Origin of the sequence: Flavobacterium sp. UGB4466, from assembly GCF_903469665.1 — a bacterium.
GTDB lineage: Bacteria > Bacteroidota > Bacteroidia > Flavobacteriales > Flavobacteriaceae > Flavobacterium > Flavobacterium lipolyticum.
This window is the reverse complement of sequence record NZ_CAGKLC010000028.1, coordinates 1-49,919: the sequence shown is the minus strand read 5'-3', so window position 1 is coordinate 49,919 and position 49,919 is coordinate 1. Positions and strand designations below refer to the sequence as shown.

The 49,919-nt window shown below is 36.7% G+C and carries 14 protein-coding genes; all 14 read right to left on the bottom strand.

Annotation, left to right across the window (positions count from 1 at the left end; genetic code table 11):
• Positions 1 to 348: 348 nt before the first annotated feature.
• The 14 genes from JO950_RS09580 to JO950_RS09515 all read right to left on the bottom strand — a co-directional run bounded on the left by JO950_RS09580 (position 349) and on the right by JO950_RS09515 (position 49,891).
• Entirely contained in the window at positions 349 to 1,725 is a 1,377-nt protein-coding gene (locus JO950_RS09580; protein ID WP_202702437.1) for an FAD-binding oxidoreductase, read from the bottom strand.
• A gap of 5 nt (positions 1,726 to 1,730) precedes the next feature.
• A complete protein-coding gene (locus tag JO950_RS09575; RefSeq protein WP_202702436.1) occupies positions 1,731 to 2,849 on the bottom strand; it encodes a VOC family protein in 1,119 nt (372 codons plus the stop codon).
• 11 nt (positions 2,850 to 2,860) lie between these two features.
• A complete protein-coding gene (locus JO950_RS09570; protein ID WP_202702435.1) occupies positions 2,861 to 4,180 on the bottom strand; it encodes a PLP-dependent aminotransferase family protein in 1,320 nt (439 codons plus the stop codon).
• A 55-nt stretch (positions 4,181 to 4,235) separates the two neighbouring features.
• Positions 4,236 to 8,747, bottom strand: coding sequence for a non-ribosomal peptide synthetase (locus tag JO950_RS09565; protein ID WP_202702434.1), 4,512 nt, complete (start codon positions 8,745 to 8,747; stop codon positions 4,236 to 4,238).
• Positions 8,748 to 8,822: 75 nt separating this feature from the next.
• Entirely contained in the window at positions 8,823 to 11,534 is a 2,712-nt protein-coding gene (locus tag JO950_RS09560) for a type I polyketide synthase (RefSeq protein WP_202702433.1), read from the bottom strand.
• A gap of 26 nt (positions 11,535 to 11,560) precedes the next feature.
• Positions 11,561 to 14,737, bottom strand: a complete 3,177-nt coding sequence (locus JO950_RS09555; protein ID WP_202702432.1) for a non-ribosomal peptide synthetase — start codon at positions 14,735 to 14,737, stop codon at positions 11,561 to 11,563.
• 59 nt (positions 14,738 to 14,796) lie between these two features.
• Positions 14,797 to 21,048 carry a non-ribosomal peptide synthetase gene (locus JO950_RS09550; RefSeq protein WP_202702431.1) on the bottom strand — a complete coding sequence of 2,084 codons (6,252 nt, stop codon included), beginning with the start codon at positions 21,046 to 21,048 and terminating at the stop codon, positions 14,797 to 14,799.
• Positions 21,049 to 21,067: 19 nt separating this feature from the next.
• A complete protein-coding gene (locus JO950_RS09545; RefSeq protein WP_202702430.1) occupies positions 21,068 to 25,804 on the bottom strand; it encodes a non-ribosomal peptide synthetase in 4,737 nt (1,578 codons plus the stop codon).
• 63 nt (positions 25,805 to 25,867) lie between these two features.
• Positions 25,868 to 27,484 carry an MBL fold metallo-hydrolase gene (locus JO950_RS09540; RefSeq protein ID WP_202702429.1) on the bottom strand — a complete coding sequence of 539 codons (1,617 nt, stop codon included), beginning with the start codon at positions 27,482 to 27,484 and terminating at the stop codon, positions 25,868 to 25,870.
• Between the two features lie 37 nt (positions 27,485 to 27,521).
• The gene (locus tag JO950_RS09535) at positions 27,522 to 34,034 is read right to left on the bottom strand and encodes a non-ribosomal peptide synthetase (RefSeq protein ID WP_202702428.1); all 6,513 of its coding nucleotides are present in this window, start codon (positions 34,032 to 34,034) and stop codon (positions 27,522 to 27,524) included.
• Positions 34,035 to 34,088: 54 nt separating this feature from the next.
• Complete coding sequence (locus JO950_RS09530) at positions 34,089 to 39,812, bottom strand: non-ribosomal peptide synthetase (RefSeq protein ID WP_202702427.1); 5,724 nt, start codon at positions 39,810 to 39,812, stop codon at positions 34,089 to 34,091.
• Between the two features lie 70 nt (positions 39,813 to 39,882).
• Positions 39,883 to 46,767, bottom strand: coding sequence for a non-ribosomal peptide synthetase (locus JO950_RS09525; protein WP_202702426.1), 6,885 nt, complete (start codon positions 46,765 to 46,767; stop codon positions 39,883 to 39,885).
• A gap of 249 nt (positions 46,768 to 47,016) precedes the next feature.
• Positions 47,017 to 47,526 carry a UpxY family transcription antiterminator gene (locus tag JO950_RS09520; protein ID WP_230001374.1) on the bottom strand — a complete coding sequence of 170 codons (510 nt, stop codon included), beginning with the start codon at positions 47,524 to 47,526 and terminating at the stop codon, positions 47,017 to 47,019.
• Positions 47,527 to 47,866: 340 nt separating this feature from the next.
• Positions 47,867 to 49,891, bottom strand: a complete 2,025-nt coding sequence (locus JO950_RS09515; protein WP_237732327.1) for a tetratricopeptide repeat-containing sensor histidine kinase — start codon at positions 49,889 to 49,891, stop codon at positions 47,867 to 47,869.
• Between the last annotated feature and the right edge of the window lie 28 nt (positions 49,892 to 49,919).

Here is a 49,919-nt window from a genome sequence, read left to right as displayed (position 1 = left end):
ATTTTATGATCAAATTAAGGCGTTTCACTTTTAATAAAACACAGAGCTTATGTGAAAGAAATGTATTTCTTTTAGACATTCTTTTCTGCACATAATAACCTATGTATCTATGTGTTATTTTTTTTCACGCAGATTTAGCAGATTTTTTAATCCTTTAATCTGTGGCTATTATTTTTCAGCACATAGAAACATAGATTTAATACTCTCCAAAAAAGGCGTTTCACTTATTTAAGACATACAGCGACTACTATGCGTTAGAAACAGATTTCTTTTGTATTCTTTCAGACACATATCCTGATGCATCGGGACTATGTGTGGAATGTTTTTTTATTAACTACACCCAACGGGTTAATTTATTATTCTGTTTTTATCAAATAGCTCCCTGATGCCGTTCATTATATGGATCTGATGGTTGGTCATGGCATCTTCTAAATAGGGAAGATTAATTTTACCAACTCCGTGTTCTCCTGAAATGGTTCCGCCTAGTTCTAGTGCTTTTAGGAAAATGGCTTTCACCCAAATTGCCAGATGGTCTTCCCATTGCTTTTTGCTGCTTTGTTTGTCCTGAAAAATATTGACATGAAAATTTCCATTCCCAACATGTCCGAAAACCGTGTATTCAAAATCATATTTTTGGGCTATCCCTGCAATTGATTTGTACATTTCATCAATTTTAGAACGGGGTACTACAATGTCGATGTCTCTGAAAAACACATGATGAATAACCGCTTCTCCAATTTTAGAACGCATTTCCCATAATGCTTTCACTTCGTTTTGGGTATCGGCTATGCTAATTTCTTCTGGTGTGTAAGCGCTGATAAATTCGCTGATTTCAATAGCCTGCTGCATTAGTTTTTCTGAATCTGTTCCTTCAAGTTCGATCCATAAAATCCCTTCAATACGTTTAGAATCCCATTGTTTTTTATCCAGAAATTTTGAGGCCAGCTCTACTCCTTTCTGATCAATAAATTCAATACTTGAAGCGTCATATCCTTTTACAAAAAACTGCTGTACGCCTTCAAACAGCTTCTCTATTTTAGTAAAGGGAATCATGAGAAGCAGTTCTTTTACGGGAGGCACAAGTTTTAATACTACTTTAGTGATGATGCCCAGAGTTCCTTCGCTTCCGGTAAACAATTGGGTAAGATTATAACCGGTCGCATTTTTAGTTACATTTTTTCCTGTCCATATAATACTTCCATCAGGTAAAACAATCTCTAAATTGATGACATAATCTTTAGTCGTACCATATTTCAATGATTTTGGACTGCCACTCGATACTGCTATATTTCCACCTATGAAACAAGCGTTGGCACTGCTGATGTTTTGCGGAAAATTTAGACCTTCTTTTAAAACCGCATTACGCAAATCCTGAGTGATCACTCCTGACTCTGCTGTAACAATCCTGTCGATTTTATTAATCTCGATGATTTTATTCAACCGTTCCAGCGAAAGTATCAGGCCGTTTGTATGAGATAATGCTCCTCTGCTGACTCCGGTACCACCGCCTCTCACGGTGATACTGGTCTTGGTTTCATTACAGATTTTAAGAATTTTTGAAATCTCTTTTTCATCTTTAGGTAAGATTACTGCCGAGGGTATACTCTCTTCATCAGAGGTGCAGTCTCTGGAATAATTGTACAATAACTCAGCATTCATTAATACATAGTCATGCCCCACTATTTCAATTATAGCATTTATAATATCGGTCTTGCAGCCTGTCATTCTTGTTAAATTTTATTCGAAAGTGTCAGTTCTTCTTCCATTGCTTCAAACAGAGCGTAGATATTATCTAAACCAAAGCCCTGATAATCATTTACTCTTTGTACTATTTCATAGAAAAATGTAGCTCTGTCTCCTATAGGTGTGGTAAAGATTTGAAAGAGCAGGGCTCCCTCTAAAACATCGCACAAGATCCCGTGCTTTTTTAAAGGTTCTACGTCCAATTCAGGATATTTCGAAGCTAATTTTTCATAGTAAGAATCCGGATATCTGGTAAATTTCACACCGGACTCTCTCAATGCTTTTACTGATTTAATAATGTTGTTTGATTCAAAAGCGATATGCTGTATTCCGGTTCCGTAGTTTTGATCGATAAACAATTGTACCTGATTTTTTGCGCCATGTTCCGGTTCAACCAAAACGTTATTAATACTTTTATTACCGGATTGAAGCACTTTCAATAACATCCCGATTTTCTTTTCGCCTTTTACTTTTCTCTCGTCAAATTCGACCACGGTTTTAGAAAGGAAGATGTTGTTAAAATACTTTTCCCATAAATTGATTTCGTTGAGTCTTAAGGCACAAGCGACGTGATCAATTTTTTGCAGACCGGTATCTTCTCCTTCAAAGTTCCATTCGCTCTGTACATTTTTATATCCCGGAAGAAAGTCTCCATTATAATTATCGTAATTGATGAGTACAATTTCATTATCATCAAACATTTTTAAAGATGCCTGTTCTACAAAACCATTTTCATCTGAGGTTAAATGCGGATGTTCTACTGGTATTGCCCCATTTTTCATGGCTCTTTCGAAGAAATCTTTAACATTATCAACGTTTATGGCCAGTCTCTTGATACCGTTCCCGTGAAGATCTACGAAAGAAACTATTTTATACGAACTAGGCTGTGATGCTGAGGTGATCACCAGTTTTATATCATTTTTTACGATATAATAAGAACAACGATCTAAAACACCTGTTTCCGGTCCGGCGTAAGCTATCACTTCAAAACCTAATGCTTTAACGTGCCAGAATACTACCATTTTAGCCATACCCACATAATACTCGACAAAATCGTACTCCATATTAAAAAAATCAGATACGATTATTTCATTGTTGTTTTCCATTTTTATAGTTTTTATTGGTTTTTTACTTTCGATTTTATAAACTCAGACAATCTTTGCACTCCGTTTATGATTTCTTCTTTGGTGACATTACTAAAGGCCAGCCTCAACTCCTTTTCGCCTCCTTCATTCATGTAAAAAAAAGACATAGGGGTAAAAATTACTTTATTGACTTCTGCGCATCTTATAACATCTTCTTTTGGCACTTTAAATGGCACTTTAAGAATTAAGAAAAAACCTCCTGCAGGTAAATTCCAACTGATATTTTCTGCCCAGTACTGTGTTTCCTTATTAAAGAAATGATTCAGACTTTCTAAAAGCTGATCTCTCTTTTCTTTCATACCTGTCCGTTTCTCAGCATTTAAGGATTCGAGCGAAAATTTGTTCTTTAGTAATAAACCGCCAAACATGGCCTGCATTATTGATGGGGTATTTACAGTGACGTATCCTTTCGTTTTCGCCATTAAATCGCTTAGGGCAAAAATTTTACCCTGTACTTTTACTTTTTGTGTAACGACCATTAAACAAAGACGTAAAGAAGGGTATATCGTTTTTGAAAGGGATCTCAAGTAGATTACAGTATCATTTTCATCCAACGATTTTAGAGTAGGCAATTTTTCGTTTTCATAATAAAAATCACCGTAGGCATTGTCTTCAAATATCACAAAATCATACAAACGTGCCAATGCCAGAAGTTTATGCCGGTTGGACAAAGACATGCTGTTTCCGGTAGGATTTTGAAAATCGGGAATTACGTAAACCACTTTTACTTTTTTACCCTTTTCCTGATGCTCCAAAATTTTATCTTCAATTGCTTTTATGGAAGATTCATTTGCAATAACCGGAATACTTTCAATTTTGTAGTCATTGATTTTTGCAAAATGTGTTATCCCAATGTAAGCGGGATCTTCTACCAGAATAACATCATTTTCCCGATCGCAAAGCGTTGTTATTCCAATGGCGATGGCTTCTTGTGCTCCTACTGTGATAAGGATATCTTCCGGATTTACTTTTATAAACTCATCAATAAACAGATATTTTGCAACTTCTGTATTTATGATTCCTTTGGTTCTGTTGTACTGTCCCAGATTTTCCAAAACTATATTTTCTTCAATCCCTTTTTCACGAACATTATGCTGTACAAAATAGTCCAGACATTCAGAAAATTGCCCGATATTGAAATATTTAGCATCTGGTCTGCCTGATGCAAATGAAATTGCCTCAGGATATTGCAACTGAACTTCGTTTAGAAATCCCATCACATCTTCGCCCATAGAAAATAATAATGGGTTTACAACATCGATTGACGGTTGCGAAATTATTTTTTCCATCATTTCTGAATTTTTAAAAGGTTATTTGGTTTTAATTTTAGAAAAGTAAAAGAGTATCTTAAATATTGAATTTCTCGTATTCCTCTTCGTCAACTTCCTCCGTCTGTTTGACTAATTTTTCTACCTCAACCGAGAAAGAGGCTATAGTAAGTTGATGCAATAGGGTTAAAGAAACGGGCGGTATACCGAATCGTTTATAGATTTCATTTTTCATTTTTGCAAGTTTCAAACTGCTTCCTCCCAGAAAAAAGAAGTTATCGTTTACGCTTATTTCTTCCAGTTTTAATAAATCCTTCCAAATCTCCGTTAACTGCTTTTCCGTCTCATTTCTCGCCAATACAAAAGTGTTTTGATTGCTTATGGTATAATTATTTTTAAGAAGGTGTAATTTTTTGAGATCTGCTTTTCCGTTTACGGTTACCGGGATTTCCTTTACGGTCTTAAATTTTTCGGGAATCATATAATCCGGTAAATAGCTTTTCAGAAATGTTCTTAATGACACATAATCTATTTTTTCATTGCTATGCAGATAGGCTGTCAATTCTTTTTCACCATTTTCATCTTCATTCAGGGACAATATTGCTTTTTTTACGGATTGGTATTGTTCCAGGACATTTTCGATTTCTTTTAAATCAATACGATAACCTCTGATTTTTATCTGATTCTTTTTTCGTCCCATATATTTCAAAGTCCCGTCCGGCAGCCATTTGACTAAATCACCCGTTTTGTATAACAAATCGCCCATCTCAGGATCAACAGTATTGGAAACAAACGCCTCGTCTGAAAGTGCTTTATCCTTAAAATAGCCTAAAGCAAGTCCGCTTCCTGCAATGTAAAGCTCTCCGACAGCGCCCTGAGGCATTAGCATTTTTTCTTCAGACAAAACATATAATCCTGTTTTATCAATTGGTTTTCCGATGTTTACGATATCGTCTTGTTCCAAAAATTGCAAACTGGAGATGATGGCGGTTTCAGTTGGTCCATAAAGATTCCAGATACCGGTACCGGTAAGTGCGACCAAATTATTTTTCAGTTGTTGATCCAAATCTTCTCCGGCAGCCATAACCACCAGATTTTCTGTATTTTTCCAGCCTGTGTCCAAAAGCATTTTCCATCTTGTTGGCGTCGTAAGCATGTGAGTTACTGTATTCTCTTTTAGAAAATTATTGAGATGATAAATGTCTTTTCCTTCCTTTTCGTTTGTCATTACAACCTGCCCTCCGGTGATTAAAGGCAAGAAGATTTCTAAAAGTGAAATATCAAATATCAGAGGAGTAACTGCTACAAATTTTATGGTTTGATCCAATTCTAATTGCTGAGACAATGAAACGATTACATTCTCAAGTGAATGATGACTGATCATTACTCCTTTTGGTTTTCCTGTTGACCCTGACGTAAAAATAACGTAAGCTAAATCACTTGAATCTATTGCTACCGCTTCGAAAATACTGTCCCTAACATTGGGAACTTCATGGATGTCTACTTTTACTATTTCGGAAGAAAAAAGACTCGTGTTTTCTTTTTGAACTACCAGTAATTCAGGATTTACTTCGTCTATAATCTGCGTAATTCTTATGTTTGGGAAACCGGAATCAATGGGTAAAAAAGCAGCTCCGGTAAACAGGATGCCCAAAATCCCCACTAATTGATCAACAGAACGGTTGATGCACAACGGGATGATCATTCCTTTTTTAGCTCCTTTTGATTGTAAGTATCGGGCCAGATTTTCTGATTTCTGGTAAAGCGCTTCATAGGTTAGCGAATCAGTACCGTCCGAAACTGCAATCTTATGGGGATGCAAAAGATATTGTTCTTTAAAAAGTTTTAGTACCGAAGTTTCAATACTCTTACTACTGTCCTCCTTTTTAGTTGCACCAATCTCTTTTTGTACAGCGTTAAAAGAATCTTTTAATTTTGTGATATAAGGTAAGCCTTCCAACACACTTGTTTTGTCAATACCAAAATCGATTAAACAGGCAATTTCATTTACTCCTGCTTTTACCACTTTATTTAAGATCGGTAAACTGCTTTCTAAATTTCCGATAAGGCTGCCTTCTTTAAAATATTTGCTCACCGAAAAATCCAGCATTTCGTCAACTGACTTTTCTGTTATTTTTTGAAGTGACGGATCACTGCTCTTTTCCAAAGCTTCTTTCCCATTCATTTCAAGAGACTTTAGCAAGTATTTCTTCATTGATGGTCTTGCTTTTTCCTGTGCTTTTTCTACCGTTTCATCCAGATAAGTGTGTAACATGAGTACCACTCTGTCGCCGCCTTCTTTATGATTATTTTCTTTGTAAGCCTTTCTGTATACCGCAATTTTTTCTTCCAGTTCATCAAAACTAAGATTTAACAATCCTGTCAAAATTCCTGCTCCTATTTCTCCTGCTCTTTTATAGGTTTCTATATTTCCGGTACAGGCAATCCAAACAGAAACTTCTTTCTGAACTGGCTTTGGTAATATTTTAAAAGGTTTCTCTATCGAATCAATTCCTTTAAAATTTACCGAATTTCCGATCCAAAGCGAGCGAACATCTTCTATGGTCTGAATTAAAATATCCTTTCGGTCGTTAAAATTCTCAGGATAAAAAACAAAATCATTAGCATTCCATCCTGAAGCAAAGCAGATGCCTGCTCTTCCTCCTGAAATATTATCAACTACCGACCATTCTTCGGCTATTCTGATGGGATGATGAAGTCCTGCAACAAGGCTTCCTGACCTTATGCCTATATTTTTGGTTCTTGCTGCTACGGCTGCTCCCAAGACACTTGGATTTGGAAAAGGTCCGCCAAATTCATTAAAATGTCGTTCCGGTGTCCAGACTGCACTATAACCATTAAGATCTGCATAAGCTGCTCCAATCATTAGTATTTCATACTGATTTTCTTCTGTTCCGGTATTTCCGAAATAATAAAGACCAAAATCCAACGCTGTACGGCTATCTCCTGTTAATTTATCAGAAAGAATAACATTAGATTGATTTCGGCTCCATTCTGAAATTCTTTTACGTTCACCAGAATCGATGCTCTCCAGAGCACTTATAGCAATTTTATCGTTTGCGATGGTTTCCGTCATTAAATACTCTAAATGATCGGTCAGACGTTTTATTGTTTCCTCCTGATAGATTGCTGAGTTGTATTCGATTTCGTAAAAAAGGCTTCCCTCTTTGGATTCCGCAAAATTAAACGTAAGATCATAAGCTGAATACCCTTCTTTCAGTTCTGCAAATTCAACCACTTTTAATCCTCCCGGAAGGAAATCGTCTTCCAGAGAATCAGCGTCAAAATTTTGCAATACGACAAATACATCAAATAGGGTATTTCTGCCCGGATTTCTTTCTACCTGAAGCTGATTTACGATTTCTTCAAATGGATACTCTCTGTTTTCATAGGCATTGAAAGCATTGGTGTTTACAATATTAAAAAGTTCCTTAAAGGTATTCTGCGCTTCAAAACGGGTTCGCAAAGCAATTGTATCCGCGTAAAAACCTATTTGATCTTCCAATTCAGAAAAATCTCTTCCATACACCGGAAATCCTAAAATAATATCTTTCTGTTCACTAAACTTATAGAACACTAAATTAAATAAAGTCATCAATCCTGTAAACAAGGTTCCGCCTTCGTTTCTGCAATACGTCTTAAACTCTTTTACTGATTCGGCTTTAATGGTGCGTCTTAGCATCCCCACTTCAGAATTTCTAATCACCGGTCTGGTATAATCTTCAGGTAATTGCAGCAAAGGCAGTTCTCCTCCCAGCTGATTGATCCAATATTCTTTTTCTTTACTTAAATTTATATCCTCAAAACGTTTGCTTTTCCATACCGCCACATCTTTATATTGTATTCTGAGCTCCGGTAATAAAGCATCCATTTGCATTACTTCGGCTTTATAGAAAAAGAATAAATCGCGTATCAGAATATTGAATGATCTGCTGTCGCAAATGATATGATGAATGATACTATAAAACAACCATTTATCTGCCTCTAAACGAATTAAGTAAAATTTCAATAAAGGACCGGTCTGCAGGTCAAAAGGTATTCCCCTCTCCTCTTTAATGAACTTGCTTAATCTTTCTTCTGAAGTATCCTCTCCTCTAAAATCAATGTGACTGATCTTAAAATTTAGCGCTTCAGGGCTTTTGATCCACTGGCATATTTCACCACTTTCATTTTCAGCAAAAACAGTTCGAAGGCTCTCGTGTCTGGAAATCAATTCCTGACTGGCTTTTTCAAGCGCTGCAATGTCTAATTCTCCTTCAAACTGAAAGCTTTTTGACATGTTGTAAGCATAATTATCGCCCCAATTGTGGCTCACAATCCATGATCTTGTCTGAGAAGGTGTGAGCGGATAATACATCAGATCTGCGGGTGCCAATGGTATGCTTGCTTCCATTCTGGTTTCCTGCTGCTGTTTTAAAAATTCTACGATTTCAGATTTTCGTACTTTTATTTCCTCCATCACAGCCTCAGAAATCTCTTCACTTGTATAAGAAATTTGAAGATTATCTTCAGATAACCGGATAGTAATATTTTCTTCCGTTAAATAATTCAAAAACTGTAGTGTATCCATAATCAATTCGATTTAAGTAAGTAGAGTAAATTGTCCTAAGAATATTTTACGATTCTATGATTCAGAATAATGGGGCTAAATGGTAATTGTTTTTACTTGTTGGTCCTGTTTGTTGGTAATTGTCTCAACGGTTTCGATTACTTCTCTTACGGAACTATGCTCCATAAAATCCATCAGAGACAACTCGACCTGCAATTCATTTTTAATTTTATTGAGGATTAACATTCCTTTCAGGGAATCACAGCCTATTTCGAAAAGGTCTTTATCCAAATCAAATTTTTCCTCTCCAAGAAATTCAACAAACACAGACTGAATAGTTTCTGAAGTGGTTTCCTTTTTTTTCTGCGAAACATTCACCTTCTCTCTAACTTCGGTTTTTTCCTCTTTTTTAGCCAAAAAATTAAAATTTTCGGGGGTAAGACGGACCACATGCGGATATTCGTTTTTATCGAATTCATAAACCGGCAGCGTGATTTTTGCAGGGTGATTGTCAGCATGGGTTTCTTTCCAATCGATATTTTCTCCTGCGAGCCATAAATTTCTTAAAGTATTTTTTAGGATGTCATCTGCATGAATGGCTTTATCCGTTTGCGATAAGGAAATAGTGACATGGCTATTTTCCTCAAAATTTTCAGCTAAAGTGGTATTTAAAAACTGTGTCAGACCTGTGCTGTCACCCATTTCCAAAAGAACAGCTGAATTGTTTTGCACAATATCACTGAAGGATTTCGACGCGTTAATTTTCAGACTTCTGCCATTCACCCAATATTTTTGAGGAGTTAAAATTCCTTCTTTTATAGTGATGTCTTTGGCTGTTTGTACAAAAGGAATCTTAGCGGGTTGTATGCTTACTTCCTTTTCATCATACAGCATCATCCCGAGTACTTCGTTTAACTGTAATATTCCGGAAACACAGGCTGCGGTATATTCTCCTATTCCAACACCTGAAGTAAAATTGATCCGTATTCCATATTCTTTCAGCAAATTGGCTAAAGTATAACCGGATAGTACCGTAAACACTTTGGCGAGTAATTTATCTCTTGATTTACCACTAACCGCTGTTTCATTCATCCATTTTTTCAGGTCATAATTGCCCAGCTCCACTGTTGCAATACTTTGGTCTATTTTATTCCTAAAGCCTGCATTTTCTTTATAGAGATTACTGTAAAATTGGATATCCGTATGGTTTGTATGAGGAAAAAATAAGAGTATCGTCTTTTTCTTTTCATCAACCTTCCCTATATTTTCTTCATTGCTTAAAATATCGGCATACAAGAATAACTCTTCTTTGTTCGTACAGCTTATTGCGGCTCTGTAATCAAAATGTCTTTTTCCGGTTTGAAGGGTATAAGCAACTTCGTCCAAAGCAATGTCGCTTTCATTTTTTAGGAACTCCTTAAATTTTAAAAGGTAATTTTGAAGTGAACTCTTTGATTTGGCCGAAAAAAGGAAAAGACTGGATGTTTCTTTTGTTTCATTTTTATCTTTTTCCGGCGCTTCTTCTAAAACCAGATGCACGTTTGTTCCTCCTATTCCAAAAGAACTTACTCCGGCTCTACGAGGCTCATTATTGACCGATTCCCATTTCTGAAGCTCTTTTTGGACATAAAAAGGGCCTTCGTTAAAATTGATTTTGGGGTTTGGGTCGCTGTAATTTATCGTTCCCGGTATCTGACGGTATTTTAAACTAAGTGCTGTTTTTATTAAGCCTACAACTCCTGCTGCCGTATCGGTATGACCAATATTGTTTTTCACTGAACCCAGTAAACAATTGTGTTCTCTATTATTTTCAAAAGCCATGTTAAGTGCTTCTACTTCAATCGGGTCTCCTAAGGTTGTACCTGTTCCGTGTGCTTCTACATAACTCACACTATCAGGTGCTATTCCGGCCATTTTATGCGCTAATCTTATACATTCCATTTCTCCTTCAATACTTGGGGCTGTATAACCTACTTTTCTGTTCCCGTCGTTATTGGCGGCACTTCCTTTAATTACGGCATAAATATGATCTTTGTCTTCCAGCGCTTCTTCCAGTCGTTTAAGTATTACAATTCCAACGCCTTCACTGCCGATGGTTCCCGTTGCTTTTTTATCAAATGCTCTGCAATGTCCGTCTTTGGAATAAATAGATCCTTCTTTGTATTCGTAACCGAATCTGGGCTCCAACATTAAAGAAATACCTCCGGCTAAAGCTACTTTCGCTTCTCCAAATAAGAGTCCACGGCAAGCCAGATGAACGGCTGAAAGTGAAGTCGAACAAGCCGTATTGATTGAAAATGAAGGACCTGTCAGATTTAATTTATACGACGTTAAAGTGGGCAAATGATCTTTGTTTGTTATAAAATCAAGCGTAAGAGGATCTAATGTACTGCCGTCGCTATTTAGGGCAACATGTGCTTTCCAGGGCAAATCACCTCCGCTGCCCGCATAAATACTGATTGCTGATTCTGACAGGCATCCGGCATCTTCCAGAGCTTGCCAGGCCGATTGTAAAAACATACGGTGTACCGGACTCATTAGTGCTGCCTCATAAGGTGTAAATCCAAAAAAGGCAGCATCAAAACTTCCTTTATTCCCTAATTCTGCTATGACCGGAATGTGCACCTTTTTGTTGGTCTCATTTGTAACAAAGCCTCTTTTAAGAAGTTCTTCTTCTGATAAGGTATAAACAGACTCTTCTCCTTTTGAAATGTTGTTCCAAAACGTTCTCCAGTCATTTGCTCCCGGCACCTGACAGGACATTCCTATAATCGCAATTTCTAAACCTGTATTATCGTTTGTTGCCATTTGATTTTACTTTATTGAGATACTTCTTAATTTATTTGCTGCTTCTTTTTTAAAATTGACAGGGTCTGATTGGCGACGTCAACCGATTTAGAATTTTTTTCGTTCACTTTCTCAAGACCAGGCTCTATATCTTGTGTAATATGATGGGTAAGTGCCTCGATATTGCCACACTTAAATGCATTGAGTACTTTTAAGTTTATATCCAATTCTTTGTTGATGAGCCGTACCATTTTCATAAGGGAAATGGAATTACCTCCTATTTCAAAAAAGTTATCCTGTATGCCAATATTTTCATTACACAGGATCGCTTTCCAGATGTTTAGTATTTTTGCTTCCAACTCGGTTTTAGGCAAAATATATTGTTCGCTTTTGCTGGTTTGCTGTCCTAAAGTCAATAAGGCTTTCACATTTGTTTTTCCATTGATCAACACTGGAAAGGTCTCCACCCAAATTATCTTTGAAGGAATCATATACGACGGCAATTTTTGCTGCAGCTGTTTTTTTAATGATTTCTCGTCCAGTTCTGCAGCTCCCGTATAAAAAGCAACGATTCTTTTCTGATCATCCTTTTGGTTGTCCACTAAAACTATGGCCTTTTTAATGGTTTCCTGTTCCCGAAGTACCGCTTCAATTTCACCAAGTTCGATACGATACCCGTTTAATTTAATCTGACTGTCTTTTCGGCCAATGAATTCAATAACTCCATTAAAATGCCAGCGGGCTAAATCGCCTGTTTTATAGAGTTTCTTCCTGGAAAAAAAATCAGTCATAAAAACGTCTCTTTCAAGGCCTTCATCATTTACATATCCGTTTGCAACTTGCTCGCCGGCAATACAAATTTCTCCCGGAACTCCTATGGGCACCAGGTTATTTGCGGTATCCAGCAGGTATATTTTTGAACCTTTGTTAGGTATTCCTATGAGTTGCGGATTGTAACTTTTCTGTTTCTGTAAATAAGTTTGTCCCGTTATAAAAATGGTTCCCTCAGTAGGTCCGTACAATACATGAATAGAAGCATTAGGGAATGTCTTTGACAAATCTTCCAAAGTTTCGTTTGAAGAAACTTCTCCCCCCATAAATACGTTTGTAACCTGCGAGAAACGATCTGCAATACCAAAATCAATACTATAATCCAATAACTGTCTCATTAAAACCGGTACAGCGTGGAAGCCATTGATCTTTTCAATTTCTTTGCTCAAAAGCGCAAGATCTTGTATGGTCTCAGAATTTAATATCGTGATGGTCCCCCCTATCGTTAAAGGATAAAAAGCTTCGAAGAAAAAAATATCAAAAGAATTTGACGCTAAAACCGGGAAATGGGTCTTACCATCTGTTCCGAATTTTTTTCTGCAATTGGCCAAAAGTACACTGAAATTGCGATGTGTCACCATAACTCCCTTGGGCTTTCCCGTAGACCCTGAGGTATAGATCGCATAAGCAATCTGAGAAAGTTCTATTTCTCTGTTTATAGCAGTCTCATTCTGAGTAGAGTTTTCAAATTCTTTGATCGTATCTTCATTGACTACTACTACACATTGACTGCTTTCTACTATGATTTTTTTTCTTTCTTCCGGAAAATGAATGTCAATTGGAACATAAACGGCACCCAATTTAAAAATGGCCAAAATAGTTACGATTAACATTTCTGATCTTTCTAATGCGACTGCAACAAAATCGTGCTCTTTTATATCATAATTCTGAATGAGATAATGTGCCAGTTTATTACTTTTTTCATCTAATTCCTGATAGCTAAGAGATTCTTCCTTATACTTTACAGCCGTTTTATTTGGATTTTTTAAGACTTGTTTAGAAAAATATCCGATGATCGTATGGTTTACTGTAATATCAAAAGTCTCTCTGTTGAAATCAAAAAATAATTTGTTTCTTTCTTCTCCTGCCACTAAATCAATTTCAGAAAATAAACTGTCGGGATTATTGAGAACCTGAAGGTAGAGGTACTCAAAAGATTTTTTTAAGTTTTCTATAAATTCCGAACTGTATTTTTGAGCATTATAGGTAAACCTTAACACGGTATCAATCCCCGGAACTATGGCCAGTGAAAAATTATAATTTGTTTTTTCAAATGCTTCTACCGCTACTACTTCTAAAGTGTCCTGAGCCGAATTAATCAACTCATCTTCTGCATACTCCTGTGAAGGATAATTTTCATAAACCACCAAAGTATCAAACAACTGCTGTCCCAGATTACTATTGGATTGTATTTCTGCCAGTTGAATATAATGATTTGGGATACTTCTTATGGCTTCTTTTTGGGTATCGATCAGGATATTCTTTATCGTTTCTTCTGCATTGAATTTTATCCTTACGGGAATCGTATTAATAAAGAGCCCCAACATTTCCTCTATTCGATCTACTTCTGAAGGTCTGCCTGACACTACACTCCCAAAAACGACATCATCGGTATCATTGTATTTGGCAAGCAGTATTCCCCAAATGGTTTGAAAAAAGATATTTTCGGTAATTCCTAATTCCCGACAGAGTGCTGTAACAGTCCCTTTATTTTTTCCGGATAGCGTATGAAGTACTTTAACTTCCGTATCCTGACGATTTTGATTTTCCGGGTTAAAAAATGGTATTCCGGTATTAGTTTCAAATCCGGAAAGATATTCCTCCCAATAAGCCGCTATACTTTTTTTATCAAGTTCCATCAGCCACTTGCTGTAGGCTGAATAACTTGGCGGTGCAGGTAGCTTAATCTCCTGACCTGCCAATAAACATTTATAGGCGTAAAAAAAATCTTTTATTAAGAGTTCAATACTCCAGCCATCTAAAATAATGTGATGGTAACTCCAGATAAACTCAAATACATTTTCCCGTAGCTTAATAACAGTTAATCTTATTTGTGAGCCTTTGTAAAGATTAAATCCTTTGTCTCTGTCTGATTTTTTAAAATTCTCCAAAGAAAAATTTTCATTGGCGCTCTCGTCCCGGTAATAAAAACCGGAAGGAACACTGTCCAGTACCACTTGCAAAATATCATTTACGGTAGTGTTGTTAAAACAGGTTCTTAGGGTATCGTGTCTTGACACCAAAAAATCAAATGTTTTCTGTAACAACTCCACCTCAACTTTCCCATAGATGTGGTAACAGGATTGTTCAAAATATTCATTTTCTGATATTTGCCAGCGAAAAAAAATTCCTTCCTGTAAAGGATTCAGTGCATATATTTCTTTTATTTTCATAGATTAAATACGGTTCGATTTTAAGGGGGCTTTAGGTTTTATTGTTGTTGTTTATTGCATTAGATGGTGATATTTTCGCTTTCGACATCTTCCAGTTCTTCGTTATTGGCCCAAATGACATTGTCAATTTCGTTCGCCAGACTCTCTATGGTTGGATTGTTGAACAAATCAGATAGGGTAAGTTTCACTTCTAACTGATTGTTGATAAGGTGGAACATTTTTACAGCTTTTAAACTGTGTCCGCCCAGATCAAAGAAGTTATCTGCGAGTCCTATTTTTTCTATTTCTAAAACAGCTTCCCATATTTTAGCCAGTGTTTTTTCAGTAGGTGTCACGGGTTCCGTATAGGCTGCACGTTCTGTTTCCAGATCGGTAATTTCAGGAAGTTTAGCTCTGTCCACTTTTCCGTTGATGTTTAACGGAAACTCTCGCAAAAAGACAAAATGATTGGGGATCATGTATTTTGGCAATTGGGTTCTGAGCCAGTTTTTCAAAGTGTTACTTTCAAGATCTTCATCGGTAACCAAATAGGCAATTAATTTTTTTTCCGCTGCTGTACCTTCTGTTATAACCACCAAGGATGAAAATATTAATTTGTGGGTACATAAGATATTTTCAATTTCTCCCAGTTCGATTCGGTAACCTCGCAATTTTACCTGATTGTCTTTTCTGCCTACAAACTCAATTGTATCGTTATGGGTCCACCTGCCTAAATCACCCGTTTTGTAGAGTCTTTCCTCTGTTTTATAAGGGTTTGTTATAAACTTTGAATGGGTCAGTTCGGCATTGTTCAGATAACCTCTTGCCAGACCGTCGCCTCCTACACAGATTTCACCAATGACTCCTTTAGGTACCAGCTGATGGTTTTTATCCATAATGTAAACAGTACTATTACTTATCGGAACACCTATCGAAACGGATGTTTTTATCGGTAAGTCAATGGTATGGGTTATCGAAAATGTTGTGTTTTCCGTAGGCCCATAACCATTGACGACTACTAATTCAGGATAAGTACTTTTCAGTTTCGTAATATGATGTGGAGATAAAACATCTCCTCCGCATAGTATTGTTTTTAAGTTTTTGAATAAGATTAGATTTTCGTCTACTAACTGATGCAGCCAGCCTGCGGTAAACCACATCATGGTGACTTTTTCGTTTGCAACCACCTCGTTCATCCCTCTTACAGACAATAGTGTATTTTCGTCGCAAATGACCAGAGTTCCTCCGTTTAAAAGCATTCCCCAATACTCGAAAGTACTGGCATCAAACGAAAAAGCTCCTGTAGCCAGTAATACTTCTTCTCCGGTAAGGTGTATGAAATTGTTGTTTTTGACTAGCCTGACAACGCTTTGCTGTTCTATTAAAACGCCTTTTGGCTCTCCGGTAGAACCGGAGGTGTACATGACATAAGCCAGATCGTTTGCTTTCGCATAAATACTTTCAAACTTAGACGAATAATTAGCCTGTGATTGTACAAAATCTTCGATTAGATCCGCCGCAATCAGGCATTCGGCATTCGCATCTTTAATGATGTAACTGATTCGTTCCTGCGGATAATCGGCCGAAATGGGTACGTAAGCACAACCCGATTTTAACAAGGCTAAAATGCTTATGATCTGCCATTCATTTTTTGGCAAATAAATGGCCGCCAATTCTCCTGTTACTTTGTAATTTTCTTCCAGATAATTGGCCAGCTGATTGGCAACATTATTGAGTTCCTGATAGGTGTACTTTTGTTTTTTGTATACCAGAGCTGTTTTTTCGGGTGTCAGAGCGACCTGCTTTTCAAACAATTCGATAATCGATGAATCTTTCGGATACGCGGTTTGATGACCGTTTAATTCTTCCAGTAAATGTTTTTTCTCTGCTGCTGTCAAACAATCGATCGCACTTATTTTTTGGTCTCCGTTTTGGGTAACCTGTACTAATATCTGCTCTAAATGGTTAAGCAATGCCGTGATTTTTTCTGAAGAGAATATATCAGTGTTGTATTCTAATGTTAGGGTAAGTGTCGAATCGGTCACTAAAAAATCGAACGTCAAATCAAATTTGGCAGAGATTCCATTTCCTACAGCATCAATAATCGCATCATATGACTCTAAATCTGATGCCTGATTGTTTTCTTCTCTGGCGGTAACGATGATGTCAAACAACGGATTTCTGCCGGCATCGTATTTAATGTCTAAAAGTTTAATTAACTCATCAAGTGGAAATTTTTGATGTTCTTTGGCTTTGATTACATTCTCTTTTACTTGTTTTAAAGTTGCTGTAAACGAAGCGTTTTCATTTAAATGGGTTCGCAACGGAATGGTATTGGCATAAAAACCAATCTGATCAAACAGTTCCGGATAGTCGCGGTTTACAATTGGACTACCTGTGATGATATCCTGATCTCCGGTATTTTTATAGATTAAAATATTGGTTACGGCTAAAAAGACCATGAAACGCGAAACTTCTTCGTTCTCACATAAGCTGTTTAGGTCTTTCAAAATACTGCCTTCCAGAACTTTTGATCGTACTGCGCCGTTATGTGTTTTGATGTTGGGTCTTTTTTGATCTCCCAATTCACTTACTATTGGCAAACTGCCTTCAAATTGTTTCAGCCAGTACTTTTTATCTGCTTCAATTGCATCACTTTTAATCATACTTTGCTCCCAGGCTGCATAATCCTTGAACTGTATGGCTAAAGGCGGTAAAGTAATTGCGCTGTTTTCGCTGTACTTTTCATATAAGGCGTACAGTTCTTTTACAAAAACATCAGTTGACCATCCGTCAAAAATGATATGATGAAAAAGAATACTGATGATCCATTTATCTTCTTTAACGCTTATCAATGCTGCTTTCATCAGAGGAGGCGTTTCTAAATTAAAAGAGATATCAGCTGTTTCGATAAGCGCTTTTTGTAAATCCTTTTCTAAGGTTTCGCTGTTACGCAAATCCAAATATTGAATTTTTAAAGGTTCTGTTTTTTCGATCGGAATGATGGTTTGTCCCGGTTCACCATTTTCATTGGTAACAAAAGCGGTTCTTAAGATTTCATGTCGCTCTATTAAATCGTATACTGCTTGGGTAAAAAATTCTAAGTTTACGGCTTCATTTTTAATATCTATTATTCTAATATTATAAGCTCTATTTACCTGAGCATCTATAGAACATATATTATACATTCGATACTGAGAAGAGGACAAAGGATAACTTGGTGCTATTGCTGCCTGTGGAATTGTTAGGGTGTAGCTGTTTAAAGAGCGATCAATATAGGCAGCCTGTTCTTCTATAGTAGGATGAATATATATTTCTTTTATGTTAAGGTGCATGCCGAAATTCACAAAAATCTGATTGGACAGCTTAATCATTTTTAAACTATGTCCGCCTAAATGGAAGAAGTTGTCCTGAATTCCAACCGCTTTTCGGTCCAGAATGCGCTGCCATATTTCGGTTAGTTTTATTTCGGTCTCCGTTACAGGCTTAACGTAATCTGCTTTCCTTACGACATTGGTATCTAAAGGATTCGGTAGTTTTTTAGCATCTACTTTTCCGTTTACCGTTAATGGAATCTCCTCTAATTGTACGTAATAATCCGGAATCATAAAAGAAGGCAATATTCCTTTCAGAAAATGTACCAGCTCTTGTGCATCCATTTGTTTTGTGGCCTTTAAATAAACTACAATTTCTTTCTCGTCGCCTGAGACTGTAATGGTTTTGGCAATGGTAAAATCTACGTATTCATTTGACAATAGAGCATTTTCTATTTCCTCTAATTCAATTCTGTATCCTCTTACTTTAACCTGATTGTCTTTACGGCCGACAAATTCTATTTTGCCGTTTGGAAGTCTTTTGACCATATCGCCTGTTCTGTACAGCTTTTCATCGGTCTTAAAGGGGTTTACCACAAACTTTTCGGCAGTTATTTCTTCCTGGTTCAGATAACCTCTTGTTACCTGATTTCCGGAAATACACAATTCTCCTATGCTGTAAATCGGACATAGTTTTAAATGTTCATCCAGTACATAAGTTGCATTACAGGCGTTACTTTGTCCTATTACCGCATTTGGAAATTGTTTAACGTTAGGCAAGTAACTTTCAGAGGTGATAAAAATAGATCCTTCGGTTGGACCGTACAGTACGTTTATGACTGCATTGGTAAATACTTCTCTTATTTCTTCGAGAATCCCGACAGGTACTTTATCTCCTCCTATAAAAATCGATTCTATATGGGGATAGGATTGCTGGGTATTGTTCGTTTTTATATGATCAATAACCGCTCGCATCAGCGTTGGTACGGCATGAAAACTATTGGTTTGTCTGAGAATTTTTGAAAGATCCTCCATGTCTTTTATTTCATCATTGGATACCATCACTACTTTTCCTCCTGCCAGCAGGGGATGAAACAATTCAAAAAGAAAAATATCAAACGAATTGGAGGCCAGCAAAGGCAGTACGGGCTTTTGAGAAATGACAAAACTGTTTTTTGTATTGACCAGCAAAGCACAAATGTTTCTATGCTCGACAAGCACTCCTTTTGGTTTCCCCGTCGACCCTGAAGTATAAATAAGATAGGCTAAATCTGATGGTGAAATTTTGACCTTTGAGATCGTCGTATTTGCTTTAGGATGTACTTTGAAACGATTGATAAAGTCCTCATCAATAACAATCGAACTGTTACTATCTTCCAATATGTAATCTACTCTGTCCTGTGGCAAATTAATATGCAGCGGAACGTATACAGCACCGGCTTTTAAGATTCCCAACAGCGCAATAACCAGCCAGTCATTTCGATCCAGCTGCATGGCAATAAAATCTCCGGGCTGTACTTTATATTCTGAAATAAGAAAGTCCGCAAACTGATCTGCAATTCCATTTAACCCGGTAAAGCTGTACTGCTCTTCCCCATAAACTAAAGCAATCTGATCCTGATTCTCCTGCACCACATTTTCAAACAACTCCACCAAAGTGTATTCTGCAGCAGCTTCTTTCAGCATGTCATGACCGGACAAAGACAATACGGCTTCTTTTTCTGATTCTTGTAAAAGTTCTATTTCAGAAACCGGAATATCAAAGTTTTCTGCTATAGTATGTACGACTTGTTCAAAATGATTTTTAAGCGCTGTAATATCCCTTTCATCATATTTTTTGGCGTTAAAGGTGAAACGGATACTGATGTCTTTTCCTGGTACAATTGCCAGTGAAAAGTCATAGTTTTCTCCCTCATAAGATGCCGCTTCTAACAATTTTATATTTGTTTTTTCACTTTCGGCTATCACTTCGGCAGCTATATAGTTTTCAAAAACAATGATGTGATCAAACAACGACTGACCGTTATTTACGCTGCGCTGTATGTCACTAATGGCCTGATAATGATAAGGCAAACTTTGTATGGCCTGCTCCTGTGTCTGCAATAAGATTTGCTTTACGGTAGTCTGATCGTCAAATGAAATCCTTACCGGAATGGTGTTGATAAAAAGCCCGATAATATTGGCAACATCATGAATTTCTGCAGGTCTGCCCGATACTACTCCACCAAAAACCACATCATTTGTATTGTTGTATTTGGCTAGTAAAATTCCCCAAATCGTCTGAAAAAAGACATTTTCGGTACTACCATTCTCCTGACACAAAACAGCCAGTTTTTCTCTTAAACTTCCACTAATGGTATAAAAAATTTCTCCCGGACTAAAAGTTTCTGTATGCTGTTTTGGAAAAGGTAACGTACTTAAGCCCTGAAAATCTTCCAGATAATGGTTCCAGTATTGCAATGATTTTTCTTTGTCATTTTTCATCAACCATTTCACATAGTCTGAATAGGAAGTTGCTTTCGGTAAAATGTTTCTTTTCCCTTGAAGTAAACCTTCATAAAGCGTAAAAAATTCACCAATCAAAATACCGATGCACCAACCGTCCATGATAATGTGATGATGGCTCCAAATTAATTCATACTCGTTTTCACTTGTTTTTACAACGGTAAGACGCATCTGTGAACCTACAGTCAGATCAAAGCTTTTTGCAATATCCTGCTCTTTTACTGCGGCTATGGTTTCGCTTGTATTTCCGGTAATGTCCAGAAAAGTAAAGTTGGAAGGCACTTCGTTTTGAACAATCTGCAAAAGATCTTCCCCTACATTATCCCGAAAACAAGTTCTGAGCACATCATGTCTTGCAATCAGCTGATCGTAACTTTCTTTAAGATAATTGATCTCCAATTCAGCTTGTATTTTATAAGATGACTGCTCAAAATACATTGATTTAGAAAGTTTCCAATGGAAATAAATTCCTTCCTGCAATGGTGTTAACGGGTATATATCTTTAATTTTCATAGCTTTTTTAGTAGTACGGTTACAGCATTTTGTTTAATTCTTCCAGACTGCTCAGGTCCAAACCTTTATAAGTGAAATCAACAGGGGTTAAATGAGTTTCTTTTTCTTCGGAAAGACTGGAAATCAAAGATTCCAATTCGTATTTATATGCTTCTTTTAAGTTTTCTATGGTTTCATTTCTGAAATAGTTAGTATTAAATGAAAGCATAATCTGCAACTGGCCATTGACTAAAATTCCCGATACATCCAGTGTTCCCGTTCTTTCGGTATTGGCTGCTATTTCTCTTCCTTTTGGAATATCGGTGAACTGAAAGATTTGATCTTCTTTGTTTGATTGTCCTAAATCAAAATCACCCAGGTAGTTAAAGGAAACATCTGCTTTTACATTTAATTCGCAGTCTTTTAAGTATTTCAAAATCCCGAATCCAATGCCTTTGTTTGGAATTCGATGCAGCGTTTCTTTTACTTCTATTAATTGACCAATGTTATCCTGTTTCTTTTTAAGAGTGATGAGTACGGGATATATCGTGGTAAACCAACCCACCGTTCTGGTGATGTCTATCTCTGAGTTAATATCTTCTCTTCCGTGACCTTCGAGCTGAATCGCTACTTTATCGATATCAAAATTTTTACCGATTGCAAGCGATAAACCAGCAATTAAAACATCGTTTATATTGGTTTTATAAGCTTTGTGTGCTTCTGTCAATAATTTTTCGGTAACGCTTAGATCGAGTTGAAATACTTTTGTTTCAAAATCTTTATAAAAATTATTGCCCTCATAATCAAAATCTTTTGGGAGTTCGGAAGTACTGAACTGTGTTGCTTCGTTTATAGAAGACCAATACACTTCTTCTTCCATCATGGTCATTGAATTGGCATATTCCAGTTGTTTTTCCTGCCAGTATTTTAACGAATGTGTTTTTAGAGGTAATTCTAATGCTGCTCCTGCTTCGTACTGCCCGTATAAAGTCATTAAATCTTCTAAAATAATTCTCCAGGAAACACCGTCAATCACCAGGTGATGAGAAAGCAGCAACAAATAATCAGTATCTTCTCTTTTGAACAAAACTGCTTTAAACAAGGGGCCTTTTTCTAAGTCGAAAGAAGATTGATACCCATCGCAAATGGTCTCAAATTCAGAAGCAGTAACATTGGAGTGAACCTGCAGTTGGAATTCAAATCCATCATTTTTGATTTCCTGAATCCATTCGTTGCCTTCCTCTTTAAATACCGCTCTTAAAACATCGTGCTGTACGGTTAGCTTTTGAAAGATCTTTGTCAATCCTTCTTCAGACAAAGACTTCGATGATTTTAGCAAGATCGATTGGTTAAAATGATTTTTATGCTGTGAAGTCACCTCAAAGAAATATTTCTGAATTGGCGTAAGCGGAATGGTTCCTTCTACTGCATTTTGATCGATCTCCTGCTTTGCCAGTTTTACATGAAGTGCTAATTCCTGTATGGCAGTAAATTGCATGACATCCTGTACTGTTAATACAAAACCAAGCTGTTTCAATTTGGAGATAATCTGTATGGCTTTTATCGAATCTCCTCCCAATGCAAAAAAGTCATCTTCTGTACCAATGCTTTCTTTTTGCAGAATTTGCTGAAATACATGTACCAAAGCAGCTTCTGTTTCATTAGAAGGTGGTACATACGAGTCCCCCTTTAAGGTATGTTTATTGGCTAAAACTACTAAGGCCTTTTTGTCTACTTTACCATTCGGCAGTAACGGAAATTCATTGGACTGTGTATAGCTTGTTGGTATTGCAAATACCGGTAATTGTTCTTTCAGGTACTTTTTAAGATTGTCAATATTTATTACAATATCGGTTAGTATATGCCCTACCAAAGTACCTTCACTGTAGGTAACAACTGCTCCGTTAATGCCTTTAAAATTCAAAAGCGCATTTTCGATTTCGCCCAATTCCAGACGATTTCCTCTTATCTTGATTTGATTGTCTTTTCTACCTAAAAACTCAATATTACCATCTGAAAATCTCTTGGCCAAATCTCCTGTCTTGTACATTTTGGTTCCGGTTTCAAACGGATTATCGACAAACTTTTCTTTGGAAAGCTCCGGATTATTCCAGTAGCCGCCTGAAAGCCCTTTACCGGCAATATGAATTTCTCCAATCAGACCGTCAATGGATAATTCATTGTTATCATTCAGAATGTAAACCGAGCTGTTGGCTATTGGTTTTCCGATAGAAGGAATAAATTCCGCAAACGGTTCATACACATAATAACTGGCCCAAACGGTACATTCTGTAGGCCCGTATTCATTAAAAAGTTTGCAGTTTTTTAGTGTAGTCACCTTCTGATGCAGATCAACCAGCTGTTTGGTACATTCTTCCCCTGCTACAATTACTGTTTTTAATTTATTTGGATGCTCTCCTAACTGGTTCAGCAATAGTTGATAGTAAGAGGGAACCGTAAGTAAGTGAGAAACCTCTTCTTCTACCAGAATATCTACTATAGTATCGACATCTGAAACTCTGATTTTAGGAGCAAAAACCAATTTAGCTCCTCCCGTAATTGTCCCGAAAATTCCGGCAATAGAACTGTCAAATGAGATCGAAGACAGTAATAAAAATGCCGTTGCATCAGGATAAGTCTCCAGTCTTGCGATAGTAGAAAACATTAAATTTTCATGATTGATAACGACTCCTTTGGCATTACCTGTAGATCCTGAGGTATAAATTACATAGGCCGCATCAGCAGGATTCACTTCTATCACGAATGCAGTACTTTCGGCTGCAATCGAATCCATTTGAATGTCTGTGGCAAAAAACTCTCCTGTATAAAAATCAAGGTCAAAAAGATAATCGGATTGCGTGAGCAGAACGTTTAATCCGCTGTCCTCAATAATATGCTGAATTCTTTGTTTTGGATATTCCGGATCGATCGGCACATAAGCACTTCCTGTTTTTAGAATTCCCAGAATGCAAACCAGTACATTTTCAGAATTATCAATCATTAATCCTATAAAATCGTTCTTTTTGAGGGTATGATTGGCTAACAAATAATTGGCCAATCTGTTCGATGCTTCGTCCAGCGCTTTATAGGTGATTTTTTTATTTTTGAAAACCACTGCTATAGCTTCGGGTTTTTCCTGTACTTGCTTTTTAAATAAATCGAGTATTGTTTTGCTTTGGTCATACGCCAGAACATCACCTTTAGAAAGTTGCAGAAGTGCTTCTTTTTGCTGTTCTCCGATATGTTCTAATTTATAAATTTGTTCCTTTGGATTCTTTACAATAGAATTCATGATAACCGAAACATGATCTGCAATCTGATGTACTATTTTTTCTGAAAAAACATCCGTATTGTACTGAATATTCTGCACTAAATGGTTCCCGTCTTTGTAGAAACTGAAAACCATATCAAAACGGCTGGTTTTTAGTTTTTCTTCAAATTCATATTCCCAAACTTGCAAGCCTTCCAAACTTTCGCTTTTTTTAGAATTGTCATTTTCTCCGTAGATCACCTGAACGTCAAAAAGCGGATTTCTGCTTGGGTCTCTTTTTAAGTTTAGCTCTTTCACGAGTGTTGCAAAAGGAAACATTTGATGCTCGTATGCACCTACTACCTGTTTCTTGGTGTATTCTAACAATTCTAAAAAAGTATTTTCTTTTTTAAACTGCATTCGAATGGCCAGCGTGTTACCATAATACCCAATCTGATTTTGCAGATCTTCGTCTTCCCGCCCTGAAACCGGAGTTCCGATAATGATATCTTCCTGGGTAGAAAATTTATACAGCAACGTATTAATTACGGCGGTTAATCCCATAAACATGGTGGCACCGTTTTCTCTTATCAGTTTTTCAAGGTCTACTGATAATTTGGCGTCGATTCTTTTTTCTACTGTTCCGCCATTGAATGTTTGCAGAATTGGTCTTTTTTTATCCACCGGCATCGTAAGAACCGGCAACTCACCCTGAAACTGATCGAGCCAATAGTTTTTTAACTCTTCGTATTTTTTGCCGGTAAGCTGTTCATTTTCCCAACTGGCGTAATCTTTATACTGTATTCTTAACGCATTTAATGCATTCGCTCTGTTTTGCTTTTTAGAATTGTAGAGTTCCAGTATTTCGGCAATGAAAATATTCATGGACAAAGCATCCACAATAATGTGATGTATGGTATAAATAAAAGCCCATTTGTTCTGCGCTAACTGGTAAAGCTTCGTTTTAAAAAGCGGTCCTTTTGATAAGTGAAAAGGAATCAAAGCCTCTTTGGCAACCTGTTCTTTTAAAACTTCATCGGCATTTGAAACGTTTTGTAAGTCCGCATGTTCAATTGAAAAATCGATTGCTTCTATTCCCTTAACAATCTGATTTGCTCCTCCGTTACCGTCTTCTTCAAAAACAGTTCTCAGACTCTCATGTCTCGATACGATTTCCTTCAGAGATTCATTTAACGTATTTTGATCCAGTACGCCTTCAAAAATATATCCTCCAACCGAATTATACGCCACATTTCCTTTTTCGGACTGGCTTAAAATCCAAAGTCGTAACTGGGAGGAAGACAGGGCATATTTTGCATCGGGGCTTATGGCAGCTTCCGGAATGGCAACTGCTTTGTCGTATTTGTATTGATTAATAAAACGAATTAAATCGGCTTTGTTTCTTTTAATCTCGTCAATAATATCGGGAGTCAATGCACCTGCAGGAGCCTTAATGTCAAGGTTATCGTCTTTTACGTCAATGTGAATGTTTTGTTCTTTTAATTTTAAATATAAATCTGATGCCATAAGATGAATTATTTAAGAAAATAAATGGATAGTAGTCTTTGTTTTGGGGAGGGTTAAAGGGAATTAGTACAGCAGTACCGCTTGTTTAAACAGTTCTTTTTCGGCAAATAGTCTTTCTGCTACGATACCTCTGTTTCTGCAGTCTTCGATCAACATGTTCGATTGCACAATTGGGTTGGATTCATCTGTATATTCAACATCCAAAATGTGTCGCACCCATGGTTCTTCTCCCATGGCATACACATAAACTTCTTTAACATTAAAGCAGTTTACCATTTTGATTCCTTCGTCGTAATTACTGCCTCTTCCTCTTCGGCTGAAGTCTTTTTCGCGTTCTTGTTTGGTGGTAAAAATGGGCCCATACACCCAGGAAGCTGGTGCACCGTCGCATTCCATTCCCATGAACAGCACGTCTACATCCCCAATAATTTCATGAATGTGTTCGTACAATTCCGGCGACTGATTGCAGGAATCTGCTACTGCCAATAAAGAATAACCGTCTAATTCAACGTGATAGGAAAGTTTACTGTTGATGTGAATGTCATGATGTTCGCCGATAAATGGAATTCCGGTAATTTTGATACCATCGATAGCCGAAATGGTTTGCAATTCTTCTAATTCTATAATATTCTCAAATCCCAGATTTCTTAACAGTAAATTCAATGACGGGTCCTGAATGGCACCGCCTATGCTTTTACCAACCACTATATTTTTGACTTTGTGTCGTATTTGCAGCATCGTTTCCATCAATATGTGGTCGTGGTGTCCGTGGGTAATCAATACATAATCTATTTCGTCCGGCAAATCATCATAGGTAAATCGGGACACATCAGATTCGTAAGTATAGCTTAAAACCGGATCGAGCACAATGGAGTGTTCTTTGGTTTCGATCAGAATACAAGCATGTCCGAAGTATCGGATGCGCATACTGTCTCCGGTATATTTTTCATACTTTTTAGGCTCTTCTGTAGTAAATAAATTTTTAAAAAGTGCCTCATCGTTTTGATCAATATTCAAAAGTTCTTTGATGTATTCGAAAGTTTGAGGCTCGCGTTTCATCTTGAACAACTCGTCGATTTGTTTCGATTTAAAAGGTAATTTTAATTCCAATGCTGCTTCCAGATTTGACAATCTTGGGGTTGAGAAAATAAAAGGCCGGTCGGCATCCTTATTAATTAAAGACAGCTTCACCGTCTGAAAGTCTTCTACATAATACGGACTGGCATAAATAAGAGGCTCGTAAAACCTGAAATCCGGTCTGTGATGTCTGTCATAATACAATTCGACATACCCTCTGATTGCCGATGGAACTTCTTTATACAGCGGTTGCATCAAATGTCCGGTTGCTTTTTTCTTAAGCAATTTGTCCAGTTCTTTTACGGCATCTGTAAACTCAAAAAGCGGGGCTGCCATTTTCTTTGTGTTTTCCAACAAAGCTGCTACTTCATCAACGTGTTTTTTGTCTAAATCGATAAAAGGACCTCCTCTAAAAGCAGGATCTTTCACGGCAGTCTCATGTATGCTTGGGTCGTTGATATACGATTCCATAATCGGAATGTATCGGTTTACCACATTAAATCCCGTTAGAATTGGCGGGATAATGTGGTGCCATGCATACCAGTTTGAAATTAACGGTTCTACTTGTACGTTATTTTTCAGATATATTTTTGGAGTAGCCATTTAGATTTATTTTATAGTTTTAAAAAATGGGATTAGGTTATAGGGAGATATTTTCAAAATCATCTGTAATCACGACTTCCGCATTCACGAGCTGCGCCTTTTTTATTTCGGCTGCCATTTCTCCTAAAGTGGCATTATTGAAAATCGAAATCAGATCGAGTTTTGCGTTAAATTCCGCTTTTATTCTCGTGATTAAATAAGTGGCTTTTAAACTGTGACCTCCTATTTTAAAAAAGTCGTCCAGTACTCCCACTTGATCGATTTCCAGCACTTCTTCCCATAATGTGGCAAGTTTACTTTCTGTTTCGTCTCGGGGCGCCAGGTAGTTTCGGGAAACATTTTCGGTTAAAGACTTGTTCTGCAACAGTTTCTTTTTGTCTGTTTTTCCATTTAGAGTCAGCGGAAATTCTTTCAAGCTTATAAAGTGAGACGGAATCATATATTCCGGCAGTTTGTCTTCTAAAAATTCTTTAATATCATCGTTATCTGAAACCGAATCGGCTTTTAGCACAAAAAAGGCAACGGTTTCTTTAATTCCTAAACTGTCTTCTTTCACTACTACTACGGCATCTTCGATTGCTTCGTGCTCTTTGATAACGGTTTCTATTTCGCCCAGTTCGATTCTAAATCCTCTCACTTTTACCTGATCGTCATTTCGTCCGGCATATTCAATCGTACCGTTAAGGAGCCATTTTCCTAAATCACCGGTTTTGTATAGTTTTTCGCCTTCCGCAAATGGATTATCGATAAACTTCTGATTGGTTAATTCCGGCTTGTTCAAATACCCTTCGGCTAAACCGGCTCCGCTTACATAAATTTCCCCAATGGCTCCAAGAGGAAGCAATTTTTCGTTGGTTCCAAGAATGTAAATTTTAGTGTTGGCGATTGGAAATCCGATCGGAACATTAGAGAGTTCCTGTAACACATTTTCATTCACCTTATAAATCGTAGCACAAATACTGGTTTCTGTTGGACCGTAGGCATTAAAACAGGTACCGCCATAAGTCAAATATTTTTTAACTTCTTCGGTAGGAGCTGCTTCTCCGGCAGTTACCAGCTTTTTTAAACTTTTAATTTTGTCCAGCTGCAATAATTTCAGGTAAGAAGGAGAAATGGTTGCGAAATGAATTGCGTGTTCTTCGATGTAATTTTCCAGCTCTTCGGTGTCTTTTTTTACCTCATCGGTTATGATGTGCAATTCTCCGCCCGAAGCCAAAACCGTAAAGATTTCTGAAATCGAAGCATCAAATGAAAACGAGGCCAACTGAAGAGCTTTTTCTTTGTTTTCATTTCCAAAAATTTCCATCTGTGATAAAATCGTATTTGAAATGGCACCCTGTTTTATCGAAACTCCCTTAGGAAGACCGGTTGAACCGGAAGTATAAATCAGATAGGCCAAATCATCGGCACTATTATTCGATTCCTCCATGACACTGCTGTAAAGCTTTTCCATCGATCCGAAATCATAAATTTCATCTGAATCGATAACCAGCTTGCAGTCGCTGTTTTCAATGATATAGTCAATTCGCTCTTCCGGATAAGCAATATCAATGGGTACATAAACTCCTCCGCTTTTTAGAATCCCAAGCAATGAAATAACATTCCACTCGCTTCGGTCTAATTTAACGCCAACAAATTCATTTGGCTTTATGCCGTATTTTTTCTTTAAATAATTCCCCAGTTTGTTGGATACCTCATCCAATTCCTGATAGGTTATTTTTTTATCTTCGAAAACCAATGCAGTCTGCTCCGGTGTTTCCAATACCTGTTTTTGGAATAAACCAATTAAGCTGTCGGGCTGCGTGCTATAATCTTTTGTAGTATTATTAAAGACATGAAGTAGTAAATTTTCTTCCTCCGTATTCAGAAATGGTAATACCGCCAAACTTTGATCTGCGTTTACCAGTACCTGATGCAACAGCACTTTTAGGTTAGAGATTAACCTCACAATGGTTTCTCTAACGTACAATCCTGATTTATATTCGATTTTTCCTTCTAACTGTCCTTCGCTTTCTATGAAGTTGAATACTAAGTCGAACAGGCATTTTTTCAGGGTTACCTCATCGTATTCTGCGATTTGCAAATCATCTATTTCGAGTGCTTGTTTATCGGCTTCTATTGAATTGTCTCTCAGTACAAACCAAACGTCAAACAACGGATGGCGGTTACGGCTCAATTGAAGATCTAAATTAAGAACGAGTTCGTCAAAAGCGACCATTTGATTTTCCTGTGCATCGATGACACTTTGTTCTACCTGATGCAGTAAACTGATAAAATCGTGATCTTCATTGAATACCGTTCGCAAAGGAACAGTGTTGATGTAAAGTCCAATCTGATCTTCTAAATCGGTATGTATTCTGCCTCCGATAGGCGTACCAACGGTAATATCCTGTTGGTGGGTATATTTGTATAATAACGTTTTAACCAGTGATAAAAGTCCGGTAAAAACGGTAATCGAGTGGCTCTCGCAGAAGTTTTTAAATTTTGAAAAAGTCTCTTTCTCAATTGTAAAATCAACGGAATCTCCGTCATATGCATTGATTGCTGCTCTTGATTTATCTGTTGGAAAATCTAATACCGGAACTTCTCCTTCAAACTTTTTTAACCAGTGCTGCAGCTGATTTTTATATTCCTCCGACTGAAACTGCTCGGTTTGCCATTGCGCATAATCTTTGTACTGAATTTTTAAATCCGGAGCTGTAATTGCTTTTCCCTGGGATAGATTTTGATAATTCGAAACAAATTCTTTCGTCAAAATATTCATAGAAAGTCCGTCACTGATAATATGATGCATTACAAAAGAAAACATCCATTGATCGTCTTTGATCTGATACAATTTCAATCGCAGCAAAGCATCTTCTTCCAGATTAAAAGGTTTGTCGATTTCCTGGTTGATTTTGGCATCAATAACCTCCTGAGAATATTGATTTGGTCTGAAATCTTCAATCGTTAAATTCAGTAAATTTTCATCAAAGGCTTTAATGTATTGCTTCACGATACCATTTTCGTCCAGTCTGAAAACCGTTCTCAGACTTTCATGTCTTTTCAGAAGAGCCAAAAAAGCTGCTGCAAATACCGAAATATCCAATACACCGGTAAACGTAAAAGTCTTGTACATGTTGAGCGCTATACTTGCATCGTCCAGATGCGACAACAGCCATAATCTTCTTTGCCCTGACGAAAGCAGGTAACTGCTGCTTTCCGGTACTTTTTTAATTTCCTGATAAACACTCGTAGTTGTCCCGGCTATTTTTTTGGCCAGACTTTGAATGTTTCTGTTTTCGAAAATATCTCTCAGATTGATTTTTACATTGAATTCTCTGTTAATGCTATTGGCCAAATGTGTAGCACTTAAACTGTGACCGCCCAGTGTAAAAAAATCTTCGAGTATCCCAATCTTGGTCTGATTGAGTATTCCTTCCCAAATTACTACCAGTTTTTGCTCCAGCTCGTTCTGTGCAGGAACATAGGCAATGGTTGTTTTTAGGCTTAGTCCGTTACTTTGGCGCAGTTTATTTCGGTCTGCTTTACCGCTGTTGGTTAAAGGAATTTCATTTACTACCACAAAATTTGACGGGATCATATAAACAGGAAGTTTAGTTCCCAGCCATAAGTTGAGTTCTTCCTTCACCAATTCACCATTTGCTACAATATAGCCTGTCAGATATTTATCTCCGCTGTTTTCATTAGTATGGTCTAAAACCACAGCCGTTTGTATTTGTGGATGTTGGTTTAATGCCGCTTCTATTTCTTCCAGCTCTATCCTGAATCCTCTGATTTTTACCTGAAAATCTTTTCTGCCTAAATAGGCTACATTGCCATCAGGCAGCCACAGGCCCAGATCTCCGGTTCGGTACATTTTTGCTCCGGGTTCAAACGGATTCGCTACAAACTTCTGATGAGTCAACTCCGGATTGTTGAGGTAACCAAGGGCCAGTCCTTTTCCGGCAATACAAATTTCTCCTGCTACACCAATCGGCTGAACGGCATCGGACTCGCTTAAGATATAAATCTGTGTGTTCCAGATCGGTTTTCCAATCGGGATTATTTCATTGCCCACATTAGTATTAAAGAACGTAACGTCTATAGAAGCTTCTGTCGGGCCATAAAGATTATAAATGGGTGCAGTCGATACTTTATTGTACCATTCGTTAACAGTCAATGGTGTTAAAGCCTCGCCACTGGTTATTACGGCACGTAAACTAGACAATTTGTCTGCTAATTGTTCTGTGTTAGTTACAGAAGTAATAAAGGTGTTGAGCATACTTGGCACAAAGTGCAGACTGGTTACGCTATTGTTTTGGATTAAATTCAGAATGCGATGCGGTTCTGAAATGTCTTCCTGTTCGCAAAGTACCATTTTGGTTCCCCAGCATAAAGGCATGAAAATTTCCCATACCGAAACATCAAAGGTAAAAGTGGTTTTTTGCAAAATAACGTCCGTCGAAGAATAGTTGTATTCGTTCCACATCCAGTCAATTCTGTTGGTTACTCCTTCATGGGTAATCATACAGCCTTTCGGATTTCCGGTTGATCCGGAGGTATAGAGTACATAAGCCAGATCGGTAACTTTATTGCGGTTTTCAGGATTGCTTTTAGGCAAAGAAGCCAACTGTTCTGAGATATTTGCTAAAGTTTCCTCATCAATTAGAAATTTACACTGACTGTCGGCTATAATGAAATTGATTCTTTCTTCGGGATATTGCGGTTCTACCGGAATATAAGCGCCTCCTGCTTTTATGATGGCCATAAGGGCGATAATCATTTGCTCGCTTCTTGGGAGTTTTACGACTACAAAATCACCTTGTTTGATGTTTTTTTCTTCGCGTAAATAATGAGCCAGCTGATTCACTTTTTCGTTCAGTTCCTGAAAAGTAAATTCTTTCTCTTTGAAACGAAGTGCTGTGTGATTGGCTAATTTCTCTACTTGTTCTTCGAATAAAACATTCAACGGAGCACATACCTGATTATCGAATTGTGTAGCGTTAAAATCTAAAACCAATTTTTTCTTTTCGCTCTCAGTTACCAGTGAAAGGTTCTCTATTGTTTCTGATGGAGTGCTGCTCACCAGATTCAATAAATGCTCAAAATGTACCGTGATTTGTTCTATAAAAAACGTATCATACAAATCGGTATTATAAACAATACTCAATTCTAAATTTTCCTCTACCTCAACAAAATTGAAAAGCAAATCAAACTTACTGGTTTTGTTTTCTGTTTCTAAAGCCTGAACAGTTAATTGATCTCCGATATTTTTTACGTTCGTACTTTCGTTGTTTTGTAAAATCAGGAAGATATCAAACAATGGATTTCTGCTTAAATCGGTCTCTAACTGTGCTTCTTCTATCAATTTATCAAAAGGATACGATTGGTAGTTATAGGCTTTAAGCGTGCTTTCTTTAATGTTCTTAAGAAAAGATTCGAAACTGTCTTCAGCATTAATCACTCCTCTTAAAGCAATGGTATTTAAATACAGTCCCAACTGATTGTGAAGTACCTGTAACTCACGCCCTGCTATTGGCGAACCCACAATTAAATCTGTCTGGTTGGTATATTTGTAAAGTACTATTTTTAAAGTGGACAGCAATCCCATGAATAAAGTACTCTCGTTCTCCAGACAAACTTTCTTGAACTTGGTGCTTATTTCTTTACTTATGGTTCTGTAAACGGTATCTCCGTTATAGGTTTTTAAAACCGGCCTTGTTTTACTGAAAGGAAGCTGGATTTTAGGGATTTCACCCGAAATCTGTGACAGCCAGTATTCTTTGTGTGCTGCAAAATAATCATCGCTCCATAATTTTTGCTGCCAAACTGCGTATTCTTTGTATTGTATCGTTAAGGGTTCTTTAGCAACATTTTCTCCTTTTTCTAATGCCGTGTAGTTCTCTAATAACTCATTTATAAGTATTCCCATCGACCAGCCATCGCTGATGATGTGGTGAATCATAAAGAAGAATATCCACTTTTGATCTTCTATTTGATAAACGGTACTTTTTAACAGCAACTCTTTTTCTAAATCAAAAGAATAGGACATTCCTTTGCTGATTAATTCTTCTGCGCTGGTTGTTTGATTTCTTAGATCTATTTCTTCTACCTGAAATTGTATTGCTGCGGCAGGAATTATTTTTTGTACAACGGTATTCTCCTTATTGACAAACCTGGTTCTTAGAATTTCATGACGTTCGATAATCAACTGAAAAGCATGCTCCAATGTTTTAACATTCAGATTCCCTTCAAAAGTGTATAAAGCCGGAACATTATAGGCTTTACTGGATTCTTCCATTTGACTTAAAACCCACATTCTATATTGTGAAGAAGATAATGGATAATACTCTAAATCGGCTGTTTTTAGTATTTCTGGCCATACAGGTTTTGATGCCTGCAGCTTTTGACTGTTCAGTAAAAAAAGAGTCAACTCTTCTCTGTTCTTTTTTATTTCTTCAATTAAACCGGGAGCAATAGTAGATTTTTCGGCAAAAACCTTCAGTTTATGGTCTATGAGTTCGAGTAAAATTCCTTCTCCCTGTAGTTTATCAATTAAGTCTTTCATTGGTTTATTTTAATTTTCAGAGGATATTTCAATTATTAAAGTAAAGCAGTCGTATTATAAGTCGATATCGATTTCCTGAAGGTCTTTTTTGTTTGCTGTCAGCTCTTCTTGTTTCTGAATAAACCTGAGCTGTTCGGCCATCGTTTCGATAGTTCTGAATTGAAATACATGTCCGATACTCACTTCAACGCCAAAACTTTCCTGAATCATATTGGCTAATTTTACGGCTCTCAAACTGTGTCCTCCTATTTCAAAAAAATCATCGGTTACACTGATCTTTTCGATCAACAATATTTCACTCCAAATCTCAGAGAGGGTTTTCTCCGTTTCATTCCGGTAGGATATGTATTCTCTTTCTAATTGCGACAAATCAATCTCGGGAAGAAGTTCTTTGTCAATCTTTCCGTTTTTATTCAAAATGAAATCCTCGACTTCGATAAAATAAGTTGGAATCATATAAAAAGGAAGTCTTTCTGCCAGATAAGCCTTTAACTCCTTTTGATTCATAACCTGATTGGACTTAACATAAGCCACAATAAATTTTTCGTCTGCTGCTTCTGATAATTGTTTCAATACCACTACTGCCCCATTGATATCCGGGTGTGCATCTAAAGTTTTTTCAATATCGTTGAGTTCAATTCGGTAACCGCGAAGTTTGATCTGGCTGTCTTTTCTTCCAAAAAATTTGATATTCCCATTGGGCAGCCACAATCCTAAATCACCGGTTTTATACACTCGTTCTCTATTCAAACTCCTCGGATTCAGAAACTTTTCGGCATTTAATTCTGCTGCATTCAAGTAGCCTAATGAAAGTCCGTCACCTGCCAGATATATTTCTCCAACAACTCCCAGTGGGCATAGTTCTAAATTTTGATCTAAGATGTAAGCCTTAGAATTGTTGATCGGTTTACCAATCGGAATATCCTCTTCTACCGGTGCTGTAATTTTATAGGTTGCCGAAAATGTAGTGTTTTCAGTAGGTCCGTAACCGTTAATAAGGTTCAGTTCCGGATAGGCTTCCAGTAGTTTACGGATGTGTTTAGCTGATAATTTTTCACCTCCTGCCAGTACATTGATTAATCCTTCAAAAAGGGATACGTCCTGATCGGTAAACTGGTTTAGCAGTCCCGATGTAAACCACATGGTATCTACTTTTTCTGTTTTTATTAGGGAAGCAAGTTTGGTTGTGTTTAGTAAATCTTCTTTGTCGCATAAAACCAATTTTCCACCATTAAGCAATGCTCCCCAAAACTCAAACGTCGAGGCATCAAAAGAAACAGAACCTGTAGACAAGATGGCGTGTACCCTATCAAAATCGATATAATTGGTGTTTTTAACCAGTCTGGTAACCCCTTTATGCGGTACCAAAACGCCTTTTGGATTTCCGGTAGAGCCGGAAGTGTACATGATGTATGCCGGAGCATCAGGACTGTTCGTTATTTGCGGAGCCGGAGAATGACTTTCTAAAGCGTCTAACTGAACGTCTATGGCGATAATACTTCCTTCAAAAAAGTCAAGATCAAACATATAGTCCATCTGGGTAATGATGACTTTTGCGCCGATATCATTAACAATAAATTCTTTTCTGATCTTAGGACTTTCCACATCGATTGGAACATATACCCCGCCGGCTTTTAAAATCCCGAGTATGGTACTGATCAAAAGTTCTGATTTATCTAAAATGATTCCGACTTTTTCTCCGTTAGTCACTCCATACTCTGTGGTTAACAAATGCGCAATTTTGTTTGCATTACGATCTAATTCCTCGTAAGTCAATTGTTGGTTTTTATATACAACGGCTATTTGCGCAGGCGTTTTTCTAACCTGATACTGAAAGGCTTCGACAATGTCCAGACAAACCTGAGAATTAAAGGTTCCGGCACTAAAATCTGAGGTAAAAAGCTGTATTTCGCCTACTGATAAATAAGGCAGGGAAGCAATAGAATTATGCGGATTTGCAATTACGGCATTCAGCAGGTTGTGAAAATGTTTCTGAATTTGACGAATAAAAATGGTATCAAAAATATCCGTATTGTAGACTAAGCTAAATTCCAGTCCCTTTACCGTTTCTACAAAATTGAATGAAATATCAAATCGGCTTACCGTTGCTTTTATTTTTTCATAGAGGGCTATTTCAAGACCTTCACTATTGAGAACCTCTAATTTTTGATCTAAATCGGCATTTTGTAAAACGACTGTAGCATCAAATAAAGGATTTCTGCTGATATCATGTGTGAGATTCAAATCACCGATTAATTGTTCAAAAGGATAAATCTGATGTTCGTAAGCTTCCTGTGTTCCTTTTTTTACCTTTCGGAATAAATCAATTATGGAATCTTTGTGTGAAAACTGACTGCGCAATGGCAATACGTTAATGAAACAGCCAATTTGCCCCTCTAAATCAATATGATTTCTACCGCTAATCGTAGTTCCCAGTATAATATCTTCCTGATTGGTATATTTATAAATCAGGACATTTGCCACGGTTAGCAACCCCATGAACAAAGTCAGGTTTTCCTGATCCAGTATATTTTTAAAATTTTTTAAGGTTCTGCTATCAATATTTATGGTAATTGTTTCGCCGTTATAGGATTTAATTTTAGGACGAATTTTACTTTTTTGAAGGTTGAGCACCGGAAGCTCGCCTGAGAATTTCTCCGTCCAGTAGGCTTTATGAACCTGCAACGATTCATTCTCCAGTTGTTCATTCTGCCAGGCAGCAAAATCTTTGTATTGTATTCTGAGCGGTTTAAAATCTACAGCAAGTTTATTTTTACGGGCTTTGTACAAATGCAGCAGTTCTTCGATAAAAACCTCCATAGACAGTCCGTCACTAATAATATGGTGCATCACTGCTACCAGTATCGCTTTGGATTCTTCTACCTGCAATACACTTACTTTTAAAAGCGGTCCTTCCGATAAATTAAATACTACCTGAATGAGATTGTTAATGGTTTCTTCTAATTCCTTTTCTGAACGATTGCAAAAATCAACGAAATCAATCTCAAAATTACTTTCCGCTTCAGGCAAAATAAATTGTCTTAATTCCTGATTTTCATCTTCTTTAAAAGTGGTTCTGAAACTTTCATGTCGTTTGGTTATCGTTTGAAAAGCAAAAGCTAAGGCCGTTTGATCCAGATCTCCCGTTAAGGTGTAGATGCTTGGAATTGTGTAGGCTATGTTGGCTTCCTGAAACTGACTCAATGCCCAAAAGCGCTGTTGCGATGATGACACTGCATAATTTGACTGCTCTGTCAGGGCTTCTATTTCCTGAAATTCATTTTCCTGAGCCTGCAGTATCGTTTCTGAAAGCGCTTTAATGTTTCGGTCTTCAAAAACGTTTCCGATATCTATTTTTATGTTTAAGTTTTTGTGAATGGTCGACACCAGATTCATTGCCTTAATACTGTGTCCGCCAATGTCGAAAAAGTCATCGGTTATACTAATATCTTCTTTATCAAACAGTTCTTTCCAGATGTTGTGCAGGGCTATTTGGATTTCGGTTGTTGGTAAAACAAGCTCTCTGGTCGTTTCGGTATTTGATTTTGCCAGTTTGTTTAATTCTTTCTGATCAACTTTCCCGTTTCTGTTTAATGGAATTTGCGGCACCTGAGTAATATGAGCCGGAACCATATAATTAGGCAGTTTTTGCGCCAGGAAAGAACGAAGCTCTTCAGTATTGATAGTCGCATCGGCAATAAAAAACGCTGCTAAAAATTTCACATCATGGCTGTCTTTGTTTACGAGAATTACAGCTTCGGTAATACTATTGTAACTCGTTATCTTTCGTTCGATTTCCCCTAGTTCTATTCTGAAACCGCGAATTTTCACCTGACTGTCTCTTCTTCCTAAAATTTCTATCGTACCGTCAGGCAGCCATTTGCAGATGTCTCCGGTTTTATACAACAGAGCATTTTCCTGATAAGGATTTTCAACAAAACTTTTTGAGGTCAGTTCTTCTTGGTTTAAGTAGCCCGCTGCAACGCCTTCGCCCGAAACATACAACTCTCCTGCAATACCAACAGGCTGTAATTTCATACTCTCGTTAAGAATGTAACATTGAGTATAGGAAATTGGTTTTCCAATCGGGATTCCTGATGCTTCTTCTGAAACTTCTTCAACAGGGTGAAAAGTCGAAAAAGTGGTATTCTCGGTTGGGCCATAAACGTGTACCAGTCTTCCGCTTCCGAAATGATTGACAAACTTTCGCACATGAGATACGGAAACCATTTCTCCGCCAAAAAGAATTTTTCTCAAGTTTTTAAGACTGTCAATGTCAGTATCCACCATGGAGTTGAACAAAGCCGTTGTCATAAAAACAACCGAAATTTCATTTGTGGTAATAGCCTGAAACAACAGTTCAAAATTGAGCACTAAATCTTTCTCCGGAATGTGTAAAGTCGCTCCGTTTAATAATGCTCCCCAAATATCAAAAGTAGAACCGTCGAACGAAGAATTTGAGATGGCCAGAATACGGTCCTGAGGATCAATTTCGATATAATTGGTTTCTTTCACCAATCGTACAATACTTTTGTCTTTTACCACAACACCTTTAGGCACTCCGGTTGATCCTGAAGTGTACATGATGTAAGCGATATCTCCTGTACTATTGTTTTCCCAGTTTACATCGGAAATATTTTCTTCATTAAGCATGACGTCTATACTAAATAACGGGATATCGTAATGAAGCAGGTCGTTCAGATACTCGAGTTGAGTGATGATCGCTTTGGGCTGTGTGTCCGACAAGATATAATCAAGTCTTTCTGTCGTAAGATTATAATCCAAAGACAAATAAGTAGCCCCCAGTTTTAATGCCGCAGCAAAAGAGAAAATGGTATTATCCGAATAATCAGTCATGATCCCGATAATATCCCCGGATTTAATTCCGTACTCTTTTTGCAATAAACTCGCCAGATGATTCACTTTTCGGTTTACGGCTGTATAGGTGTATTTTTTTTCTTTATAAACTAAAGCAATGTTGTCAGGCGTTGCTTTTACCTGCTGTTCAAAAATCCCGATAACACTTGCGTCGATCTTCTTATCAGATTCACCTGAAAACTCCAATAACTGCTGTTTTTCAGAGGCCGTAATGAATTCAATATCATCAACCTTAGTATCAATCAGCTCACTACTATTTTCAAGTATATGTATAAAATGCTCCACCATATTTTGAATGAAAAGTGCATCGTATTTCGCAGTATCAAAATGTATGGTAATTGATTCTTTACCCGCAGTGGTATCTTCTATTTCCAAACAAAGTTTGGCCTGAGCCAATAGATTATTTCTGTGATTTAATTTCTGATATACAAAAGCATATTGAAGATAATCTTCAGGAGTCAATTCAATATTTAGAAACTCTTTTTCAATTAACTCAAAATCAATAGTATCATAAAGCAGAGTATCTTCAATTTCCTGTTTGGTTGCGTTTATCGCATCTCGCAATGAAGATATATTGGATATAGCAGTATGATAAAAAAGCAAGCTATCTTTTTCGGGCTGTACTCCCTCCAAATTGAAAGGGGACGAAGCCACCCAGATACTTTCGTTATTAGTATATCTTTTTAATAGTGTATTAAAAACAGACAAATAAATAGTTGCCGCAGCAATGGCATTCCCTCCTGATAATTTAGCAATCTTATCCAGACTGTTCTTTTTTAATACAATGCTATACTGACCGGAAGGAACTTGCTCATATCTGCTCAGTAAATAACTGCTGTCGTTACTGTATTGCTTTATTTTGTTCAACCAATAATCTTGTATGATTTTCTTATCTTTCATGCTGTAGTCTGATTATATTGTAGGGATTACAAAAGGTTTATTTGAATGTTGTATTGATTTTACAGGATCACTAAAAATTGATTTCGATATTGATTCTGGAAGCTTCCAGTTGTTTTTCACGTTCGGTTTTAAAACTGTAGGCTCCTATTTCATGTTCTATGCCTTTTGACAGTTCTTCCAGAAATACCAGATAACGTTCGGCAAAAAGAGCTATGGTGTCTTTACTAAAAACCTCTTTTCTGTATTCCAGAATAAAACCGGAACCGTTTGAAATTATCCACAAGTCATATTTAACCTGTTCTGTAGCTACACTTTGCGCTTTTGCCTTAAGATTTTCATTGATTGTAAATTCATCGTGAGTAAGCTCATTCCAGGTAAAACCGGTATTGATAAAATTGGTTCCTCTGTCTCCCCTTTCAAATTCTAAATCTCTCAGGATTAAATCGATTGGGTACATTTGGTGCTCAAAAGCTTTTGATAATTTGTGCTGAACCCCTCTGATTATGGTTTCGAAATTTTCATTCTGATGAAATTTAACTCGTATAGGCAGCAGGTTAACATAATACCCCAGCTGATCTTCGAGATGGGCATGAGCCCTTCCCGCAAACGGAACTCCTAATACGATATCCGATTGCTCCGTTTGTAGATGCAGAAAACTGAAAAATGCAGCTAAGTGAAATGAAAATTCAGTGACATTAAGCTTTTTAGCGATCTTCTTTATGGCTGAATTGACTTCGGCATTCAGGAAAAAATCAATTTTATTATCCTGATTTTCAACATCATTCGGAAGCAGATACTCATATTTATAATGGAGCGGTTTTAAATGCCCCTGCAGTTCCTTCATCCAATAAGCACTAGTTATAGCGTTTGTTTCAATCTGAGCTTTCAGCCAATGACTGTATTCTTTGTACTGAATATCTAATTTAGAAGAAGGCAGAACCGCTTCTTTTTTCAATATTGAATTGTAATTACTACTGATCTCTTCTATCAGAAGCTGCAATGACCAAGCATCGGATATGATATGGTGAATTACAAATAACAAAACATGATGTTGGGAATCGATACGAACTAATTTTGCCTTGAATAAAGGCCCTTTGAACAAATCAAATTCAAAATTGCTTATTTGCTTAATTTCCTGCTGAAGTAACAGCTCTTTGTCATTAAAGTCGCTAAAATCTTCGCATCCAATCGAAAGTTTAAATTCTTCAGATGGTGTAATGAACTGTCTGATACTTTTTTCGTCATCTTCTTTAAAAACAGTTCTCAGGATTTCATGCTTTTTGATAACCCGATAGAAAGCTTCTTTAAACGCAATAATGTCAAGTGTTCCGTGAAAATGATATACGGCCGGAATATTATAAGCCACTTCATTCCCTTTAAACTGACTGACCATCCAAAGGCTTTTTTGTGCATATGACATCTCGTATGAAGTCGCCGCAGGAACTGCTGCAATAGGTTCAAAATTGTTAGAGAACGATCTCTTTATGAGTTCGGCCTGATCTCTTAAAACGGAATATTCAAACAGCTTTTCAAAAGGAACAGTAACCTGTAACTGTTCGTTTATTTTATTAATCAACTGCCCCAGCTTGAGACTGTGCCCTCCCAAATTAAAAAAATCATCGGCCGCACTGATGGTCTCTACTGCTAAAATATCTTTCCAGATAAGTGCTACTATTTTTTCAATCCGTCCTTTCGGTTCCACATAACCACTATTCGTCTCGTTAGTTTCATCGATATTCGGAAGTGCTTCTTTGTCTGTTTTTCCATTTGGAGATAAAGGAATAAAAGGAACCTCAACATAATATTGCGGCACCATATAAGCTGGCAGTTTGCTTTGCAGATAGGCTTTTAAATCGTCTTTAGAAATAGCATTACCAACTGTGTAGTAAGCCACTAAAGTATCAGCGCCTTTAAACGGTTTTATCGCCACCACAACCTGTTTTACCTCTGCTGAAAATTGCAGGAGAGCATTTTCTATTTCGTCCAGCTCTATTCGATAGCCTCTTAGTTTTACCTGTTGGTCTTTTCTGCCCAGGAATTCAATATTCCCATCCGGAAACCATTTAACCATATCGCCCGTATCGTATAAAATACTTCCTTCAACAAATGGATTTTTGATAAATTTAGCGGCCGTAAGTTCTTCTTTATTCAAATATCCCAGAGCTACTCCTTCGCCGGATAGATAAAGTTTTCCAACAATACCCAGTGGTGTAAGCTGCAGATTTTTGTCTAATACATAAGCCTGTGTATTGGAAATAGGTTTTCCAACCGGGATTGTTTTATAGGTCTTACCTTTTTCTAACTGGTAATAGGTACTATAAGTTGTATCCTCAGAAGGTCCGTACAGGTTTCTGATTTCTGCTGTAGTGCGCAGCAATTCTCTGGCGATATCGACCGGAAATGGTTCACCCGCTAAATTGATGATACTGGCATTTTCTAATGAAGAAAAATCTTCCTCCATCAGACTTCGTATACTGGAAGGAACTGTATTCAGTAAAACTTTTTTATCGGTTTTTAATTCTTTACTTATCTCCAAAGCATTGCTCAGCAGTTTTATAGTCTTGCCAACTGATAACGTAAAAAACATTTCATAGGCCGAAAGATCAAAACAATGTGAGGTTACGGCATAGACCAAATCAAAACGTTCTGTATCGAATTCTTTTTTAGCCCAGTACAAGAGTGCTGAAACATTTTTATTGGTAATCAAAACTCCTTTTGGTTTACCTGTTGTTCCCGAAGTATAGATAACATAAGCCAAATCTTCGGCTCTGTTTATTTTTGAAAGATTTTCGGTACTATAGTGATGTTTCTTTACCTGAAACCTACTCCATTCGTTTTCGTCAATTACAACTTTGCAATTACTATCTTCTACAATATATTTTATACGATCCTCAGGATAATTAACATCCATTGGGACATAAGCTGCTCCTGATTTAAGCACTCCCAAAATGGTTAGGAGCAAACGCTCGTCTCTTTTTAAACGAACACCTACTAAATCGTTGGGTCTGATCGCATAATTTTCTCTCAGATATTCCCCCAATTGATTGGATTGCTCGTGGAGTTCCTTATAAGTCAACTGTACATCATTAAAGATAAGGGCACAATCATTTGGTGTTTTGGCTGCCTGAGCTTCAAGCAGATCAACAATAGTAGCTTCTTTCGGAAAGTATATTTCAGTAGCATTGAATGTTTTCAGTAACAATTCTTTTTCTGTTTCCTCTACATATTCAATAGCATCAATCGTAACGTTTGCATCCGTAAATACAGTTGTCAACAAATTCTCGAAATGTTTGAAGATTGCCTTAATCCAAAAGGCATCGTATAAATCGGTATTGTATTCCAGACTTAATAACAGCCTTTCCTCCTGCTCCGTAAAAATAAAACTAAGATCAAACTGAGCAGTATTTCGTTTCACTTCATAAGGCTCTATCTCAACTCCCAACATTGGAACATGGGTCGATATAGTGTTTAATTGTGCCTGATTTTGCAATACGACCAACACATCAAACAAGGCCGATCTTGAAGCGTCTCTTTTTAAATTAAGTTTGTTGACTAAAGTGCTGAAGGAGTAATTCTGATGCTCATAAGCCTCGATTAAGATCTTTCTTTGCAGCTCTAGTAAGGTCGAAAAACTATCCGTTCCATTTATTTCAGTTTTAATCGCTAACGTATTTAAAAATAATCCCAGCTGGTTTTCCAGATCTGGGTGCTCCCTTCCGGCTATCGGAGTGCCCAGAACGATTGTATTCTGATTTGTATAGCGGTACAACAAAGCATTGATTCCGGCCATTAGCGTCATGAACGGCGTCACATTATTCGTCTGGGAAAAATGTTTTAATTTTGATAAAAAGGCCTCCGAAAATTGATACGAAAGCGTACTACCATTATAAGTTTGTCTGACCGGACGGCTTCTGTAACTTGGCAATTCCAAAACAGGAATATCTTCTTTAAATACAGACAACCAATAGTTTTCTGAATCTAAAAACGCTTCTTCGTTTTCCTGCGACTGTAACCATGCTGCATAATCTTTAAACTGAATTGCCGCAGGTGCGAAATCAACCGGTTTCTCCTGAACCAAATTATTGTAAGCAGCTACAATCTCAGCAAACATCAGTTCTAAAGACCAGCCATCGCTTATGGTATGCTGTACCACCAGTGAAAGAATATGTTCGTTCTCTTCTGTTTTTACTAGTGCAGCTTTTAATAATGGTGCTTTCGTCAAATCAAAAATAGCCGCTTGTTGTTCCTTTAAATATTGAGAAATCTCTGCTGTGCTCTTATTCAGATCATTTTCGTGAGTAAGGGCAAAATTCCATTCGCCTTCTTCTAAAATGTACTGACTTATTTCACCATCATAGCCCGCTTTAAAATAGGTTCTTAAAATTTCATATTTAGCGATTAAAAGACGGAAAGCATTTTCGAGTTTTGAAACTTCTAAATCTCCTCTAAATTTTAAAGCTCCATGCATGTTGTAGGCACTATTACCGCCTTCAAACTGGCTCAGCACCCAAATTTTATGTTGTGAAGAGGTTAACGGGTAATATTCCTGCGCTTTCGCTTTGGGAATTACCTTATAACCTCCTTTTTGTATTTTTTGACTTATCTGTGCAATAGTAGGAGTTAAGAAAAACTCTTTATAAGAAATAGATCCCTCCAACTGTTTGTAGATAAGATTGATCACCTGACCGATCATTAAACTGTGTCCTCCCAAATCGAAAAAGTTATCTTCGATACCTACTTTTTCGATCCCTAAAATTTCCTGCCAAATAATCGTCAGTGTTTTTTCTGTTTCACTTTTCGGGGCTACATAATTTGCATTGGATACCTGATTCAACGGCAAATCTTCAAGAACCTTACGGTCAATTTTTCCGTTTGGTGTCAACGGAATTTTATCCACGCCAATCAAATAATGCGGTATCATAAAAGCTGGCAGCTTTTCTTTAAGGTAATTTTTTAAAATTTCGTGATCTGTCACTTTAGTTTTAGTGAAATACACCACTAAATTCTGGACTCCGTTTTTTTGTAATACCAGAGCAACGGCTTGTGTAATATTTTCTGAAAAAGAAAGCACTGCGTTTTCAATTTCTCCCAATTCAATGCGGTATCCTCTTAATTTTACCTGATAATCTTTTCTTCCCAGGAAGTCAATAGTCCCATCCGGAAGCCATTTGGCCATGTCTCCGGTATCGTACATTAAAGATTCCTCTTTAAACGGATTCGGTATGAATTTTTCAGCAGTTAGTTCAGGACGATTCAAATATCCTTTTGACAATCCATCACCCGAGATGTACAATTTTCCGGCTACACCAACAGGGACTAATTCTAAATTTTTATCCAATAGGTAAACCTGAGTATTCGCTAGTGGTTTGCCTATCGAAACTGAAGCCGTGTACTCTTTTTGCGCTGCTAATCTATAAACTGTACTGTAGGTTGTATCTTCAGATGGCCCGTATAAATTTCGTATCTCAGCATTAGTCTGTAATAATTTCTTAGCAATATCAACCGGAAAAGGTTCGCCTGCCAAATTTATGATCGCAGCATTTTCTAAACGGTATCCGCTTTCTATCGTATTTCGAATGCTCGACGGCACGGTATTGATCAATACCTTTTTATCGTACTGAAGTGCTTCTCCAATTTCGAGTGCATTGTCCAGAATTCTTATTTTTTTTCCAATAGACAAAGGATAAAATAATTCGTAGACCGAAAGATCAAAGCAATAAGAAGTTGCCGCATAGACCACATCAAAAGCAGCAGCATTAAACTCCTCCTGGGACCAATAAAGTAAAACAACTGCATTCTGATGCGTAATCATAACCCCTTTCGGGTTTCCGGTAGTTCCCGAAGTATAAATGATATAGGCTAAGTCCGTAGACTGATTTAGTATCTCAGGATTGTCTGTTTTATAATTGTCTTTACGACTAAGAAAATGTCTAAATTCATTTTCATCTATCACCACTTTACACTGACTGTCCTCTTCGATGTAGGTAATGCGCTCTTCAGGATAATTAACATCGACAGGCACATAAGCAGCACCGGATTTAAGAATCCCTAATACAACTACTGCTATAGATTCGTTTCGTTCGAGCTTTATTCCAACTAAATCATTAGGCTGAATATCATACTCTTGTCTGAGATAATGGGCCAACTGATTCGCGTGCTGATTCAGTTCGTTATAAGTTAATTCCTTTTCTTTAAAAATAACAGCGGTATCAATTGGTGTTTTTGCTGCCTGTACCTCAAATAACTCAACCAGCGTTTTAGTTGGATATTTTTTTACCGAAGGATTAAAAGAGTTTAACAATTCTTCTTTTTCCAACGAAGTAACAACCGGTATTTGATCAACCGAATCATTCATACAATGCTCAAGTTGCAACAGCCAGTTTGCATAAGTACTTAAAAAATGAGCTGCCACATGGTCCTCCACAAACGAAACATCATAGGAAAGAGATAACTCCAATTCTGTATCATTTTTGTTTACTGATACTGAAAACGGAAAGTTATTTTTTGTGTGAGCTGATTTTGAATTGTAGAAAAAGCCAAAAAGAGCATATTCAGCAAAAGGATATTTTTCCTGTAATGTATCGTCATAGTCCGAATGTTTATAAACTTCCTGTAATTCCTTTTTAACTTCCCCTAAATAATCCTTAAATGACTGACCAGATGTGGAGATACTATTAAACAATAATGCAGTTTCAGCATCAGTAGGTTTCGACGTAAAAATGAAACTCTCTACTTCAAAATAGCGTTGCAGTAAGGCAGTGTAAACCGCAATTAAAACCGTTAGTTCTGCTATTGCATTCTCAGCTGTAATTTTTTTAAAAAACGAAAGATTGTCGGTATCAACTTGTATGTTCTTACTATCCCCGTTTTCTGCCTTAACACTATTCATCAGGGGCTTATTCTTAACTTTTGTTACCCAATAGTTCGAAATACTTTTTTGTTCGATGGTTGTCATTTAAAACTCTAATAATTTGATGGACATTTACTTTTTCAAACTGTGATGAAAAAAGTATGAGAATTCTGTTTAGTTATAAAAAACTGTCTTTTAACAAAATAGATCTAAATCATTCATCGGAAATAGTTCTATTAATTATATGGATACTATAGATATTTAATTTATTACTCATCCGCAGGAAAAAGCTCGTTCTTATTCAAAGTTTCACTTCATCATAATCGAAAGCCGGGCTTTTTACGCTCCATAATGTTAATTTTGCAAATAATAGGATGGAATTGTAGCGGTGATATTTTTCTGCAGCGAATCAATTCTAACCACAATTTTATTGGTGTTGTTTGTATTTAGTACTTCACATTCTAATCCTTTTAAGGAACCGTAAGAGATCGTTTTAAAATCTCCGACACTAAATTCTTCAACATGCGTTTCGACCTCAGTAACGTCATTATTTAAAAGCAAAAGTTCAATTTTCCTCATTTCTTCATCGCTCACTTTGGCATACTCCATTCCAAAACGGATGTACATGCAGGCCCCATTAACGGAAAGCGTTTTATAAAAATCTAATGAGGAATTTATCTTTACAAAAACATAAGAAGGGAAAAGCAATTTCTGAATACTTTTTTTTCTGTCCGTACGTGTACTCTGTACCTGAATGGTTGGTAAAAAAGCCTTAATAGACAGATATCCAAGCATATCAAATACTTTTCGTTCATGATGACATTTAACATATAAAACGTACCAACCATTGTGAATTGACTTCATAAATAACACTCCATTTTTTTAATAGCTTCGCTGTCCTCGGTTACGAGAATACTCTTCTTAATACGGATTTGAAAAATTAAAACACATTTTATTTACGGCTAAAATAGTAGTAGTCTTTATATAAAAATTACGGACTTTTTAAATAAAAACTACGGGCTTTCATATTAAAAAGCGTCAAACACTGATAATAAATCAAATACTCGCTGTTTCTGTGTGGAAAGCGAAAACGATTATAATCCTCTAAAAACCAATAAGTAAAACAAACCCGACAGGTTTTTTTTAAACCTGTCGGGTATAAGGACTTTTACGGAGATCGTTAAAATTTTGTCATTTTAGAGCTTTAAGCAAGCTCCCGGATAGTAAACAGGACTTCAATTTTGGTTCCTTTTCCAATTTGTGATTCAATACTAAATTTACCTTTCAGCGAGCTGGTTCTTTCTTTCATATTGCTCAAACCAATGCCCTCTTTTTTAGTTGTCGTATCAAATCCCTGACCATTGTCAGTAATAGACATTCTTAGAACACTATTAGCCTCAAACTGAATTTTAATTTCACATTTTGTGGCATTCGCATATTTATTGATATTTAAAATCGCTTCCTGAATGATACGGTATAAATTGATCTTATAAATATTTTGAATAGCTGACCATTCAAAATTTTCGTCGGTTGTGTAGCTAAAATCAGTATCACTAATCCCCTTTTGACCTTCGATTAAACTTAACAGTAAAACATTGAAGTCATTACCATCTAAAAAAGAACTGTGACTCAGATCATGTGATACCATTCTAACCTCATTTTCTATATTTTGCAGTTCAAAAATATACTCCTTTCTTTTTTCAATTATCTCCTTCTCTACCTTAGAATTAAAAAAGCCCAGATTCATTCGGACTCCATAAATTCTATTCATAATTCCGTCATGCAGTTCTTTTGCAATTTTGGATTTTTCATTATCTCTTGCATTGTTTATTTTTTCATGCTGTTCCATCAGCAATAAATAGATTTCCTCGTTTGCAGACTTTTGCTTTTTAAGGAACTGAAATTCTTTATTTTTATACTTGGAATATCTTAAAATAACAATAATCAGCAATAGAAAAATCGATGCAAATGAGAGGATTAAAATATAGAAATTTTTCTTCGTCAGAACCTTATTTTCATCTTCAATTCTGGAAGTTTCGTACTCAATTCTTGCATATTTATTATGTGCATTTTTTTGAACAATATTGATGCTATCACTCAGATTAATGTACTCATTTGCATAATAGAGGCTATTTTTCTTATCCAGAGTAGAAAGCAGTTTTAATGAAGTTAAAATTTCATTACTGTTCTTAATTCGAGTAGCTAACAAATTGGCTTCTTTTAAAACTTCTATTGCTTTCGCAGTATCTTTTTGTGTGAGGAAATACTCTCCAATGCGGATCTTTTTATATAAAATATCTGCTTCATCTCCTTTATTTTTCAAAATCTCTAATGATTTGGAGAACATTTCATAAACATTGTCATATTCTCCGATTTTCATTTTAGAGTAGGCCAGATTACTCAGAACATTAGCATACAAACGAGGCCAATTTTTCTCTAAATCACTTGAAAGTAAACCTTGTAGTTTTGCTATGGACTTTAAATATTCCCCCTTTAAATCATATAGATTACAAATATTAATCGTAGCAGTTACATTGTAATTGGTTATTTCATCTTTGTCAATATGATTCAGTTTTATCTTTTCCAGATTATTCAAAGCCATACGATGGTACCACAATGCTTTGTCATAATTGACCAGCTTTTCCAGGCAATTCCCCATTAAGGCATTACAGCAATAAAGTAACTGCTGATCTTTGGATTCTTTTAAATACTGTAAAGCTTTGGAGATTTCAACCTCACATTCAATATAATTTCCGTCATAAAACAAAACATAAGCTTTGTTAAATAACATCCGTCCCGTATTATCGTAATCCGATAAGGTAGAATATACTTTTTCGGCTTGCAAATAATAAAAATAAGCACTGTCCTTTTTTACATTTCCATAGCTGTCGCCAATATAATAAAATGCTTTTGCGATTCCTTCTTTGTCATCAGCCTCTTTAGATAATCTCAAAACCTCTAAACTGGCTGCTAGAGATTTCTTTGGGTTTTTATTATAGTAATATTCTGTAGACAGCTTAAAATGAAGATTTCTGGTAACAGAATCATTATTCTGATCCTTTAAAAAATTAAATATGGAATCTAAATATTTTTCTTTCTCCTTGCCATTTAAATACTTACCATCGAAGGAAATAGTGATTTTGTCATTAGCATTCGCGAATTCATTTTTCCTGCAGGAAAAAAAAGTCAACACAAGTAATAAGCAAACTATTTTAAAAGGTGTCGTCAAAAGTTTAAGTATTATTTTACAATTTCAA

Excerpts from the sequence above, each read along its gene's own strand:
- JO950_RS09540 (WP_202702429.1), bottom strand. The coding sequence starts at position 27,484 with ATGGCTACTCCAAAAATATATCTGAAAAATAACGTACAAGTAGAACCG.
- JO950_RS09575 (WP_202702436.1), bottom strand. The coding sequence starts at position 2,849 with ATGGAAAACAACAATGAAATAATCGTATCTGATTTTTTTAATATGGAG.
- JO950_RS09530 (WP_202702427.1), bottom strand. The coding sequence starts at position 39,812 with ATGAAAGATAAGAAAATCATACAAGATTATTGGTTGAACAAAATAAAG.
- JO950_RS09555 (WP_202702432.1), bottom strand. The coding sequence starts at position 14,737 with ATGAAAATAAAAGAAATATATGCACTGAATCCTTTACAGGAAGGAATT.
- JO950_RS09570 (WP_202702435.1), bottom strand. The coding sequence starts at position 4,180 with ATGATGGAAAAAATAATTTCGCAACCGTCAATCGATGTTGTAAACCCA.
- JO950_RS09550 (WP_202702431.1), bottom strand. The coding sequence starts at position 21,048 with ATGAAAATTAAAGATATATACCCGTTAACACCATTGCAGGAAGGAATT.
- JO950_RS09560 (WP_202702433.1), bottom strand. The coding sequence starts at position 11,534 with ATGGCAACAAACGATAATACAGGTTTAGAAATTGCGATTATAGGAATG.
- JO950_RS09525 (WP_202702426.1), bottom strand. The coding sequence starts at position 46,767 with ATGACAACCATCGAACAAAAAAGTATTTCGAACTATTGGGTAACAAAA.
- JO950_RS09520 (WP_230001374.1), bottom strand. The coding sequence starts at position 47,526 with ATGAAGTCAATTCACAATGGTTGGTACGTTTTATATGTTAAATGTCAT.
- JO950_RS09535 (WP_202702428.1), bottom strand. The coding sequence starts at position 34,034 with ATGAAAGACTTAATTGATAAACTACAGGGAGAAGGAATTTTACTCGAA.
- JO950_RS09580 (WP_202702437.1), bottom strand. The coding sequence starts at position 1,725 with ATGACAGGCTGCAAGACCGATATTATAAATGCTATAATTGAAATAGTG.
- JO950_RS09565 (WP_202702434.1), bottom strand. The coding sequence starts at position 8,747 with ATGGATACACTACAGTTTTTGAATTATTTAACGGAAGAAAATATTACT.
- JO950_RS09545 (WP_202702430.1), bottom strand. The coding sequence starts at position 25,804 with ATGGCATCAGATTTATATTTAAAATTAAAAGAACAAAACATTCACATT.